We start from the raw sequence: 55327 nt of genomic DNA on the forward strand, positions 1-55327 counted from the left end.
CAAAGGAAAGCCCGGCTCTCGATTGACATTGACACCGTTGGAAGCCCTTCAACGGGTGGTCGCGATGCGGCTTTATGAGCGATTAATCCACGCGGCCGCTAACTATTGGGACACCTTGGCATACGGTTCCTGGCGCACGCGCCGGGAGCGCTGGGTAGCGTTGCACGAGGAACTCTTCGCCGCCCGTGCCTTGATCGCGCGGCAACTGGATGAGCTGTCGAGTACCGGAATGGCCATGGTTCAGGCCGTGATTGATGCCCCTAGCGCGCCGGCGCGCCAGGTCGCGGGTGGTGATTGGGCCTATGTGCGAGTGGGCCAGTTACTCTGGCCGGGTACACCTGCGATGGTGATTCCAGGTGCCCTGCATATCTATCGCGAGGGTGACCCCAGTGGTGTGCCGCATATCATTTACCTGCCGGGTGTGGCCCGCAATCTCTACGAGTACCCTTCCTTCGTCGCGCTTCAGTGCGGTGTGCTGGAGCTGAGCAAGTCGCGGTTTGACGTGCTCTGGCAATGCTTGCCTTTAAATCGTCGCCACGTGTTATGCCGTCCTGCGGACTTGTCCGCGGCGTCCAGCGTTGTGCGTGGCCAGGAGATTCTGGAGGATGCGTTGGCGCTGGGGGCGCAGGAGTTGCTGATGCAGCAATGGAATAACGAATTGGCCTGCGTTTCGGTGATCTATCACCAGCACGTATTTGCCAAAGAGCGGCCGCAGCCACTTGATGCAGGTTCCTTTCTCAAGTACGTGGAGGGCAACAGGAAACGACTGGTCGGAGGGGCTCGGCTCGGCGAGCTGCGTGACGAATTGCTCGATTGGGACCACCAGCGACGGAGCACAGAAATTATCTTTGCCAGTATCGCGTCCGGTTTGGCGCTGCGCACCGCAGAGCAGCAGATCAAACGTTACGAAAAAGGCATGGTCGCGCTGCTGGATCCGGATGATCCAAGCGCCGAGACACCGGCGTATCAGGAGGTCGTCGCATGGGTGAGTCAACTCAAGGTTCACGCCCAAACCTTGAATGCATTGTCGCAGGGTGCCGGGCAACGCTTGCTTCACGTTGATTTTTGGTCTGAGCGCCCAGGTGGGGAGGGGACGCCCAGGCGGGTTGTGTCGTTTATGCACGCCCAAACCGAGGCCTTGCGCTGCGAAGTGCAGTTGCAACACAGGCTTAAGTTGCTGAGTACGGCGCATCGTGACTTGATGATTGAAGTGGTGGAGCAGCCTTTGCCCGCCCGGCGTCCGGACAGTCAAACCCAGGTGCTGTCGATTGCCATCGGCAGCGAGCTGGATGCCTTTTACTCGCTCCATAACATTTGGGTGGTTACGACCGCCGCGGCGGTGAGAGTCCCGCTTCGCCAGCTACCCGTGGTGCTGTACGCCTTCGGAGAGGAGGGCGGGGTGATGGCTTTTGCCGGGCTGGACGCCCTCACCCGAAGTGTCAAAGCCAGTCTCGTCAGTCGGGACGATTCCGTGCTGTGGAGCTGTGTCGCGCGCGATAAGCGCAACAACTTACGCACACATGCGGTGCGTGAAACCTTAGAGGTGCGCTACGTGCCCATCCCAGGTAAACCGGCATTGGCCTCCCTCAAAAAGCGCCTTGGGACCTGTGATCGCTTGTACAAAAGCACCGATCACATCACGCGTATTTTCAGTGAGGTCAAGGATGTCGACTTGAGCCGTGCGCTGCTGTTGACTGAGCTGGAACAACACCTGCAGGTTCCCTTCAATAGCGCCCTGAGCCGCGCGCAGGCGAATATTGAGTTGCTGCGCAACGTCGCACTTGAGGCGAAAAAACTGCCGGGATGGTTAGCGGGGGCCACGCGTGCGCAGCGCAGACACTTCAGGCGCTCGAAGAAGCTTTACATGAGCAGCACCTGGGCATTTTTAAGCCGGCTGGAACAACGTCTACCGGACTTGAACACCTATGCCCGTCAGGCGTTGACCGCCCGGTTGCGTGACGAGGGGATCTCCTTGGGGATGCAGATAGACGAGCCCTTTATGGCGATGTCCGGTGATATCCATGGCACGTATTGTGATCATAAAGAGGCTTGCCTCTTGAAAGATCCGCAAAAGATACTGCCCCCCTCGTCGTCGTGCAGAGCCTTCAGTCTATTGGAGCTGGCGCTGCACAACCTGGACCCGTTGGCACCTTGGACGCAATATAAGTTAAACCGTGCTTGCCCTCTGCGATGGACGTGGCCAGACAGTCTTTCGACTGGCCGTTTGAGGCAAATCGTATCTTCGCTGGATGTGGGCGGCCGGTACGACGCATTGATCAATAAGGTGTTTTATCCATCTGCTAATCCCAGCAACTCGCTCAGCAAAGGACGCATTCCCGAGTTATTGAATCGCGCGCTGCGTGGGGGTGTTGAGCATCATCTGTTTTCAGCGATTCAACACGGGCTGTCGGCGAACGCCCAAAGCGTATTCAGTACTGCAATGGCCGCACGGACACCGCAGGATCTGATGACGAACCCGCATGAGTTACACCTGCACGTGGTTCATTTGGTGGGACATACGATGCAGCATGATCGCTATGTCGCAGGGATAGTGGTCGTGCAAGACAAGCGTTCGCAGCTTTGCGTGGTCTATTGGCCCCAGGCCCCCCTCGCCATGGTGCTCACTGAGTACAGCAACCTTGAAAAGGCCGGGGCTGAATTGAACCGTCTGTGCGCATTGCCCGATAACGTTAAGACGCTGGCACGCCAGGTCGCACCCGGCTGGGCCTTTCAGGCAAAGCACCAGTCCCCGTTCGAACCAACGGCCTTCAACATACTTGATGTGCTTCCTGGCAGTTCCCTCGTGAGAGGGATTTGGCGGTTGACCCGCCTGCTGCGCGTCAAGCATCTGGAACCGTCGCTGTTACTTGATGAGATTGAAGAACAGGTGCTCGAGCAGATTGCCAGTGATCCAGGGGATTGGCTGGCGATTGTCGCCACGTCCAACTGCAATGCCCAGGCGTTGCTGTACCACGGCAAAGTGCACGAGTTGCAACGCCAGGCACAGGCCGCCAGTTACTCCAATAAAGCGCTGAAGGAATATCGAATCCGCCGCCTTCGCGACGATAGCTTGGCCAAAACACGGATGGTGTTAAGTATCTTCATTCCCGTACTCGGAGTGTCCAGTGACATCTATGAGTTGTACGTTGCAGCGCGCCGTTACAAGCGTTATGGCGATCCCAGTGATAAGCGCGTGTTGGCCGATACGATTAAATTTTTTATGGTCAATCTGGTAATGACGTTCTTACCCGGCCCCAAGAGGGCGGGTGTTGCGGGGGCTTCCGCTATACGGTCGGCGCTGCCCCCGGCTTTGGGGCGGATACGCCGCTGGCGGGTGGAACCGAGCGGTGGTCCCCGTTCGGCGTCATCCGTGAGGCAACTTCCGGCCCTGGAGCGTTTCAAGACTGCATCGGTGCCGGAGGGGGCTGTGGCGTTGAAGGGGCCGGGTCGGGAAGGTGTCTACGTCAAAAATGGAGGGCTATTTGTGGCGGATGACACACACCATTATCCGGTTTACAAACGGGGCAGTGAGCAAGGGTTTCGTCTGAAAAACCAGCAGTCGCCGGGTCAGGACGAATTGATTCTGGATATCCACCAGTCCAGGGAGTGGTTACTCGGCGCAGACGCGCCGCAACCGGTGGCGGGAACGAGTTCAAGCATGCCTGGCCCGTGGACAGCTCCGGTACCACCGTCGCCGGACTGGTCGCCGCCCTTAGTGCGCACGGCGACGGAAGACTGGATTAAGAAAACCGTCACGGCACCCTCTGATGGGCTGCAGTGGCGTATGCAAACTCCGAATGTTGACCAAATGATCGTGCTCGCGCCTGATGTGTATCACATTCCGATGGATTCCCGAGGTTTTGCCTGTAATGTACTGCGAGACGCCCCGGCTGGCGCGAGTTTGGCTGATCCGTCAAGTGCTTATTACAGGTTGCTCCCTCAAGGTAATCAAGCGCCTTTGGACGGCATTGTATTTATCATGAAGGATGAACCGTTGGTGTCATTGGCCAGCGTTGATCTCGAGCGTTGGACCAGCACCGCGCGGCTCGAACAGCCTATTGCGGCCTCACGCACTTCGACGAACGACTGGGTGTTCCATACACCTCTATTCAACAAGCCATTGGCGGAGTCTGTGGGGGATGCATTTCCTGACATGACCATCAAAAGCCGGGATTTCACTGTCGCAAGGCTGATTGAACGGGCGGATCCGAGCCGCTCTGCAACGGCGACTCATCTGCTCAACGTTCGTACGACGTTGGACGGTTGGTTACCACCACTGCCTGCCAGCCCCGGTCAAACGGATGACTTGCTGAGGATGTTGCGGTATTCCCATAGGAAGAAAGGCACGGTGTTCATCGGTTTCGACGGTAAAGCGCCCGGCTTTACTCGTGTCGACTTTCAGGCGATGGGGTTGGATCCTTCGTTGCGGCCCAGTCGCGCGGGGCGCTGGGTTGAGCGAAACGATGCGCAGTATGCGGCCGTCAGGCAGGTGCTGGAGCGGCAGGGTTTCAGTGTCAATGAGCTGCGCAAAAAGCGAGGTAGCCGGTTCACGCGCGATTTTATCGCGACGCATACGTCCTCCGATCAGAACCCGCTGTACTACGTGACAGTCCAGTGGGCCGAAAAAGGGGTTATCACGTTGCATGAAAGGTTGACGGATGGTTGGTTTAATCGAGCCATTAGCCGATCTCCAAATTTGAGCGCGCTTGCGCAAGTCAAAAGTGCCATGGAGGACGGGCGATTGATCCGGATCGCAGCAGGCATTCAATGGCCCGTCCGGGGTACGGTTCCTCCCAGTGTTTATTTCGTCAAAGTGAGTCCATTCTGACCTTCATCAACGACATCATGCCCGCACCGCCAAACAATCCCGCACTGACACGGTTGAACCAGCTTTGGCCTTTGCCGCTGCGCAGGTAGCGGGCGGCGCCATGGGCGCTCAAGCCATAGGCCAGTTTGCAAAACAGGTCGAGCCCTGTCCAGGTGGCGATCATTACCAGTAGTTGTGGCAGGAACGGCTGCTCGCCGTTGAGAAACTGGGGCAGGAAGGCGGCGAAAAACAGAATGTCCTTTGGGTTGCTGGCGCCGAGGACAAAGGCGCGGCCAAACATTGTGCGAAAGCGGGGCGTGGCAGCCGACTGCGGAACTTCGGCGCCATGGGCCGGTTGCCGCGATTGCTGCCAGCTCTGCCAGGCGAGATAAAACAGGTACAACGCGCCAACGATCTTCAAGGCGCTGAACAGTTGCTCGGAAGCCAGTAACAACGCACCCAAACCCAGCGCCGAGGCGCTGAGCAGGCATATCGAGGCAAACACCCCGCCAAGGAACGCTGGATACGAGCGGCGCAGCCCATAGTTGAGGCTGTTGCTGATCATCAGCAGGGACAGTGGCCCTGGTATGAGGATCACCACCAATGCTGCGCCGCTGAACAGTAGCCAGGTTTCAATCGTCATTTCATTCCTCCAGTAGTCAGCGGCAAGCCTGGAGCTGCAAGGTAAACGCTTGCTGCTGAAAACTGGCCGCTATTTCATAGAAATACAAATTTGGCGATAAAGATCGCGCACAGCACCCACAGGCTGACAGAAATCTCGCGGTACTTGCCGGTGCCGGCCTTGAGCGCCACATACGTGATAAAGCCCAAGGCGATACCGTCGGCGACCGAGAAGGTCAGCGGCATCATGATTGCGGTGACAATCGCCGGGATGCTGTCAGTGGCTTCATCCCAATTGATATGGGCCATGCTCGCCATCATCAGCATCGCCACATAAATCAGCGCACCCGCCGTGGCATACGCTGGAATCATGCCCGCCAGTGGTGCAAAAAACATCGCCGCCACAAACAGGATGCCCACGGTCACGGCGGTCAGCCCGGTACGCCCGCCAGCGGCAACGCCGGCAGCACTTTCCACGTAGCTGGTTACCGGTGGAACACCCACCATGGCTCCGAATACGCTGGAAGCACTGTCGGCTTTCAACGCACGGGACAGGTTATCGATCTTGCCATCGGCATTGACGAGGCCGGCCCGCTGCGCGACGCCCATCAGTGTACCGGCAGTGTCGAACATGTGTACAAAAAGAAATGCAAATACCACGCTTATCATGCTGACATTGAATACACCTTTTACGTCCATGGCCATCCAGGTCGGCGCTAGGCTCGGAGGTGTGGCAAGAATGCCATTGTAGTGCACCAGGCCCAGGCCCCCACCCGCCAGCGTCACAGCGATGATGCTGATCAGGATCGCGCCGAACACGCGGTGGTAGCTGAGGATCGCGATCAGCAGGAAGCACACAGCTGCCAGCAGTGGCGCGGGCTCGTGCAACGAACCGAGTTTGATCAAGGTCGCGGGACTGTCGACGATGATGCCCGCCGTCTTCAGGCCGATCACCCCGAGGAACAGGCCTACACCCGCGCCCATCGCATGGCGCAAGCTGACGGGGATGCTGTTGAGCAGCCATTCGCGCACGCGGGACAGGGTCAGGCCCATGAACAGAACGCCGGAAATAAACACTGCGCCCAGCGCAGTTTCCCAGGTGTAGCCCATGGTGCCGACCACGGTGTAGGTGAAAAACGCGTTCAAGCCCATGCCCGGCGCCAGGCCGACCGGCCAGTTGGCGTAGAGGCCCATTAACAGGCAGCCCAGCGCGGCGGCGATGCAGGTGGCGACGAATGCCGCGCCGTGATCGATGCCGGCGTCGGCCATGATGTTCGGGTTGACGAAAATGATGTAGGCCATGGTGATAAAGGTGGTGAGGCCGGCGATCAGCTCGGTCTTCACTGTGGTGCCATGCAAGCGCAGCTTAAACAGGCGTTCCAGCCAGCCGGTGCGGGTGGGTTGCAGGTCCAGGGGTGAGGCTTCGGATTTGCGGCTATCCACAGCGAGTACTCCTCAAGCATTTTATTGTTATGGTCAGCGCTTAGGCGCTGTGAGGTGCTGGCGGGTTTGTTGACCAATAGGTCAGGAACTCGCACGAGGCGAATTATGCTTTTGTATACAAATAAAGCAAATAATGTTTTCGATAAGCTGGGTAAAAGTGGATGAAAGGCTAGTTCACGGCACTCAGCGCCTGGTTCACCGCTAGCCATCCGGCCACGGCTTCAGCCCCCGCGTCACTGAAGGCGCGTTGCAACAACTTCACCTGTTCGCGGCGCAGTGATTGCTCAAAACGCAGGCCTTCTTCAGTGAGCTCCAGCAGGCGTTTGCGCTTGTCGGTTTCTGACGCGACGCTGTTGACAAGATGCATTTCCTGCAATTGGCGCAGGGGCATGTTCAGCGCCTGCTTGCTCACACCGAGCAATTCCAGCAGTTCCTTCACGCTCAAGGCGGGGTAGCGCGCGATAAAAAACACAATGCGCTGGTGCACGCGGCTCAGGCCTCGACGTTCGAGCATTTCGTCGGCTTTGGCGGTGAAGGCCTGGTAGCCGAAAAAGAACGCCTCCATGGCCTCTTGTTGGCGGGTCTGGTTTTTAAGGTCAAGCATGTTGACGTATCCACTGAAGTTGTCGTAATTTCGGTCAACCAGTTTGACGTATTTAACGCGATCTTCGCTACCGGTGACCCCATGGCCTTCTCTGAACGTGTTACGCGCCTTAAAAGCTCCCTGATCCGTGAAATCCTCGCGGCAGCCCAGCGCCCGGAAGTGATGTCGTTCGCCGGGGGGCTGCCGGCCGAGGCCATGCTGCCAGCATTGAACTGGGATGACATGCCGCTGAACATCGGCCAATACGGCATGAGCGAAGGCGAGCCACAATTGCGCGAGTTGCTCGCCGCCGAGGCCCGAGCCCTTGGCGTGCCGTGCCAGGCCAGCCAGGTGCTGGTGGTCAGCGGTTCCCAGCAAACCCTGGACCTGGCGGCGAAGCTGTATATCGACAAAGGCACGCAGATCCTGTTGGAAGGCCCGACCTACCTGGCTGCCTTGCAGATCTTCCAGCTGTTCGGCGCCGATTGCCTCACCGTGTCATTGGAAGCCGATGGCCCCGACCTGGCCGCTCTGCGGGTCAACCTTGAACGCCACCGTCCGGCGTTCATCTACCTGATCCCGACGTTCCAGAACCCGTCGGCCGTGCGCTACAGCGACGCCAAGCGCGCCGCCGTCGCCGCCTTGCTCGATGAGTTTGGCGTGACCCTGATCGAAGATGAGCCCTACCGCGAACTGACGTTCGACGGCGGCAGCGCCACACCGATTGTCGGACGCCTGAAAAAAGCCAGTTGGATCTACACCGGCACCGTGTCCAAGACCCTGTTGCCGGGCCTGCGCGTTGGCTACCTGATTGCCAGCCCGGACCTGTTCCCGCACCTGCTCAAGCTCAAGCAGTCGGCGGATTTGCACACCAACCGCGTCGGCCAGTGGCAAGCGATGCAGTGGATCGGCACGGAGAAATACCAGCATCACCTGGTGGAACTTCGCAGCTTTTACCGCGAGCGTCGCGATGCGTTTCAAGCCGCATTGGAACGTCACTTCGCCGATCTGGCCGACTGGCAAGTGCCCCAGGGTGGATTATTCTTCTGGCTGACCTTGAAACAGCCGCTCGACACCCGCACCTTGTTGGCTCAAGCGCTCGATCAGAACGTCGCGTTCATGCCCGGTGAGCCGTTCTTTTCCGAGCCGGACCAGCACCACGGTTCGCTGCGACTCAATTTCAGCCATATCGACCCGGGCCGCCTCGACGAAGGTCTCAAGTGCCTGGCCGCGGTGGTCCGTCAAGCACAGCACGCGCAAGCGGCATAAGGGGAGCCCCATGTACAAGGTTTATGGCGATTACAAGTCGGGCAACTGCTACAAGGTCAAATTGATGCTCGGCCTGCTGGGCATCCCGTATCAATGGATCGATGTCGATATCCTCAACGGCGATACCGAGACCCCCGAGTTCCTGGCCAAGAACCCCAACGGTAAGATCCCGGTGCTGGAACTGGAAGACGGCACCTGCCTGTGGGAGTCCAACGCGATTCTCAACTTCCTCGCCGATGGCAGTGAGTTCCTGCCCACCGAGCCGCGCCTGCGCACGCAAGTGCTGCAGTGGCAGTTCTTCGAGCAATACAGCCACGAGCCGTACATTGCAGTGGCGCGGTTTATCCAGTTTTACCTGGGACTTCCCGAGGATCGTCTGGAGGAATACAAAAAACTGCACAAAGGCGGCTACAAGGCACTCAAGGTGATGGAGCGCCAGCTGCAGTTGACGCCTTACTTGGTGGGCGACCAGTTCTCCATCGCCGATGTGGCGCTGTATGCCTACACCCATGTGGCGAATGAAGGTGGGTTTGACCTGGACGCTTATCCGGCCGTGCAGGCGTGGTTGAAGCGAGTGGCCAGTCATCCTAAGCATGTCGCCATGTTGAGCTGATTCACTCGGTCAAAATGTGGGAGCTGGCTTGCCTGCGATGCAGACGACACGGTCTGTCAGTTGCACTGCGGCGATACCATCGCAGGCAAGCCAGCTCCCACATTCAGCTCAATGGTGTGTCAGCGAGTTGTTCGTTCAGCAGATCAAAGCAGCGTTGCGCTGCGGGACTCAGCCCCATCCCGCTGCGACTGATCAACCCGATCTCCCGGTTCACGCCAGGATGATCGATATTGATGCGCTTCAACCCCTCCAGACTGTCCGCCGCCGACTCTGGCAGCACACTGATCCCCAGCCCTTGGCGCACCAGCGCCAACACGGTCGACATGTAGTTGGCCTCCATCCCGGCGTTCATCGTCAGTCGTGTCTCGTCGAACAGTGCATCCACGTGCTCGCGCACACTGCTGTCGCGGCCGGTGAGGATGATCGGCTGGTCCGCCAATTGTTCCAAGGTCAGTTGTTGATGGCGGGTGAGGGGATGATCCAGCGGTACAAACGCACACAAACGATCATTCAGCACCGGTACGAATTCCAGGCCGTGGCTGAGCCGTGCGCGCACGCCGATGCCGAAATCCACTTCGCCGGAACGTACTTGAGCGTGAATGCGATGGGCCACCAGGTCATGCAGGCGTACTTCGATCCCGGCAAAACGCTCGCGAAACAGGCGCAGAACCGGCGGCAGCGAACCGGCACAGACCGAGGGCAGGGCGGCGATGGTGACCACGCCTCGGCGTAAGGCGGCGAGGTCGCGGGAACCGGTGACGATGTTGTCCAGGTCCAGCAGCAGTTTTTCCATGGGCGCGCGCGCATCCAGGCCGGCGGCGGTGATACTGACGTGACGTGGGCTGCGGTCGAGCAGGGCGACGCCGAGCCAGTCTTCCAGCTGCTGCACTTGCACGGTCAGCGCAGAAGGCGATAGGTGCAGCTCATTGGCGGCCTTGGTGAAACTGCCGGTGCGGGCCACGGCAAGGAATGCCTGGATGTGTTGGATGCTGTTCTTCATTTTGTTTTTCCGAACACTCGCTAGTGAATATTCCAATTTACAAAGACTAACCCGCTTCCAATACTCCAGGGAAAACAATAACCGGCCACAAAGGCCGCTCTGGAGTAACCCATGCTCGCTACCCTGGGTGTCATCACCATCCTGTGCCTACTCGCTGCCGTCATGAGCAAACGCCTCTCGCCGCTGGTCGCCTTGATCGCTTTGCCGATCATCGCCGCGCTGCTCGGCGGGTTCGGCCTGCAAACCAGCGCCTTCATCATCACCGGTATCAAGAACGTCGCCCCCGTGGTGGGTATGTTTGTGTTCGCGATCCTGTTTTTCGGGATCATGACCGACGCCGGCATGCTTGATCCCATCATTGATCGCATCCTGCGCACGGTAGGGACGCGTCCTACACGAATTGTCGTGGGTACGGCGACCTTGGCGTTACTGGTGCACCTGGACGGCTCCGGCGCGGTGACCTTTCTGGTGACGGTGCCGGCGATGCTGCCGCTGTACACGCGGCTGGGCATTGATAAGCGCATCCTCGCGTGTGTCTGCGCGATGGCGGCAGGGGTCAACTTCTTACCGTGGACCGGCCCGGTGCTGCGCTCCTCCGCGGCGTTGCATGTGCCTGTGGCGGACCTGTTCCAGCCGCTGATCCCGGTGCAGATCGTTGGTCTGATCTTCGTATTCGCCTGCGCCTGGTGGCTGGGTCATCGCGAAGAAAAACGCCTGGGCCTCGGCGCCGGCTCGGTCGTCGATGCGATGCCGCAACGGGTGCTCAGTGACGACGACATCAAGCTGCGTCGCCCACGTCTGTTCTGGGTCAACTTGATCCTGACCGTGCTGGTGATGGTGGTGATGATTGCCGGCTGGGTCGACCCGGTGGTGATGTTTATGCTCGGCACCGTGATGGCTTTGTGCATCAACTACCCCAATGTGGACGCCCAGCGCGCCCGCATCGATGCCCACGCCAAGACCGCGCTGACCATGGCCAGTATCCTGCTCGCCGCCGGGGTGTTCACCGGGATCATGCAAGGCACCGGCATGCTCAAGGCGATTGCCGAAGTGGCGGTGGCGCAGATTCCGGCCGGCCACGGCAAGTTGATCCCGGCGGTGGTGGGCTTTATTTCCATGCCGTTGAGCATGCTGTTCGACCCCGACTCCTACTATTTCGGCGTAATGCCGGTGATCGCCGAAGTTGGTAAGGCCTTGGGCGTCGACCCGTTGCAAGTGGCCCAAGCCTCATTGCTCGGCGTGCACACCACCGGTTTCCCGGTCAGCCCGCTGACCCCCGCGACCTTCCTGTTGGTGGGCCTGTGCAAGATCGAATTGGCCGATCACCAGCGCTTCACCATTCCGTTTCTGTTCGCAGCGTCGGTGTTGATGACCCTGACGGCGTTGCTCCTGGGAGTAATTTGAGATGAAAACCTTGCGCATCGGTTCCGGCGCCGGCTATTCCGGCGACCGTATCGAACCTGCCGTTGAGCTGGCCGAGCGGGGCGACCTGGATTACCTGGTGTTCGAGTGCCTGGCTGAACGCACGATTGCCCTGGCGCAACAGGCGCGGATCAGTGATCCACAGGGTGGGTACGACCCCTTGCTGAGTGAGCGCATGCGCCGGGTGTTGCCTTTTGTTGGCCGGCCTGAAGGGCGCCGCCGCCTGCGGGTGATCACCAACATGGGCGCCGCCAATCCGGTATCCGCGGCTATTGAAGTGCGGCGGATTGCCGACGAGTTGGGCCTTGATCTTAAGGTGGTTGCGGTCGTCGGCGACGACGTGTTGAACGTGTTGCAGCCCGAGTTTCTGTTGGATAACGGCCAGACTGTCGGCTCATTGGGCGAACGGCTGATTTCCGCAAATGCCTACCTGGGCGTCGACGGTATTCTGGAGGCGTTGCGTGCCGAAGCAGATGTGGTGATCACCGGGCGCGTGGCTGACCCATCGCTGTTCCTGGCGCCGCAGATGTTTGAATTTGGCTGGGCGCCGGATGATTGGCTGCGTCTGGGGCGCGGCACGTTGGTGGGGCATTTGCTCGAATGCGCCGGGCAAGTCAGCGGTGGGTATTTTGCCGATCCCGGCTTCAAGGACGTGGATGACCTCGCGCGCCTGGGCTTCCCCTTGGCTGAGATCGATGCCGACGGCGACGCCTTGATCACCAAGGTTGCCGGCTCAGGTGGGCGGGTCAGCCGCGCCACCTGTACTGAGCAACTGATCTACGAAGTGCACGACCCGGCGGCGTACCTCACGCCGGATGTGACGGCCGATTTTTCCCAGGTGGGGTTTGTCGAAGAAAGCGTTGATCGCGTGCGCGCCAGCGGTGCCGACGGCCGCGCGCGGCCCGAACAATTGAAGGTCAGCGTCGGCTATCTGGATGGCTGGATCGGTGAAGGGCAGATGTCCTACGGCGGCCCTGGTGCTGTCGCACGGGCGCAGCTGGCGCGGGATGTAGTCCTCAAGCGTCTTGAGTTGATGGGCGTGAAGATGCAAGACGTGCGCGCGGAGCTGATCGGCATGGACTCGCTTCACGGCACACGCAGCACAGTCGAACCCTGGGAAGTGCGCCTGCGCGTGGCGGCCCGCTGTGAGGATCGCGGCGAAGCGGTGCGCGTTGGCAATGAAGTTGAAACCCTCTACACCAATGGCCCGTCCGGAGGCGGCGGCGCCAGCAAAAGCGTGCGCCAAGTGGTGGCCGTGGCGTCGTTGCTGCTGCCGCGCAATGCGGTCAACCCGAGGATCGAAGCATGAAGTTGTACACGCTGGCCCACTCCCGCACCGGGGATAAGGGTGATACGTCGAATATCTCGATCATTGCCTACCGTGCCGAGGATTATCCGCTGCTGCGCGAACAGCTCACGGCGGAGCGCGTGGCTGAGTTTTTCGCTGGCTTGCGCGAACCAGGTGCGGCACCTGTGCGGCGTTATGAGTTGCCCAATGTGCAGGCGCTGAATTTCGTGCTGCCGGGGATCCTGCGCGGTGGCGTCACCCGTTCGCTGGCGCTGGATGCGCATGGCAAGTGCCTGGGTTCCGCGCTGCTGGATCTGGTAATACGGCGTTAAGGCGGGCACAGGGCAAATGTGGGAGCTGGCCTGCGATGCAGTCGACGCGGTCTTTCAGTTGCACCGAGTTGAGGCCATCGCAGGCAAGCCAGCGCCCACATTTTGATTTTTTTAAGCCTCTCAGGCCGCTGCAAACCGCTTGTCCAGGTAATCAATGATCACCTTGGAGTCATACATCCAGGTGGTCTGGCCATTTTCTTCAATGCGCAGGCACGGCACTTTGATCTTGCCGCCTTGCTCCAGCAGGGTCTGGCGGTCCTGCTCGTTGTTCTTCGCATCCTTCAATGCCACCGGCACATTCAGACGATGCAGGGTGCGGCGGGTCTTCACGCAGAACGGGCAGGCATGGAATTGATAGAGCGTCAGCTCCTTGGCTGCCGCATTCACCAACGCCTGCTGTTCGGCAGGCCGCTGCTTTTTGCGCGGGCGGGTAAGAAAGTCGCCCGCGATGATGACGTGGCCGAGGCCCACTCGAAGTGCTTTGACGAACATGGCTAAAACCTCTTGCCCGATACAGAAGGGGCCGCAGCTTACCTCAATTTGGCAGGCGAAAAAAAACCGGCGATGAACGCCGGCTTTTTCGTATGCAGCCTGTTACTTGATCAGGCTGAGGAATTCGCTGCGGGTGGCCGCGTTTTCGCGGAACTCACCCAGCATCACCGAGGTGATCATCGACGAATTCTGCTTCTCGACACCGCGCATCATCATGCACATGTGCTTGGCTTCAATCACCACGGCCACACCCAGTGCGCCTGTCACTTGCATCACGGCATCGGCGATCTGGCGGCTGAGGTTCTCCTGGATCTGCAGGCGGCGTGCGTACATGTCGACGATCCGCGCAACCTTTGACAGGCCCAGCACTTTGCCGCTCGGGATATACGCCACGTGGGCCTTACCGATAAACGGCAGCAGGTGGTGTTCGCACAGCGAGTACAACTCGATGTCCTTGACCAGCACCATTTCGCTGTTGTCGGAGCTGAACAAGGCACCGTTGGTGACTTCTTCGAGCGTCTGCTCATAGCCGCGGCAAAGGTACTGCATCGCCTTGGCGGCACGTTTTGGCGTGTCGAGCAGGCCCTCGCGGGAAACGTCCTCGCCGAGTTGGCCGAGGATCGCGGTGTAATTCTGTTCCAATGTCACAGAGCGTTATTCCGTATGGGTTCTAGAGGGGTACGGGTTCTGTCTGTACCAATTTTGTACCAATCAGGCTTTGCTCAAGCCTCCCGACTTCGCTCCAGTCTTCACTGGAATTGATCCACCGGGCGTAAGTCGTCAGCAGCATTTGCACGCTGTGACCGAGCTGATTAGCGATGAACCCAAGGTTCATGCCTGCCATTAAGCACATGGTAGCGTAAGTGTGGCGGCAGTTGTATTGCCGTCTGGCCCTGATCTTCAACGCGACCAGCGCCGCCTTGAAGTGCTTGTCGGTCACGCTGGCCTGCTGAATGAATTCGAAGTTCTTGGTCGGCGGGAAAACGTACGGCGATTGTTTATGCTGGCGCCGGCTCTGTTTCGCCCTCAACTCGGCCACCCCCTTGGCCGCCTCAATGGCATTTAATGCCCTGCTGTTCAGCATGACTCGCCGCGTCTCGCGTGTTTTCGTGCGCTCCTCAATCTTGTAGTCCGCCACGATTCTGCACACGTTGGCGACACGCCCCTCTGTATCCACCTCATCCCAGCGCAACGCCGCTATCTCCCGAGGCCGCATGCCGGTGTAAAACGCGAACTCAAAGTAGGCCGCGTACACCCGCATTGAGCCGGTCAGCACCTCGTACAGGTGCCCTATGATCAAATCCGTCTCCGCTACTGTGAAAGGGTCAACCGGTTTCTTCGCCTTCACCGGCAGTTCAATTGAGCCGACCGGATTCCTGGTGATCAGCTCATCGTTCACTGCGCATTCGAACATCGTGTGCAGGCGCTGGATTGCCGAGCGCTTTACCGTCGACGACTTCCACGGCGTCTCTCCGGCTATTTTCCGGAGCATTGCCGATGTGATCTGATCGATAGGAAGCAGCGCAAGATGCGGCATCCAGTAAAGGTTGAGGGATATCCGGTAGTTTTTGCGGGTGCCCCCTACCACTTCGCGGCTGCCCAGCCAGGTCTGGGCGTACTCTCCAAATAGTGGAGTCGCGGAGTAGGTGGAGTATGTCGAGTTTGGGAAAAGCTCGGCGTAACGCTTGTCGTCCATTACGCCGTGCTTGATCAGGCTTATTACTGTAGCGCGTAGATCTGCGGCCGCTTTAATGCCTTTTGGCGTTTGGGAATAGGCGAGGGTCTCGCAGCGCCTGAACTTCCAGGTGAAGCGAATGCGGACTGATTGACCGGCGAATTCAACTCCGGCGGGCAATCCCAAAGGCTTTCTAGCCATGCCTCATATCTCCTGATGCTGTAGTAAATCTGACCATCGATTTCGTTCCACACCCCTTTCGGGATGATGTTGCGCTGGCGCTTGCCCTGAAGTGCGCGGCGCGTTGTGCCGACCATCTCCGCGAAGTTCTTCTCCGCGACCTTGTCGGACAGGTACTCGACGGGTATCTGCTCTGCTGCTGCCATAACTACCTCCCGCCGACCGCAGTGGGCCGCGCTGTCTTGATGATGTGGACGGCCAGCCCGAAGCTGACCAGGAGCCAGCCGCAGGTGCCGGCGAATGCGCCGAGCAGCGCCTCGGTAGCTCCTGTGCTGAGCAGCTCAGGCACGAGCCAGGCGAACCAGCCGAGTGTTCCAACCAGGTACAGCAAAGCGCCCAGCAGGATCAGGGTGAGTTTCGTTGCGAACATGGGGTGTCCTTGCCGCGCTGGGCGGCAGAAGGTGGGTTAGGTGGTGGCTTTCTTGATTGCGGCCCTTGCATCGAACATGGCGTAGTACAGGCGGTGGAAGATCGCGCAGCTCGGATCTTCGTGATCGTCGCCGCCGTGCTCGAAGATGCCGTCGATGGAGCCGCTGTAGTTGCTGGCGATCTGCTCGCATTCGCCCGCCACCTGGGTGAGCGCTGTCAGTGCTTTCAGCAGTTGCTCGCTGCTGGCGCGTTCCTCCCGGCCGATATCCCAGAAGCGCTGGCCCCAGTGCCCGGCCGGTGGCGGGTTGGAGTTTTGCGCGCCAGTGGCCAGGGCACCGACAACGCAGTCCAGCAGGTCACGCTTGTAGGTGTTGTCGCCGTCGATGCTCAGGCCGTTACGGCGAAGCGCGTCGAGGGCGTTGTTCAGGTTCGACTCGGGCGAAGGCAGCACCAGGTCAAAGTCTTTCTTGCCTGGGCGGCAGGCCACCACCAGCAGTTCGCAATCGAGCGGCAGGTGCTGCGCCATATCCGAGATCGCTTCGATAGCGCCTTCGCGGAATGCATTCTTTTCTTCGGACATAGAAATACCTCGCCCGCCGCTCACCGGCAGGCATGTAGGGGGATTGGGGTTTGGTCTGTGTTGAATTACTATCTTCGGACAACAATTGATGGAAGGAGCCGGCCTATGGACTTGAATGAATCGCTAAAAAGTGCACGTCGTAGTGCCGCTGTGATTTCTCACCGCACAGGCGCTTTTGTACGTGTAGAAATGAAGTGGTTTTTTGCTTGTGCTATAGGCTCCTATCTTGGCCCCATTGTGTTTTATCTCTTTTCGGCTGATCCGGAGACCGCGACCTTTGGTGATTTTCTCAGGGTGGTTCAGTCATCTTCGGGAATAACATCTGCCCTAGTTTCTGCGACTTTATTTGTAGCGTTGAGAGCGCGCCTGTTAACAAGCACAAGCCGTGCTTGAGTAGGTGCGCGCTTGATGCGCATGGCCTGGGCCTTCAGTAGATGAACACGTAGGCGAACCAGAGGGTGGTGATCATGGCGTCACCTCGCGGCGTGCCCACCAGCAGACCGGACCGTCGTCGATGTCGTGAATGGCCAGGCAGAACCAGCCCCCGCCATCAGGCCGATCCGGCTCCCAGTAGCTGCAGTCCGGGTCGCCGGCTTCGAAATAGCGCTCAGATACCGCTTCGTCGCTGTGGTATTCGAGGCTCACCATCTTCACGTGCAAGCGCTGTGCGGCTACCCAGGCCTTGCACTTATCACCGTCGCCCTCGTCGAAGTCGGGCATATCGGGATGAGCAAACATCCCGTATTCATCGCGCACGACCGAGGCTGGCTGGATCAATTTGATTTCTTCAGGCATGACTTCGTCCTTGGCCGTTTTGATGGCCGGTTTATGCTTAAATTGGTGGATATGAAATGGATAGTTTTTCAGGGAGGAGCGCATATGTTTGCTGTCGGTGTGTCACTACTTGCGGTCGGCTTGGGGACATCTAACCCTGGCTTTTGGATACCCGGCATCGCCTTTATGGCTATCGGGCTCGCCCAACGAGCCAAGCGCTGATCTTCCTAGGCTTGCGCTACAGCCGCTTGAACCCGACCACCCAGACCCACGGGGTGGCGTCCCAGTTGCCGCCGACGGATTGCCACAGATCGCGGAACGCGGGCACCGGGTACTTGTGGCAGGCACCGCCTTCGTCGCTCGCGCACCATTCGCGCAGTGGACCTCGGTGAACGCCCGCGGCGGCCGCCTGGTCCTGAGGGATGTCCTGCAACCGCTCGACGCGCACGTCGGTGACCTCTAGCAGGATGCGGGAGGCCCAGCGCGGCATATGGATCGATGGCTTCCATCGGCACCCAGGGCTGTCACGGTCGTCGTACCAGAGTTCCGGCTCTACATCCGTGGCCTTGTAGTGCGGCTGGTCCCACTTATCGTCCTCGTAGCGCTGGGTAGGCCTGCCGTCTTTGTGCGGAGGCGAGTACGGGTCATCTGCCCAGCGGTTCGACTCAATGCTGAAAGTCTCGCGCACCCAGAGCCGGTCGCCGGGTTTGCCGTAGGGGCAAATATCAGCATTGCCGGGCAGTGCCAAAAAGGCGGGTTCAAACCCAGCAGCCAAGCAATCAAGCGCTGCGCGTTTCTTCACTTCGCGCCGAGTGACCGTCTTCCGGCCTTCCAGGATGGCGCGCATCCGCCCGCTCATACGCTGCGGTCAGGCGCCGTTGCAGTTCCTTCTCCCGACGTTCCGAGGCTACGCAGCGTTCGGCCGCGTCTAGAAACAGGCGAGTGGCGTTGTCGAAGTCTTCGGCCATGACTACCGTTGGCTGGAAAGCCGCCTTGCATTCACCCTCAACACCGGGCAGGAAGCCTTTCAACTTCCAGCGCTTCACTTCGCTCATACAGCCTCCCTCGTTACCAGATCATGGGCATTCACAACCGTCATGCCGAGGCGTTCGGCGATTAGGACTTCCAGCTTGGCGCCTTGCGACTTCTCCCAGTCCGGCAGCAGGGCGATCAAGGACTGATCGCACTTAGGGCGTGCCAGGCTTACCTCAGGGCTGTGGCCCCCTGAACACCTTCAGCTCTAGCAGAAGCCGCTGATTCTCCCTGAGCAGGTGGTCGCGCTGACCGGTAACCAGGTCGATGGGGCGAAAGCTCACGTTGTCAGGCTCCCGATCGTTCATGTTTGCTATGCGCTCAAGTGCTTTCGCGAGCGCCGCCTCTGCCGCGACTTTACCGGTGGCGAGCACGTCATTCATCTGCACCAGGCCACCTATATTGGCCCGAGCCTTGCGCAGCATGACCTGGGTCTGGATGAGTTCGTCCTCGAGCAGGGCGCACTGGTGCTTGTACATTTCCAGGGGCGTAGGGCAGCCAAGCCACGCTGAGGTGTCTTCGTCGATGTTCATGGTGGTGCGCTCAAGTGCTGTATGTGCGTACAGTGGTCGAGGTGTTGCGGATGTGGGAGTGGTGTTCGTCGGCAGGACGCCGGGAGGGGATGCAGCTCGTACCAATTTTTGTACCACTGACCGTGTAAAGCAGGTCAAAACCGGGTAATGCTGAGTAAGCAAGTACCCGATTTCATTGACTATTATTACTTTGCCTTACCCCTTCAGAATCACGGTGTAATTCTGTTCCAGGGACATGAAACTACCTGTGGGATTTTCGCAAAGCGCAAGGTTACGGTGGCGGACACATCGCTGCAAGCCTGACGAGGGCACTTGTTACTCGTCACGCCCTTCCATCATGGTGCGCTTGAGCATCACATACACCGCTCCCGCGCCGCCGTGGCGGGCCTGGCACGAGGTAAAGCCGAGTACCTGGGCGTGCTGGCGTAGCCAGGTGTTGACGTGGCTCTTGATCATGGGCCGCTTGCCGTCCAGCCGCACGGCCTTGCCATGGGTAACGCGCACGCAGCGGATTTCGAACTTGGTGGCTTCGGCCAGGAAGGACCACAGGGTTTCGCGGGCTTTTTCCACGGTCATGCCGTGCAGGTCGAGGCTGCCTTCGAAGGGGATCTGGCCGGCCTTGAGCTTGCGCATCTGGCTTTCCTGCACGCCGTCGCGGGTCCACATCAGCTCGTCTTCGGGGCCGACATCGATTACGAATTGGTCCGACAGGCCGTCCACGGTCGTGGCGTCGGTGCGCACGGTCGCGGCCTGGCGCAGCTTGGCGATGTGCGCCCGGTCGGCCTTGGGTTTGCCGGTATCGGCGCGATCGTGCTTGATCGGCTTGACGCCGCGCAGCTCGTTTTTGAACAGGGAAAAGTCGTCGTCGTGCATGTTGGCCTCCGCGAAGGGCGGGCAGTTTACCTAAATCGCGGCGGCCAGGGCGCAGGAAACGCTATCCAAGCGCCATCAGTCGTGCTTTTTCATCAGATGCGAAGCGATGTTCAGCGACAACGGCTGGCGCATTTTCCGACGGCTGCGCCGCCACAACCACACGCCCAGCCACAGCACCAACAGCCCGATCACCAACAGAATCGCCGAACCGCCAGGGCTGGCATTCAGCTCGCCAAGGGCCGGCGAGTGACCAAACAGACCGGCGCCACCAGCGCCAGCCAACAGCACACCAATAATCGCCAGCAGCGCGGCAATGCCGGCCACCAGGCGCAGACGCCAGTTGCTCGGGCCCTTGGGGCGCAAGCGACGAGCATCAAAACCATCGGATATCTTCATTCCGACCTTTCCTCCAGGGTATCGGCCCTTCGACCGGACAATACACAGGTTGTTCCGGGGGGAGGGGTAAATGCGCCAAATGAAAGGGCTCTGAGGATGAGCGGGGCAGTAAACACTGCCGCGCCGCTCATCAAAAGGTCGATCAGATCAGGTCTTTGGTCTGCGCGAGAGTGGCAAAGTTGTCGGCCATGATCGCCATTTCAGTCTGCTGCACATGCTCGGCGCTCAAGATGCCGCCTTTGTAAGGCAGGTCACGGGTGGTGCAGGCGTCTTCCACCAGGGTGCAGCGAAAGCCCAGGTTCTTGGCGGCACGCACGGTGGTGCTGACGCTGGAATGGCTCATGAAGCCGCAGACGATCAAGTCCAGAGGGCCGAGGTCTTGCAGGTGTTTTTCCAGGCCCGTGCCGTGAAAGGCACTGGGCAGCAGCTTGCCGATGATGGTTTCGTCGCCAAGAGGCTCGAGGCCGGGAATGAACTCGCCGCGCTCGCCCTGGGGGTCAAACAGGCCACCCACGGTGCCCAGATGGCGTACATGCACGATCGGTCGCCCGGCATTGCGTGCCGCTGCAACCAGTTGTTTGATGTTTTCGACAGCTGCGTCCATGCCCGAGAGGGCGAGTGGACCGCTGAGGTATTCCTTCTGGGCGTCGATGATCACGAGAGTCGCATGAGCAAGGTTCGCTGCTGCGTAACCACGACCGCTGAGTTGAAACATCGTCTTTGGAACGGACATTCTGGGGCTCCTGTGAGGGGGGCTTTTGCGACATTGTCCACTGGCTGAGCGGTTCTGTGAATCGCTACGATCGTAAGGTACGCCGTTGTTGACGTGCAGCGATGTCAATAGGTGGGCTTGGTTAACACAATGATGGCAATTTGGATGAATTCCGACGTGTGGCGACGGGTGTTCGTACATCGTCGGCAGGGGCTAAGGCTGTTAGAATCGCCAGTCGTTTTTTCCAGGAGCTTGCCCCCGTGACCACTTCTTCCCGCCTGCGCACCTTGCGCGACCATATCCGTTGGGCTGTCAGCCGTTTTCATGGGGAAGACCTGTTTTTTGGCCATGGCACCGACAATGCCTGGGATGATGCCCGGCAACTGGTGCTCGGCGCCTTGCACCTGCCATGGGAAATTGCCGACAGTTACCTGGATTGCAACCTGGAAGAAGAGGAAGTCGCGCACCTGCAACGGTTGCTGCACCGCCGGATCCACGAACGCGTGCCGACACCTTATCTGATTGGCGAGGCCTGGTTCTGTGGCATGTCATTTATCGTCGATGAGCGTGTGCTGATCCCGCGTTCGCCGATCGGCGAGCTGATTGAAAACCGCTTCGCGCCTTGGCTGGCCCAGCCACCGGCACGCATCCTAGACCTGTGCACCGGCTCCGGCTGCATCGGCATCGCCTGTGCCTACGAGTTCCAGGACGCCGAGGTGGTGCTGGGGGACTTGTCCTTCGAAGCCCTGGAAGTGGCTAACCAGAACATCGAGCGTCATGGCGTCGATGAGCGCGTGTATACCGTACAGGGCGACGGTTTCGACGGCCTGCCGGGCCAGCGCTTTGACTTGATCGTGTCCAACCCGCCGTACGTGGATGCCGAAGACTTTGCCGACATGCCTGACGAATACCAGCACGAGCCGGAGCTGGGCCTGGCGTGCGGCGATGATGGCTTGAATCTCGTGCGGCGTATGCTGGCCGAGGCGGCGGACCACTTGACCGAGAAGGGTTTGCTGATGGTTGAAGTGGGCAACAGCCAGGTCCACGTCGAAGCGCTGTACCCGGAAGTGGATTTTGCCTGGCTGGATTTCCAGCGCGGTGGGCATGGGGTGTTTATGTTGACGGCGGAGCAGTGCCGCCAGCATCAGGCAGTGTTTGTCGCCCGCGTTTAACCTAATCGCAAGATAGAAACGCGGTCAATGTGGGAGCTGGCTTGCCTGCGATAGCAGTGGAAACTGACACGCCGCTATCGCAGGCAAGCCAGCTCCCACATGTTTGACCGCATTTCAGCGGCTGTCAGCGGTGTGTCGCAATCCAGATCAACAACCCCGCCTGAAACACCGTAAACGCCACCAGGCACGTGATGGTAAAGCGCAACCCGCTGTCCTCACGCTTGAACTTGGTGACTTTTTCCTCTTCCTTGCGCAGCTTCACTTCGTGTTCCATCAGATTCTGCTCGGCCTGTTGCAGCATCTGCGCCGCTTCAAGAATCTCCACGAACTGCACCTTCTCGGTGTTCCAGCTGTCCAGCACGTCGCTGACCTTGCCCGGTTGCACATTGCCTTTGAGGTGCTGCACATCGGCGTAGGCCACATCAAAACCCTGGATGCGCAAGAAGTGATCGCGGCGCAGGCGTGTCGCTTCGTTCAATGCGTCCTTGTTGGACAGGTCCACGCCGTCGACGCGATAGTGCGACCACTTCTTCTTCGCCCACGCGGCGGCTTGGGCGACGAGGAAGCGGCCGATACCGCGGTTGGCCGGTTCGATTTCCAGGCTGTTGCCCGGGCCGAAATGCACGCGGTGCTTGTCGTGGTCGACCCAGATATCCAGGTGATTCTGCTCACGGCGCACGCGCTGGCCCGGCAGTTGGATGACCATGCGCAGCAGGCTGTGGTGCTTGTCATTGCGCTCGGCATAACCGAATTGCACGAACCGCAATGGCCGCACGCCCGTGGCCCGGTCGGTGGCCAAGGGGGCCAGGCGCAGCATCTTGAAATGCTCGGCCTGAACATCCGCCCATGGCAGGGTCGCCGCGTCGACGGCCTCGGTTTTTTCAGCCGGGGTTTCGGCGGTAGGTTCCGGTGTTGCTTCAGTAGTTGTCATGCGGCGCGATCCTGTCCAAGCCCAGCAAACCGACAGTCTGTTTACTGTCGACCCTGGGCTTATCGGCCGTTTTTTCCAAGACTGGAGGCAAATTGCCGCTTAATGGGGTTGAAGTCCGTCGATAAAGCGCACCAGACGACTGCCCAGCTCTGCGGCGAGGGGCAATTGCGGGTCGTTGTAGGAGGCCAATTGCTGTTTCACGTCGTTGGGCACGATGCGCATCACGTGGTTCATGCCCCCGATCACCGCAAGCTGAGCGTCTGGCTTGGCCTTTTTCAGTTGCTGGGCATCGCCCACTCCGACCTGGATGTCGTTGGTGCCCTGGATGATCAGCGCTGGCATGCGCAGCTTTGCGAAGGCGGCCGACGGGTCGGCGCGAAACAAACTGATCAGATACGGCTGCACACTGGGTCGGAAAATGCCTTCCAGTGGGCCAGGCACATCCATATCCACTTGGCCGGCCTTGAGGTGATCGAGGATTTGATTGCTGCGCAGCAGCAGGGCAGGCGGCAGGTGATCGGCCAACTGTTGGCGGATCACCTGATCAACCGGGCGTGCGCTGCCGGACAGGGAAATCACCCCGGCGGGGTCCAGTTGCGGCGCGGCGAGGGCTGCTACCAGGGCGCCTTCACTGTGGCCGAGCACAATCAGCGGGCCCATGCGTTTGTCGGCTTTGAGCAGTTTGCCCCAGGCCACGGCGTCCGCGACGTAAGCGTCCAGGGTCAGGTTGCGCTCATCCGGCGTGGCGGCCAGGCTGGCGGCCACGCCACGCTTGTCGTAGCGCACGCTGGCGATGTTATGCCGCGCCAGCACCCAGGCCAGGCGCTTGAGGCTGTCGTTGCGCGCCCCGTCGGCACTGTTGCCGTTGCGGTCGGTGGGGCCGGAGCCGGCAATGATCAGCACCACCGGTACTGGCTCGTCGGATTTGGGCAGTAGGAGTGAGCCAAACAGCTCGCCGCTACCGGTGTCCAGGCTTATGGGGCGTTGCAACACAATGGGAGAGGCGGCAAAGCCAAGGCTGGAAAACAGGGTGAGGGTCAACAGTAGAACTCGCAGCATCATCGCGCCATCATCAGAGAGGTGCCGGTTGGACCAAGGTCTACCGGTAAGGTTTCGAGGATGAACTAGTCGGTTGGCCTGCGTATACTGGCGGCCTTAAGTTATTACAGTTGACTTGATTCGACTGATTTCACGGAGCGCCCTGCATGTCCGGCAATACCTTCGGCAAGTTGTTCACTGTCACCACCGCGGGCGAAAGCCATGGCCCGGCGTTGGTCGCCATTGTCGACGGCTGCCCGCCTGGCCTCGAGCTGTCCGTGGCAGACCTGCAGCGTGACCTCGATCGTCGCAAACCCGGCACCAGCCGCCACACCACCCAGCGCCAGGAGCCCGACGAAGTCGAGATTCTTTCCGGCGTGTTCGAAGGGCGTACCACCGGCTGCTCCATCGGCTTGCTGATCCGCAACACCGACCAGAAGTCCAAGGACTACTCGGCGATCAAGGACCTGTTCCGCCCGGCCCACGCCGATTACACCTACCACCACAAATACGGCGAACGCGACTACCGTGGCGGTGGCCGCAGCTCGGCCCGCGAAACCGCCATGCGTGTGGCTGCCGGCGCCATTGCCAAGAAATACCTGGCGACCCAGGGCATCGTGATCCGCGGCTACATGAGCCAGTTGGGCCCGATTGAAACTCCGTTCAAGACCTGGGACAGCGTGGAAGAAAACGCTTTCTTCAGCCCCGACCCGGACAAGGTGCCGGAACTGGAAGCCTACATGGACCAGTTGCGCCGCGACCAGGATTCGGTCGGCGCCAAGATCACCGTGGTTGCCGAAGGCGTTAAACCGGGCCTGGGCGAACCGATCTTCGACCGCCTCGACGCCGAACTGGCCCACGCGCTGATGAGCATCAACGCCGTCAAAGGCGTGGAAATCGGCGCCGGCTTCGCGTGCGTGTCCCAGCGCGGCACCGAGCATCGCGACGAGCTGACCCCGCAAGGTTTTCTCAGCAACAACGCGGGCGGCATCCTCGGCGGTATATCCTCCGGCCAGCCGATCGTTGCGCACCTGGCGCTCAAGGCGACCTCAAGCATCACCACAGCGGGCCGTTCGATTGATGTGCACGGCAACCCGGTTGACGTGATCACCAAGGGCCGCCACGACCCCTGCGTCGGCATCCGCGCTACGCCGATTGCCGAAGCGATGATGGCCATCGTGTTGATGGACCACCTGCTGCGCAACCGGGGTCAAAATGCTGACGTCCACGTAACCACCCCGGTACTGGGCCAGCTGTGACAGTTGTAGTGAGCGAGCTTGTCGAATCGTCGCTCAGGGCTGCGAAGCAGCCCTCTATAACACTATGAACAAAGCCCTACCATACTGGCGCCTCTCCAGCTTCTACCTGTTCTACTTCGCCCTCCTGGGCGCCACCGCGCCGTTCCTGGCGCTGTATTTCAATCACCTCGGGTTCTCCAGCGCGCGCATCGGCGAGCTGGTAGCCATCCCCATGCTGATGCGCTGCGTGGCGCCCAACCTGTGGGGCTGGCTGGGTGACTACACCGGCCAGCGCCTGGCCATCGTGCGCGTTGGCGCGGTGTGCACCCTGGCGAGTTTTTCGCTGATCTTCGTCAGTCATACCTACGCCTGGCTGGCCCTGGTGATGGCGCTGCATGCGTTCTTCTGGCACGCAGTGCTGCCGCAGTTTGAAGTGATCACCCTCGCGCACCTGCGCAAAAAAACCTCTCGCTATAGCCAGATCCGCCTCTGGGGCTCCATTGGTTTTATCCTCACCGTGGTGATCATGGGTCGCCTGTTCGACTGGCTGAGCCTGGACATCTACCCGATGGTGGTTGTGGTGATCATGGCCGGCATCATCGGCGCCAGCCTGTGGGTGCCGAACGCGCAGCCGGCGACCCAGGGTAGTCGCCTGGCAGGCGAGGGGTTCCTGAAACAATTGCGCAGCCCGGGCGTCTTGGCGTTTTACGCCTGTGTGGCGTTGATGCAAATGAGCCACGGCCCGTACTACACCTTTCTCACCCTGCACCTCGAACACCTGGGTTACAGCCGCGGTGTGATCGGCCTGTTGTGGGCTTTGGGTGTCGTGGCGGAAGTGCTGATGTTCCTCGCCATGAGCCGTATCCTCTCGCGCTTTTCGGTACGCCGGGTATTGCTCGCCAGTTTCCTGCTGGCGGCACTGCGCTGGCTGCTGTTGGGTTCGTTTGCCGAGTTTTTCTGGGTGCTGTTGCTGGCGCAGGTGATGCACGCCGCCACCTTCGGCAGCTTTCACGCGGCAGCGATTGCCTTTGTGCAGCGCAGTTTTGGCGACAAACAACAAGGCCAGGGCCAGGCACTGTATGCCGCCCTGGCCGGTACCGGCGGTGCGCTGGGCGCGCTGTATTCGGGCTACAGTTGGAACCTGTTGGGGCCGACCCTAACCTTCAGCATCGCCAGCGTCGCCGCCCTGGCCGCCGCCGTTATCATCGGTCTTCGAATGCAAGAGCAGAACCAAGGAACCCTTCAATGAGCTACGTCGCTGTCTACTCCGCCGCTACACCGGACACTCCGAACAAGGTCTTGACCCATTTCGATGACATCGCCGCGACTCTGGCCGAGCATGGCGTGCGCTTTGACCGCTGGCAGCCGAGCCCGATTGAGCAGGGCGCCAGCGATGCCGAACTGATCGCGGCGTATCAGACGCAGATCGATGCTCTCGGCTACGGCTCTGTAGAAGTGCTGCGCGTTACCGGCGATCACGCGCAAAAATCTGAACGGCGTGCACAGTTTTTGGACGAGCGCCGTTACAGTGAAGACGATGGGCGTTTTTTCATTGCTGGCCAGGGCCTGTTCGCCCTGCACATTGGCGACTACGTGTACGCCGTGCGTTGTGAGAAAAACGACCTGCTGGTGATTCCCGCCGGTATTGCGCACTGGTTTGACATGGGTGAGAACCCGCACTTCGTAGCGTTGCGGTTGTTCAATACGGCGAAAGGGTGGGTACCTGAATTCACAGGTGACGATATTGCCCGGCGCTTTCCCGGTTTGGACGATTAATTACGGCCTATCAGAAACTTCAATCCCCGTATGGTGGAAGTTTCTGTGGGAAGAAACTTAACCTTCTGTAGGGGCTTGCTGTTTATTTTCGGGCCTGCGCCTTAATACCATTCCTTATGTAACTCTCTCTGGTATTAGCGTTTATATCACCTGTCAATAGGAGGAATCCGAAGGGTGATAGGACGTCGACCAATAAAATGGAGAGAACGCAATGAGAGGCCCGAGGGAATCGTTTCTACCGCCGTATTCGGTACCCAATGCTGCCAGGCGACGCATTAACCTGGCGGGCAAGTCGCTGACCCCGACAGAATTGGAAATATTGCGCTGGGCCTCGGAAGGCAAGACTGTGTGGGAGATCAGTAAGATACGCGCCACGTCAGAAGCCACGGTAAAATTCCACTTGCGCAATATCTACGGCAAGTTGGAAGTGACCAACCGCGTGCAGGCAATGAATGAGGCCGCGCGTCAGGGGCTTTGCTGAAGGCATAAAAAAGGGCCGCGACACTCAACAGTGTCGCGGCCCTTTGCTTTGTCTGAGCCTTAAGCCGAGTGGTACGTCGGCAGGGCAAAGCGGTTTTGGCTCTGCAGCATCGAAATCTGCGGCAGGTCGCTGGCTTGTTCGGCGAGGTCGCGGCGAATGGCGCTGATCACCCAGGTCAATTGGTCGGCAGTGTGCAACTGCTGGTAGGAGATCGAGCGTTTCACCTGTTTGCCTTCGCTGTTACGCAGGGTCAACAGGATGCCGCCGTCAGGACGTGGCTGAGTGGTGACGTCGTAGTTGGAGAATACTGAAGCGAATTTATCTTGGATCAGGCTCATGTCTATCAGCTCCGTTGGCTCAAGTTGGCAAGCATGGAGTGATAGGTGCAGTGATTGTGCCAGCTACTGATTTATAAAAATATCGTTATAAATCAGTTATTTGCGAAAAATCAGGAATTTCAGTTTCGTGCAATTTGCATGAATGGCCATCATGCATCCTGCATTTTGCGTTGTTCCTCAGGCCTGAACAGGCCCCCATCAGTTTTAAAGACTGCCTCTGCGTCGCTAAATTCCATTTTTCCGCGGTCGCTCATCGGGATACAAAACTTTTCAAATCCTGCGTGTACAGCCGAAGAGGGGCTGACGTACTTTCCTGCAAGGTTTACGAAGAATAAGAAAAAGGACGTTCCCATGAGCCATCCGCAAAACGACATGATCACTTGGGGCATGATGCTGCGTAAGGTGCCTGCCATTGTTTGTGCGCTCCCCCGCGTGGTACGCGGCATGCGTGCCGCCAATGTCACAGACCCCCAGCAACCCTGCGGCCTGGGCTGGCACTTTGAACAAGCCGCCTTGCGTAACCCGGATGGCGCCGCCTTGTTGTACGCCGACCGCGTCCTCAGCTACACCGAAGCCAACCAACACGCCAACCGCATTGCCCATCATCTGCAGGCCCATGGCATCGGCAAGGGTGATGTAGTCGCGATGTTTATCGAAAACCGTCCCGAACTGCTGCTTAACGTGTTGGCCGTGGCCAAGCTGGGCGGCATCTGCGCCATGCTCAATACGGCGCAAACCCAAGCGGCGCTGGTGCACAGCCTTAACCTGGTGAACCCCGTGGCGATTGTGGTGGGGGCAGAATTGGTGGCCGCCTACGAAGTCGTGCGTAATGAGGTGGCGATCGAGGCAAAACGCACGTGGTTCGTCGCCGAGCAACACGGCGGCACCGTGCCGCAAGGTTACATCGACCTGATCGCTGCCAGCGCCGAGCGCCCGGCGACTAACCCGGCCAGCACTGCGCAGGTTTTCTTCAACGATCCCTGCTTTTATATCTACACCTCCGGCACCACGGGCTTGCCCAAGGCCGGCATCATGAAGCACGGCCGCTGGACCAAGACCGCCGTCAGCTTCGGCTGCATTGCCTTGGACATGGGCCCGGACGACGTCCTTTATTGCACGCTGCCGCTCTATCACGCCACCGGCCTGTGCGTGTGCTGGGGCTCGGCGATTGTCGGAGCGTCGGGGTTTGCCATCCGGCGTAAATTCAGTGCCAGCCAGTTCTGGGACGACGCGCGTAGATTCAAGGCGACCACCCTCGGTTATGTCGGTGAATTGTGCCGTTACCTGCTCGACCAGCCAGCCAGCGAAAACGATGGTGATCACCGCGTGACCAAGATGGTCGGCAATGGCCTGCGTCCTGGCGTGTGGGAGCAGTTCAAGGCGCGTTACGGCGTCGATCATGTGTGCGAGTTGTATGCCGCCAGCGACGGCAATATCGGCTTCACCAACGTCTTGAATTTCGACAATACCGTCGGCTTTTGCCTGCAGCACTGGGCGCTGGTGGACTACACCCACGATACGGGTGAGCCCCTACGCGGCAGCGATGGTTTCATGCACAAAGTGAAGACAGGTGGGCAGGGATTATTGCTGGCCAGGATCGATGAAAAGTCGCCTTATGATGGCTACACCGACCCGGAAAAGAACCGAAAGGTGGTCCTCACCGATGTATTCGAGAAGGGCGACCGCTACTTCAATACCGGCGATCTGGTGCGCAGCATTGGCTTTGGCCATGCGCAATTCGTCGACCGTATGGGGGATACCTATCGCTGGAAGGGCGAAAACGTCTCCACCACTGAAGTTGAGAATGTCCTGTTGCAACATCCGCAGATCGCCGAGGTCGTGGCCTATGGTGTGGAAATCGAAAACACCAACGGCCGTGCCGGCATGGTTGCCATCACCCCGAGCGAGTCCCTGGCCGCCCTGGACATGCGCGAGTTGCTGCAGTTCGCCCATGACCAGTTGCCGCACTATGCGGTGCCGTTGTTCCTGCGGGTCAAGGTGAAGATGGAAACCACCGGCACCTTCAAATACCAGAAGGTGCGGCTCAAGCAGGAGGCGTTCGACCCGGACAAGGCAGGCAATGATCCGGTCTACGCCTGGCTGCCGGGTTCGGACTGCTATGTACCGGTGACGGGGCCATTGTTGGCGCAGATCCAGGCCGGCCACTTCCGTTATTAACCGTAGCGTTATTGATTCTGCCTATGGCGCCTTTTGACAAAAAAGCCATGACAGGTGGGAACTCCCTCGCGACACTGGCGCCTATTCAGTATCAGGACAAGGAGCCCCACATGTCAGATCAACCCAAACAAATGACCGATGATGAAGCCGCCGAATTTGCCGAGCAGGTCTTTGACGTCGCCCGCAAAGGCGACGCCGCTATGCTCGCCGCGCTTCTGGCCAAAGGCTTGCCACCCAATTTTCGTAACCATAACGGCGACACCCTGTTGATGCTCGCGGCGTACCACGGCCATGCCGAGGCGGTAAAAGTCCTGCTGGAGTTCAAGGCTGACCCGCTGATCGCCAATGACAAAAACCAGTTGCCGATCGCCGGGGCTGCGTTCAAGGGCACCTTGCCGGTAGTACAGGCGCTGATCGAAGGTGGCGCGCCAGTGGATGCCTCCTCCTCGGACGGCCGTACCGCCTTGATGATGGCGGCAATGTTCAACCGCGTGGAGATGGTCGACTACCTGCTCGGCCAGGGCGCCAACCCCAAGGCGACTGATGCCCAGGGCGCGACGGCGTTGGCGGCGGCGCAGACCATGGGCGCCGTGGATACGGCGGCGCAGTTGCAGAAACTGGTGTAGGCTACGCGCCCTCAAAAACCAGCCCGCTACAGGACCATGCCCATGAAAACCGCCCTCGTCGAACTCATCAGCAAAATCAGCGCCGGCGTCATGGGCGAGGACGAAGTGGCGCGTATCGCCGATGAAGCGGCCCAGGCCTACGCGGACCCGGCGGCGTTTTTGGCGGCCAACCCGGATATCAACTACGACGATACCTTCCCGATTCCTTTGGGTGAATGGATCGTCGTCGGCAGCCTGCCGGACACCGTGTTGTTCCAGGCCGACACCTACGGCGACCTGTTCGCACAGATCGTCGCTTCGTTCGGCCCAGGCGTGGCGTTCAACCTCAAGCCCAAGCAACTGGCCAAGACCGAAGACCTGACTGCACTGAACCGCATCCAGATCCAGATGAGTGCCCTCAGCCCGGAAGATGGCGGCTACGTGTTGCTCAACTTCAGCCAACTGTTGGACGACGAGATCCAGGCCGTGCTGGTCTACGGCAACGACCTGCCGCGTGTGCTGGCGTTGTGCGCCGAAGTCGGTATCAAGGGCGAGCCGTCCCTGGAAGCGCTGAAGATCGCTGTGCACGTCTGAAATAGAACGGAACCCCGGCCAGTGCTGACTATCCTACAAGTGCATGCCCTCACTTAGGAGCGACACCATGGGTTCGACTTTCAATGGCCTGATCGGGCTGATCATCCTGGCGCTGGATATCTGGGCGATCATCAATGTGTTCAAAAGCGGTGCCAGCACGGGCGCCAAGGTGCTGTGGATTTTGCTGATCCTGTTGTTGCCGGTGCTGGGCTTGATCATTTGGGCAATCGCCGGGCCGCGTGGCAACGTGCGGATATGACTGTAAAACTGCCCACTCAACATTGAGTGGCTGTAGTCAATGTGGGAGGGGGGCAATCCCCCTCCCACATTTCTTTGTGTCGAAATATTCGCTACACAGAATTTTCACACAGCCTTCCGGACAATTCCCTTCGTTCTATTTCCTTGTAGGACGGCTCTGTCGCCGGCCGGCGAAAGCCCGACAAAGAAGTGTTTTTCCTCAGTAATCAATAGCGTTGATGGCATTCATCGGGCACCATTTGCGCCAACGCGCTTACCCCCCCGTTCCTACACGCTTGGGCGTGGGCAGGATGCCGCAGCAATATTTCGCAACTTAAACTTCCAATGGGTCCTCAAACGACATGGCAAACCCGGACGCCCTGAATCAGCAGCGAGCTTCAAGTCGCCTGCTGCAACCGACCGTCAAATCCCATCTGGCATACACGCTGCTCTGCGCACTGGTCATGATGGTGATGTTCTCCCTGCTGCGCCTGGCGCTGCTGGTGTACAACCGCGAGATGATCCTCGACACGCCGGCCTCGACCTTCCTTGAAGCGTTCGCCAACGGCCTGCGCCTGGACCTGCGCCTGGTGGTTTACCTGATCATCCCATTGCTGCTGGCGTTGTTCAGCGTACGGGCGATGGCTGCTCGCGGGTTCTTCCGTTTCTGGCTGACCGTGGCGTCCAGCATCGCCCTGTTCCTGGGCCTGATGGAAATGGACTTCTATCGCGAGTTCCACCAGCGCCTCAACGGCCTGGTGTTCCAGTACGTGAAGGAAGACCCGAAAACCGTGATGAGCATGCTCTGGTACGGTTTCCCGGTGGTGCGTTACCTGCTGGCCTGGGCCGTGGGCACGCTGATCCTGAGCATCGCCTTCAAAGGCGCCGACCGTGCAACGCGCCCACGCGGGCCGTTCAGCGGTGGCAGCATCGGCACTCGCCAAGTAGCGCCGTGGTACACGCGTATTGCGGTGTTCGTGGTCTGCCTGTTGGTCGCTGTCATCGCCGCGCGTGGCACCCTGCGCCAAGGCGCGCCACTGCGTTGGGGTGACGTCTACACCACCGACTCGAACTTCGCCAACCAACTGGGCCTGAATGGCACGTTGTCGCTGGTCGGCGCGGCCAAGGCACGGTTCTCCGAGCATCGTGACAACACTTGGAAGGCGACGCTGGAACAGCCGTTGGCGACCCAGACTGTGCGCGACATGCTGGTGCTGCCGACGGAAAAACTGGTGGATACCGACACCGCCGCCGTGCGCCGCGAGTTCACCCCACCGGCAGAGAAAACCCTGCCGATCAAGAACGTCGTCGTGATCCTGATGGAAAGCTTCGCCGGTCACTCGGTCGGCGCCCTGGGTCGTCCGGGTAACATCACGCCGTACTTCGACAAACTGTCCAAGGAAGGCCTGTTGTTCGACCGCTTCTTCTCCAACGGCACTCACACTCACCAGGGGATGTTCGCCACCATGGCGTGTTTCCCCAACCTGCCGGCGTTCGAATACCTGATGCAGACCCCGGAAGGCAGCCACAAGCTGTCGGGCCTGCCGCAGTTGCTCAGCGCACGCAAGTTTGACGACGTGTATGTCTACAACGGTGACTTCGCCTGGGATAACCAATCGGGCTTCTTCAGCAACCAGGGCATGACCCACTTCATTGGTCGCAACGACTTCGTCGACCCGGTGTTCTCCGACCCGACCTGGGGCGTGTCCGATCAGGACATGTTCAACCGTGGCCTGGAAGAGCTGAAAGCCCGCGAAGGCGGCAAGCCGTTCTATGCCTTGCTGCAAACCTTGTCCAACCACACGCCGTATGCCTTGCCGACGCCATTGCCGGTCGAGAAGGTCACGGGTCGTGGCAGCCTCGACGAGCATTTGACGGCGATGCGCTACTCCGACTGGGCGTTGGGCCAGTTCTTTGAAAAGGCGCGTAAGGAGCCGTATTTCAAGGAAACCTTGTTCGTGATTGTCGGCGACCACGGCTTTGGCAACGAACAGCAGATCACCGAAATGGACCTGGGTCGCTTTAACGTGCCGATGCTGATGATCGCACCGGGCATACAGGAGAAGTTCGGCGAGCGTGACCACACCGTGGGCACCCAGATCGACATCGTGCCGACCATCATGGGCCGCCTGGGTGGCGAAACCTTGCACCAGTGCTGGGGGCGCGACCTGCTGAACCTGCCGGAAGGCGATAAAGGCTTCGGCGTGATCAAACCGTCGGGCAGCGATCAGACAGTGGCGCTGGTTACCGGCGATCGCATTCTGGTGTTGCCGAAGGAAATGCCACCCAAGCTCTGGGAATATGAGCTGGGCGCCAACCCGACCGGTAAAGTGATTCCTGAATCGCCGGACGAGGGGGCATTGAGGCAGAAACTTGAGTCGTTCCTACAGACGGCGACCAAGAGCCTGTTGGATAACACCGCTGGTGTGGCTGACGGCAAGCCGGACTAATTAACCGGCAATAAAAAAGAGGCCTTTTTCAAGGCCTCTTTTTTTGCTGTTTTTTTGCTACCAGGACTTTATATCCGGCCAAGCAACATCAACACCAGCAGCACTACCAATACCACCCCGAGGATACCCGACGGGCCGTAACCCCAGTTACGCGAGTGAGGGAACACTGGCAGACCACCGACCAGCAGGAGGATCAGGATAATGATCAGAATGAGGCTCATGGTTTTTTCCTTATTGGCTTTCTGCAAAGACCGGTTATTTAACGATAGGCCCGACAGCTAACTTACGGACGCCTTAACAACTCCGACTATTGCCCCTCGCGAAAAATTCAGTATTTTTTAAAGCATTTCGTGCACTCGCTTATTTCTTTTAATGCGTTCGCAAATCCACTTTGCTAGTTGAAAAATATTGAACTTAGGCAATAGGAAAATATCCGACCCAGCCGCCGGTTTGCCAAGGGCATTCATCACTCTGATGGTGGGTGGGTGTGGGGAAAACCTTCGCTACACTGCCGGTCACTTCTTCCGTGAACCACAAGGCTACCTCCTATGCAAAATCGCATGATGATCACTGGCGCCGGGTCTGGCCTGGGTCGCGAAATCGCTCTGCGCTGGGCCCGCGAAGGTTGGCAATTGGCCTTGTCTGACGTCAGCGAGCCGGGCTTGCAGGAAACCCTCAAGCGCGTGCGCGAGGCGGGCGGCGACGGTTTTGTGCAACGCTGTGACGTGCGCGATTACAGCCAGCTCACCGCATTTGCCCAGGCTTGCGAGGTGAAACTGGGTGGCATCGATGTGATCGTCAACAATGCAGGCGTGGCTTCGGGTGGGTTCTTCGCCGAACTGTCCCTGGAAGACTGGGACTGGCAAATAGCAATCAACCTGATGGGCGTGGTCAAGGGCTGCAAGGCGTTCCTGCCCCTGCTGGAAAAGAGCAAGGGCCGCATCATCAACATCGCGTCTATGGCGGCATTGATGCAGGGCCCGGCCATGAGCAACTACAACGTGGCCAAGGCCGGCGTGGTGGCGCTGTCGGAAAGTCTGCTGGTGGAGCTAAAGCAGCAGGAAGTCGGCGTGCACGTGGTCTGCCCGTCGTTCTTCCAGACCAACCTGCTCGACTCGTTCCGCGGGCCGACCCCGGCGATGAAGGCCCAAGTGGGCAAACTGCTTGAGAGCTCGCCGATTTCGGCGGCAGACATTGCCGATTACATTTATGAGCGCGTCGCAGCAGGCGAATTCATGATCCTGCCCCATGAGCAAGGGCGGATGGCGTGGGCGTTGAAGCAGAAGAACCCGCAGTTGCTCTATGACGAGATGACGACCATGGCCGACAAGATGCGTGCCAAAGCGCAGGCGGTTAAAGGCTGATCAGGTGGCAGTCTGTCAGGCAAGTTACCTGCGTATGTAGGGAGTGCCTGATTTCACCGCAAGGCATTGATGGCCCCACAGCCAGCGCGCATGGTCGAGGTCCTGTCATTCTAAAAGGACAACCGCCATGCTGGTCTTAAGCCGCGCCGTAGGCGAAGTCATCTCCATTGGCGATGACATCGCCGTACACATCCTCGAGTTGAACGGTAACCAGGTGAAGTTCGGTGTTGCAGCGCCGGCCGGGGTGCATGTTCATCGCGCGGAGGTGTACCAGAAAATCCTCGAACGCCAAGCCGCTGAGCTGCACGCGGCCCCCAACCCTTAGCGCATTTTCAGTCGAATAGATGCTTGGGCACGTCGTGCTTGAGCATCAACTGGCATTGTTCGCTCTCGGGGTCGAACACGATCAGCGCCTGGCCCTTGGTCAGCGCCTGGCGCACGCGCAATACGCGGGTCTCCAGGGGCGTGTCGTCGCCATTGTCGGTGCCGTCACGGGTGACGAAGTCTTCGATGAGGCGGGTCAGGGTGTCGACTTCAAGAGCGTCGTAGGGAATCAGCATACAAGCCTCGGGTGATGGATCCCGGCGATGCTACTGCGCCGGGACCGGAGTTGCCAGTCTCAGGGCTTGTTGCCCACCAGGCTCTCCACCGATGGCACCCGCGTGTCGCTCTCCATTTGTGCATCGTGTTCAATCTGATGACTGAACCGATCCAGTGAACCCTGGGCCGGTTGTGCGTCGCTGGCGAATACGGGCGGGCTGAGAATATACGCGCCCAGCAGGCGGCTCAGCGCCGCGAGGCTATCGATATGGGTGCGTTCGTAGCCGTGAGTCGCGTCGCAGCCAAACGCCAGCAACGCGGTGCGGATATCATGGCCGGCGGTCACGGCCGAGTGTGCATCGCTGAAGTAGTAGCGGAACAGGTCGCGGCGCACCGGCAACTCGTTGTCAGACGCCAGGCGCAGCAAATGCCGCGACAGGTGATAGTCATATGGCCCACCCGAATCCTGCATCGCCACGCTCACCGCATGTTCACTGGAATGCTGGCCGGGGGCGACGGGGGCAATATCGATGCCGACGAACTCACTGACATCCCAGGGCAGGGCGGCCGCTGCGCCGCTGCCGGTCTCCTCGGTAATAGTGAAGAGTGGGTGGCAGTCGATCAGCAACGGCTCGCCGCTGTCGACAATCGCCTTGAGCGCGGCGAGCAGGGCAGCGACGCCAGCCTTGTCGTCAAGGTGTCGGGCGCTGATGTGCCCACTTTCGGTAAATTCGGGCAGCGGGTCGAAGGCCACGTAGTCACCGATGCCGACCCCCAGGGAATCGCAATCGGCGCGGGTCGCGCAGTAGGCGTCCAGGCGCAGCTCCACGTGGTCCCAGCTCACCGGCATTTCGTCCACGGCGGTGTTGAACGCGTGCCCGGAGGCCATCAACGGCAGCACGCTGCCACGGATCACACCGTTATCGGTAAACAGGCTGACGCGGCTGCCTTCGGCAAATCGGCTCGACCAGCAGCCCACCGGCGCCAGGCTCAGGCGGCCGTTGTCCTTGATCGCGCGTACGGCGGCACCGATGGTGTCCAAGTGTGCGGACACCGCACGGTCTGGGCTGTTCTTCTGGCCCTTGAGGGTGGCGCGAATAGTGCCGCGCCGCGTCATTTCAAACGGAATGCCCAGTTCTTCCAGGCGCTCGGCGACGTAGCGCACGATGGTGTCGGTAAACCCTGTGGGGCTGGGGATGGCGAGCATTTCCAGCAGCACTTTTTGCAGGTAAGCGAGATCCGGTTCGGGGATGGTTTGGGGCATAAAGGGGTCCTTTAGTTGCAAGCTATTAGCTGCAAGCTGCAAGCTGCAAGTTCGGTGTGGTGTAAGGCTGTTGATTTCGCTTGAAGCTTGAAGCTAAAAGCTTGCCGCTTGCCGCTACCCACTATACGGAAACAACAAATCGACAAATTTTTCAGCAGTGGGTTGCGGCTCATGATTGGCCAGGCCGGCGCGTTCGTTGGCTTCGATAAACACGTACTCGGGTTGATCGGCGGCAGGCACCATCAGGTCCAGGCCCACCATGGGAATATCCAGGGCGCGCGCAGCGCGCACGGCGGCGTCCACCAGCGTGGGGTGCAGGATCGCGGTGACGTCTTCCAGGCAACCCCCCGTGTGCAGGTTGGCGGTGCGGCGCACGGCCAGGGTCTGGCCGCGAGGCAGGATGCTGCTGTAGTCGTAGCCGGCGGCTGTCAAGGTGCGCTCGGTTTCGGCGTCGACCGGGATTTTGCTTTCACCGTCGGTGGCGGCCTGGCGGCGGCGGCTCTGGGCTTCTATCAAGGCGCCGATGGAATGCTGACCGTCGCCAGTCACTTCGGCTGGGCGTCGGATTGCAGCGGCGACAACTTCGAAACCAATCACCAGGATGCGCAGGTCCAGGCCTTCGTGAAAGCTTTCCAACAATACCCGACTGTCAAACTGCCGCGCCGCTTCAATCGCCTGCTGCACGTCTTCGATGCTTTGCAAATCCACCGCTACACCATGGCCTTGCTCGCCATTCAGCGGCTTGACCACGACGCGCAGGTGTTCGTCGAGGAACTCCAGGTTGTCATCGGCGCTGCCCGCGAGTTGTTGCGACGGCACGTTCAGCCCTGCGGCTTTCAGGGTTTTATGCGTCAGGCTTTTATCCTGACACAGCGTCATGCTGACGGCGGTGGTCAGGTCGCTCAGGGATTCACGGCAGCGCACACGGCGGCCGCCATGACTCAAGGTGAACATGCCCGCGTCAGCGTCATCCACCTGCACATCAATACCTCGGCGGTGGGCCTCCTCCACGATGATTCGTGCATAAGGGTTGAACCCCGCCTGCGGGCCGGGGCCGAGAAACAAAGGCTGGTTGATGCCATTCTTACGCTTGATCGCAAAGGTGGTCAGCGCGCGAAAACCGAGCTTGGCGTAAAGGTTCTTGGCTTGGCGATTATCGTGCAGCACCGACAAATCCAGATAGCTCAAGCCACGGCTCATGAAGTGTTCCACCAGATGGCGCACCAGCACCTCACCCACACCGGGGCGCGTGCATTGCGGGTCAACCGCCAGGCACCACAGACTGCAACCGTTTTCCGGGTCGTGAAAGGCTTTTTGGTGATTGAGGCCCATCACGCTGCCGATCACCGCGCCGCTGTCTTCATCCTCTGCCAGCCAATACACCGGGCCACCTTGATGTCGCGGCGTGAGGCGTTCGGTGTCGACAGGCAACATGCCGCGCCCTTGATAGAGCCGGTTCACCGCCAGCCAATCCGCCTCGCTCTGCACGCGGCGAATACGGAAGCCACGAAACACTCGAGTCGCTGGGCGATAGTCGCTGAACCAAAGGCGCAACGTGTCGGATGGATCAAGAAACAACTGCTGGGGATCGATCCCCAGAATTTGCTGGGGGGCCGCCACATACAGGGCGATGTCTCGCTCGCCAGGCTGCTCATTGAGCAACTCCAGGGCGAGGCTGGCAGGGTCGGGAAAGGTATGGCCGATCAACAGCCGACCCCAACCGCAATGCACGGCAATCGGTTCGGCGGCCAAGGGGCTGCCGTCTTCAGCCAGGCGGGCTTGCAGGCGCTCGTAGGTTGGCGCCTGGCCCTTCAGCAAGCGTTGGCTGTAAGCCGCTGCAAGAGGTTTCATCAATCAGATTCCTTGTTCGCTGAGCCACAGGTTCAGCGCCGCCAGTTGCCACAGCTTGGAGCCGCGCAACGGCGTCAGTTGGCCCTGCGGGTCGGTGAGCAGGCGGTCTAGCATGGCCGGGTTGAACAGGCCGCGATCCTGGCTGGGGTCCAGCAGCAGTTCACGGACCCAGTTCAGGGTATCGCCTTGCAAATGCTTGAGGCCCGGCACTGGAAAGTAGCCCTTCTTACGGTCAATGACTTCGCTTGGGATGACACGGCGCGCGGCTTCTTTGAGGACCTGCTTGCCGCCATCAGGCAACTTGAACTTGCCAGGTACACGGGCCGACAGCTCCACCAGGCGGTAGTCCAGGAACGGTGTACGCGCCTCCAGGCCCCAGGCCATGGTCATGTTATCGACGCGTTTGACCGGGTCGTCCACCAGCATCACTGTGCTGTCCAGACGCAGTGCCTTGTCCACGGCGGCATCGGCGCCTGGCATGGCGAAATGCTCGCGTACAAAGTCACCGGCGGCGTCGTTGGCCGTCAGCCATTTCGGCGCGACGGTGGCGGCGTAATCTTCGTAGCTGCGGTCGAAAAACGCATCGCGATACGCCGCATAAGGATCGCTGGCGCCATCCACCTGCGGGTACCAGTGGTAACCGGCGAAGAGCTCGTCGGCGCCCTGGCCGCTCTGCACCACCTTGCAATGCTTGGCCACTTCCCGCGACAGCAGGTAGAAGGCGATGCAGTCATGGCTGACCATTGGCTCGCTCATGGCGCGAAATGCCGCCGGCAGTTGCTCGATGATCTCGCTTTCAGCAATGCGCAATTGGTGGTGACGGGTGCCGTAGTGCTTGGCGATCAGGTCGGAGTACTGGAACTCGTTGCCAGCCTCGCCGCCCGCGTCTTCAAAACCGATGGAGAAGGTCGACAGGTCTTGCACGCCGACTTCGCGCAGCAGGCCGACGAGCATGCTCGAATCGACACCGCCGGACAGCAGCACGCCGACATCCACGGCGGCACGTTGGCGGATGGCCACGGCTTCGCGGGTGCTGTCGAGCACGCGATCAGTCCAGTCTTCCAGGCTGAGGTTTTTCTCGTCCTCATGCGGACCGTAGGGCAGGGTCCACCAGGTTTTCTGCTCGGTCTTGCCGTTGGCTTCGACACGCATCCAGCTCGCCGGTGGCAGTTTTTCAATGCCTGCCAGCAGGGTACGCGGTGCAGGCACCACAGCGTGAAAGTTCAAGTAGTGGTTGAGCGCCACCGGATCAAGGATCGGGTTGATATCGCCGCCCTTGAGCAGCGCAGGCAATGCCGAGGCAAAGCGCAAGCGCTGGCCGGTGCGCGACAGGTACAACGGTTTTACGCCGAGACGGTCACGTGCGATAAACAAACGCTGGGCATCGCGCTCCCAGATGGCGAAGGCAAACATGCCGTTGAGCTTGGGCAGCAGCGCTTCGCCCCAGGCGTGGTAGCCCTTGAGCAGCACTTCGGTGTCGCCGCCGGAATAGAAGGCGTAGCCCAAGGCTTCCAGCTCTTTGCGCAATTCCGGGAAGTTATAGATCGCACCGTTGAAGGCCAGGCTCAGGCCGAGGTGTGAATCGACCATGGGTTGGGCCGAGCCGTCCGACAAGTCCATGATCTTCAGGCGTCTGTGGCCCAGGGCAATCGGCCCTTGGGCATGGAAGCCCCAGGCATCCGGGCCACGTGGGGCCAAGTGATGGGTGATGCGCTCAATGGCCGCCAAGTCGGCAGGTTGGGCATCGAAACGTAATTCTCCAGCTAATCCGCACATAAATTCCTTACCGGTTTTTCCGTTGGGGAGGGGTCAATACTCAATACGCCCTGAGGGCGCGTACCCAGAAACTGACCCAGTGCTATCCGTAGAGTTTTAGACCGATAAGTTATAAGGCAAATAGGCGCACTGGCGTTAACGCCCTCGTTTGCGCTGATTACGGTGTCTTTGTTTTACCTCGAATCAATGCCCGCAAGGCAAATCGGTTGGGGTGGCAAGCTTCGGCCACATTGGCCGGTATGGGCAGCGGTTCGTCACTCAGCCAGGCGGCGATCAGTTCGCCGCACAGTGGCGCCGTGATCAGCCCGCGTGAACCATGGCCGCTATTGATGTACACCCCCGGTAGCCACGGGCACGGCGTATCCGGGACTTGCCGGGCGTCTTTGCCGAGCACGGCATACACGCTTTGAAACACCGTACCATCCGCCAGCGGTCCGACAATCGGCAGGTAATCAGGGCTGGTGCAGCGGAATGCGGCACGCCCCTCCAGCTGTTCCGGGGCCAGTTGTTCTCCGCCCAGGCGCTGCAGCAGGTCTTCGGAAATCTCGCGCAGCATCTCCAGGTTGCCAGCATGTTCGGCAGCGGTGGCCGTGAGGTCGTCGTTGGTGAAGTCGAAGCTGGCGCCAAGCGTGTGTTCACCCAGCCGGGCGGGTGCGACGTAACCTTCGGCGCAGACCACCGTGGTCAGCGCCTCACTGGCCGAGGTTTGCGCCAGGCGGCTGATCTGCCCACGAATCCGCTTGAGCGGCAAGTCGGCGCTGAACGCGAACCGCTTGATTTCAGCAGCGCCCGCCAGCACCACCACCGAGGCGCTCGCCAGTACGCAATCGCCGTTGCGGGCTTGCCACTGGCCATCGACCCGGTGCAGCTCAACGGCCTCGTTGTGTGTGAGGACCTCAATCAACGGATGTGCCGCCTGCCACTGGCACAGCGCCGGCGGGTGCACCCAACCGCCTTCGGGGAAAAACAGGCCGCCCTGGGCCAGGCTGATCCCGGCGCGTTGTTGGGCCTGATCGCGGTCCAGCAGGTGCAGCAGATCCGGGGCGAACGCGTCGGCGAGTTGCACCTGGCGCTGGCTTTCCTTGGCATCAAACGCTAGTTGCAGCACGCCGCAGCCGTCCCAGTCGACACCACGCTGCAAGTGCTCCAACAGCCGTCGGGTGTGGCCGAACCCGCTGAGGATCAGTTGCGACAAGGCCGTGCCATGTGCGGACAGTTTGAGATACAGCACGCCTTGGGGGTTGCCCGACGCTTCCTGCGCCAACGCCGCGTGGCGCTCCAGCAGGCTGACGCGCCAGCCTCGCGCCGCGAGGCTGGCGGCGGTGGCGCAACCGGCCAGGCCGCCGCCGATGACCATGGCATGGCGTTCACCGTCGAGGGCAGGCGGGCGGGCGAACCAGGGTTTGGCTGACGTTGGGCGCGGCGTGTCATGGGGCCAGCCAAGGTACTCGCCGCGCAGGATCTCCCACTTGTGGCCGATGCCTGGCGTGCGCTTCATCTTGAACCCGGCCGCGTTGATCAACCGTCGCACCCAGCCGGTGCTGGTAAAGGTACTGATGGTTGAGCCGGGTGCCGCCAGGCGCGCCAGTTCGGCAAACAGCTCGGCGGTCCACATGTCCGGGTTTTTCGCCGGGGCGAAGCCGTCGAGAAACCACGCGTCGATCTGCGCATCCAGTTGTGGCAATTGTTCCAGGGCATCGCCGATCAACAGGGTCAGGGTCACGCGGCCGTTATCCAGCACCAGCCGCTGGAAGCCTTGATGGACAGCGATGTACTGCGCCAGCAGTTGCTCGGCGAAGGGCTGCAGTTCGGGCCAGAGGGCGAGGGCGCGTTGCAGGTCGGCGTGGCTCAGCGGATACTTTTCCACGCTGAGAAAATGCAGGTGCGCGCCGGCAACCGCGTGCTGTTCGAACAGTTGCCAGGCACACAGGAAATTCAACCCGGTGCCGAAGCCGGTTTCACCAATCACCAGCCGCCCACCCGCCGGGAGGGCCGCGAAGCGTTCCTGCAAACGGTTCTGTTCGAGGAATACATAGCGGGTTTCTTCAAGGCCCGACTTGTCGGAAAAGTACACATCGTCAAACGCCCGCGAGTGCGGGCGACCTTGATCATCCCAGTCGAGCTGGGCGTGGGTGATGGGGGTCATGGACGGCTCATAAAAAAGCAGGCAAAGGCAAGGTGGCCATTCTAGCTGATCAACAAGCTTTGAATTGACCTACGGCAAGCGCGTATGGAATTTCCTCCCGCGCGCTGCTGCCCAATCCGCTAGTCTTGATCCATTTTGAAACGGAGCTGCCCATGTTCGAATCCGCTGAAATCGGCCACGCCATCGACAAAGACACTTACGACGCCGAAGTGCCGGCACTGCGTGAAGCCCTGCTGGAAGCGCAGTACGAGCTGCAACAGCAGAAGCGCTTTCCGGTCATCATCCTGATCAATGGCGTCGAAGGCGCCGGTAAAGGCGAGACCGTCAAACTGCTCAATGAATGGATGGACCCGCGCTTGATCGAAGTGCGCACCTTCGACCAGCAGACCGACGAAGAACTGGCGCGCCCGCCTGCCTGGCGCTACTGGCGTCAACTGCCTGCCAAAGGCCGCATGGGCGTGTTTTTCGGCAATTGGTACAGCCAGATGCTGCAAAGCCGCGTGCATGGGCAGATCAAGGATGCACGTCTGGACCAGGCTATCGCCGGCGCCGAGCGTCTGGAGAAGATGCTCTGCGATGAAGGTGCGCTGATCTTCAAATTCTGGTTCCACCTCTCCAAAAAGCAAATGAAGGCGCGGCTCAAGGCCTTGGCCGATGACCCGCTGCACAGCTGGCGCATCAGCCCGCTGGATTGGCAGCAGTCCGAGACGTACGACAAATTCGTGCATTTCGGCGAACGTGTGCTGCGCCGCACCAGCCGCGACTATGCACCGTGGCATGTCATCGAAGGCGTTGACGCGCATTACCGTGGGCTGACCGTGGGCAAGATCCTGCTCGAAGGCCTGCAAAACGCCTTGAAGCTGTCCAAGGGCAAGGCCAGTGGCATGAACCCGGCGCCGTTACCCTCGGCGGTGGACCAGATGAGCCTGCTTAATAGCCTCGACATGACGCTGCGGCTGGACAAGGACGATTACGAAGAGCAACTGATTACTGAGCAGGCGCGCCTCTCCGGCCTGATGCGAGACAAACGCATGCGCAAGCACGCCCTGGTCACGGTATTTGAAGGCAACGATGCGGCGGGCAAGGGCGGGGCGATCCGTCGTGTCGCCGCCGCACTGGACCCGCGCCAATACCATATCGTGCCGGTTGCCGCGCCCACCGAAGACGAACGCGCCCAGCCGTACTTGTGGCGGTTCTGGCAGAAAATCCCGGCGCGGGGCAAGTTCACCGTGTTTGATCGTTCGTGGTACGGCCGTGTACTCGTTGAGCGCATCGAGGGCTTTTGCACCACGGCGGACTGGATGCGCGCCTATGGCGAGATCAATGACTTCGAAGAGCAACTGCGCGATGCCAGCGTGATCGTGGTGAAGTTCTGGCTGGCCATCGACAAGCAGACCCAGTTGGAGCGTTTCCAGGCTCGGGAGGAAATCCCCTTCAAGCGCTTCAAGATCACCGAGGACGATTGGCGCAATCGCGACAAATGGGACGACTATCGCGCCGCCGTCGGCGATATGGTCGACCGTACCAGCACTGAAGTCTCGCCCTGGACGTTGGTCGAAGCCAATGACAAGCGCTGGGCCCGGGTCAAGGTATTGCGCACGATCAACCGGGCGCTGGAGGAGGCATTTGAACAATCCGACAAGCACGGCAAGAAAGGCAAGAAGAAGTAGGCCTATCCATAGGGTGAATGATCGTCGCGGTTGATGGGAGCTGGATCTATTCTCGATCCATCTCCCAACCACCACAAGATCGAGGTAGCCCATGCGTGAAGTAGTGATCGTCGACAGCGTGCGAACCGGCCTGGCCAAATCCTTTCGCGGCAAGTTCAACCAGACTCGCCCGGATGACATGGCGGCCCATTGCGTCAATGCGCTGCTCAGCCGCAACGGCGTCGACCCGGCGACGGTGGAAGATTGCATCGTTGGCGCCGGTTCCAACGAGGGTGCCCAGGGCTACAACATCGGGCGCAATGTGGCGGTGCTGTCGCAACTGGGCACCGGTACGGCGGGGATGACCCTCAATCGTTTCTGCTCATCGGGCTTGCAGGCGATAGCGATTGCGGCCAACCAGATTGCTTCGGGTTGCAGCGACATCATCGTCGCCGGGGGTGTCGAGTCCATCAGCCTGACCATGAAAAGCGTCAACACCGACAACCTGATCAACCCCCTGCTCAAAGAGCAGGTGCCGGGTATTTACTTCCCCATGGGCCAGACCGCTGAAATCGTCGCTCGTCGCTACACTGTCAGCCGCGAAGAGCAGGACCTGTACGCCCTGCAAAGCCAGCAGCGTACCGCCCAGGCTCAGGCTGACGGCTTGTTCAACGATGAAATCGTGCCCATGGCCGTCAAGTACAAGGTCGAGGACAAGAACACCGGTGAAGTGCAGGTGCTCGATGGCGTGGTTGATCGTGATGATTGCAACCGTCCGGACACCACTTTGGCCAGCCTGCAAGGGTTGAAGCCGGTATTTGCCGAGGACGGTTCGGTGACGGCGGGTAACTCGTCGCAACTGTCCGACGGGGCTTCGATGACCCTGGTGATGAGCCTGGAAAAAGCCTTGGCGTTGGGCCTCAAGCCCAAAGCCTTTTTCCGTGGGTTTACCGTGGCTGGCTGCGAGCCGGACGAGATGGGCATCGGCCCGGTGTTCTCGGTGCCCAAGCTGCTCAAGGCCAAGGGCTTGCAAATGGCGGATATCGACCTGTGGGAGCTGAACGAAGCGTTTGCGTCGCAGTGCCTGTATGCGCGTAATCGCCTGGGCATTGATAACGCGAAGTACAACGTCAACGGTGGTTCGATTTCCATCGGGCACCCGTTCGGCATGACCGGATCGCGGCAGGTAGGGCATTTGGTGCGTGAGCTGCAGCGGCGCAATTTGCGCTACGGCATTGTCACGATGTGCGTCGGCGGCGGCATGGGCGCCACCGGCCTGTTCGAAGTCGTCCGCTAAACCCCACTGAAAAAACCGGCTCGAATGTGGGAGCTGGCTTGCCAGATCCCACATTTGAACGGCGTCGTAGCCCAATCCTTTCACTTACCCCTAGAATGCTGCACCACTTCCTCTGGCTCCTGGGGCATTCATGCACATCTCTTCCGGCCGCTGGGTCTATGGTTTTTTACTGACCCTGATGACCGCGCTGCTCTGGGGCATTCTGCCGATCAAACTCAAGCAGGTGTTGCAGGTGATGGACCCTATCACCGTCACCTGGTTTCGCCTGACGGTGGCCGGCGGTTGCCTGTTCGTCTACCTGGCGCTCACCCGGCGCTTGCCCAGCCGCAAGGTGCTGGGCCCCAAGGGTGGCTGGCTGGTGGGGATGGCCGTGTGCGGCCTGGTGGGCAATTACGTGCTGTACTTGGTGGGCTTGAAAATGCTCAGCCCCGGCACTGCACAGTTAGTGGTGCAGATGGGGCCGATCTTCTTGATGGTCGCCAGCGTGTTTGTGTTCAAGGAGCGTTTCAGCCGCGGGCAAGTGCTGGGGTTGTTGGTGCTGATGGTTGGTTTTGGCCTGTTCTTCAACCAACGTCTGTTGGAGCTGTTGACGTCACTTGGCACCTACACCGCCGGGGTGCTGACCGTTCTGCTCGCTACGTCGATCTGGGTGTTCTACGCCCTGGGTCAGAAGCAATTGCTCACAGTGTGGAATTCGCTGCAAGTGATGATGGTGATCTACCTGTCCTGCGCCGTGCTACTCACGCCTTGGGCGCACCCGCTGGAGGCGTTGGGCCTGAGCCCGCTGCAAGGCTGGTTGCTGCTGGCGTGCTGCATGAACACCCTGGTGGCCTACGGCGCCTTTGCTGAAGCGCTCGCGCATTGGGAAGCCTCGCGGGTCAGTGCGACGCTTGCGCTCACACCGTTGGTGACCTTTGTAGCAGTCGCCCTGGCGGCGTGGTTGTGGCCTGAGTATGTGCAGGCCGAAGAAATCAACGCCCTGGGGTATGCCGGGGCGTTGGTGGTGGTGTTGGGCTCGGCGACTGTTGCGCTGGCGCCGTCGTTACTCGCCGGGCTCAAGGCCCGGCGGGTGCGCATGGCTTGCTAGGCGCCGAGCATGTCTTGCGGGCGAACCCACTGATCAAATTCGGCATCCGTCAGATAGCCCAGCTCAAGTGCAGCTTCCCGTAGGGTGAGGCCTTCGGTGTAGGCCTTCTTGGCGATTTCTGCCGACTTGTCGTAGCCGATATGCGGATTAAGCGCAGTCACCAGCATCAGCCCACGCTCCAAGTGCGCGCCCATCTGCTCGGCGTCGGGCTCGAGACCGGCAATGCAATGCGCCTGGAAGTTGTTGCAGCCGTCGGCCAGCAGGCGGATCGACTCCAGCAGGTTGTGGATGATCACCGGCTTGTACACGTTTAACTGCAAGTGCCCTTGGCTCGCGGCCATGCCGATGGTCACGTCATTGCCCAAGACCTGGCAGGCCAGCATCGACAGCGCTTCGCATTGGGTCGGGTTGACCTTGCCCGGCATAATCGAACTGCCCGGTTCGTTGGCCGGCAACTTCACCTCGGCCAACCCGGCGCGCGGGCCGGAGCCCAGCAGGCGCAGGTCGTTGGCGATTTTCATCAAGGCCACGGCCAGGGTTTTCAGTGCGCCGTGCAGGGTTACCAACGGCTCATGGCCGGAGAGGGCGGCGAATTTGTTTGGCGCGGTCACAAACGGCAAGCCCGACAGCGCCGCCAGTTCGGCGGCAATCGCTTCGCCAAAACCATGCGGCGCATTCAGCCCCGTGCCCACGGCAGTGCCGCCCTGGGCCAGCTCGCACACGGCGGGCAGGGCACTGCGCACGGCGCGTTCGGCGTAATCGAGCTGGGCGATAAATGCCGAGAGTTCCTGGCCAAAAGTGATCGGCGTGGCATCCATCATATGGGTGCGCCCGGTCTTTACCAGTTTCATATGCCGTGCGGCCAGTTCGGCCAAACCACCGGAAAGCGTGGCGATCGACGGCAACAATCGCTCATGTATCGCTTGTACCGCTGCGATGCTCATGGCGGTGGGGAAGCAGTCATTGGAGCTCTGGGAACGGTTGACGTGATCGTTGGGGTGCACCGGGCTCTTGCCGCCGCGCTTGTTGCCAGCCAGTTCATTGGCGCGGCCGGCGATCACTTCGTTGGCGTTCATGTTGCTTTGGGTGCCGCTGCCGGTTTGCCAGACCACGAGGGGGAACTGGTCGTCATGCTGGCCGGCCAGTACTTCGTCGGCGGCCTGTTCGATCAGGCGTGCGATGTCGGCAGGCAGGTCGCCATTTCGATCGTTGACCCGTGCCGCGGCCTTTTTGATCAGGGCCAGGGCGTGCAGTACCGCCAGGGGCATGCGTTGCTCGCCAATGGCAAAATTCACCAGCGAACGTTGGGTCTGAGCGCCCCAGTAAGCGTCATCCGGGACTTGGACTTCTCCCAGGCTGTCGGTTTCGATACGGCTCATCGGGCACACTCCTTCGGGTTCGTTTGCGCAGTTTAGGCCCTGATCGACCCAGCGGGTTCCGTAAAAGGTTGTTCATCGGATTCATTGCCCGCAAATCCAGGCCCGACAAGGGGTGGGGTTGAGCCATGGCGTTTTTTAGGCGCAGAATGAGCGCCCTTGGGGTCCTACCTCGCCTGCTAGAAAAGGAAACTCGATGACTCGTCTTCGTGCCATCTGTACCGCGGTTGCTCTGGTTTGCGCCAGCGGCCAGGTTTTTGCCGATACCGCCAGCCACAACGCCAGTGCCGAAGCCTTCCTTACCCTGGCCCACGCTGACAAGCTGGGTACCCCGGTGTACATGCAAGTGCAGCAAATGTTCGCCCAGCGTTTCGAACAAACCAAGGCGCCTGCCGCCAAGCAGTCCATATTGGACAGCTACCAGGCCAAGGCCAACGCTGCCCTGGACCAGGCTATCGGCTGGCCGAAGCTGAAACCGGACATGGTCAAGCTCTACACCACCAACTTCAGCGAATCCGAACTCAAGGACCTGGTTGCCTTCTACCAGTCTCCACTGGGTAAGAAAGTCCTGGAAAAAATGCCGCAACTGACCCAGCAATCGGCCCAGATGACCCAGGCCAAGCTGGAAAGCGCCGTGCCGGTGGTGAACAAGCTGTTGGAAGACATGACCAACCAACTGGCACCGGCGAAGAAACCTGCCGCCCCTGCCAAGAAGTAAGTGGAGCCGGCAATGACCATGCAACAGCGTATCGAAGAGGCGCTCGCCGAGCTGGGCCAGGACTATTTGAGCGTGCAGGATGAAAGCCATATGCACAGCCGTGGGCTGCAGACCCACTTCAAGGCCGTGCTGGTCAGCCCGCAGTTCGAAGGGCTCAACCGCGTCAAGCGCCACCAGAAGGTCTACGCCACCCTCGGTGACCTGATGGGCGAGTTTCATGCGCTCGCGTTGCATACCTACACGCCTGAAGAATGGGCGAAAATCGACGCAGCTCCGGCCTCGCCGACCTGCGCAGGAGGAGAGTGAAGCAGCGGCAAGTTTTTAGCTGCAAGCTGCAAGATTGAAGCTCGCATACCGCATATAGCTCCTTCTTGTTAGAATCCTCAACGCGCCGCATAGTCGGCGCGTTTTTTTGCTTTTGCCTTTACTTGTAGCTGCAGCTGAAAACTCGCAACTGCCCCTATCCGGTTCACCCTTTACGAGGGTAGCCACCTGGAGAGAACACCCGTGACTCAACCGATTGTCGTGGCGGCACTGTATAAGTTCGTCACCCTCGAAGATTACGTCGCCGTGCGCGAGCCATTGCTGCAGGCGATGGTCGACAATGGCATCAAAGGCACCTTGCTGATCGCCGAAGAAGGCATCAACGGCACCGTTTCCGGCAGCCGCGAAGGCATTGATGGCCTGATTGCCTGGCTGAAAAAAGACCCGCGCATGGTCGACATCGACCACAAAGAATCCTACTGCGACGATCAGCCGTTCTACCGCACCAAGGTCAAGCTCAAGAAGGAGATCGTGACCCTGGGCGTCGAAGGCGTCGACCCGAACAAAAAGGTCGGTACTTACGTCGACCCGCAGGACTGGAACGCGCTGATCAGCGATCCGGAAGTGCTGCTGATCGACACCCGTAACGACTACGAAGTGTCCATTGGTACCTTTGAAGGCGCGATCGACCCGAAAACCACCAGTTTTCGTGAATTTCCCGACTACATCAAAGCCAACTTCGACCCCGCCAAGCACAAGAAAGTCGCCATGTTCTGCACCGGCGGCATTCGTTGCGAAAAAGCCTCCAGCTATATGCTCAGCGAAGGCTTCGACGAGGTCTACCACCTCAAGGGCGGCATCCTGAAGTACCTCGAAGAGGTGCCGCAGGCAGAAACCAAATGGCAGGGCGACTGCTTTGTGTTCGACAATCGTGTGACCGTGCGCCACGACTTGAGCGAAGGCGACTACGATCAATGTCATGCCTGCCGCACACCCGTGAGTGTGGAAGACCGTGCATCCGAGCACTACGTGGCTGGCATCAGCTGCCCGCATTGTTGGGATACGCTGCCCGAGAAGACCCGTCGCAGCGCGATTGATCGGCAAAAGCAGATCGAGCTGGCCAAGGCCCGCAACATGCCGCACCCGATTGGCTTCAACTATAAGCAATCACCTTCCGAGGCTTGAGCTATGTCCGCGCGCCTGCTCTATATAATGGACCCGATGTGTTCCTGGTGCTGGGGCTTTGCCCCGGTGGCCCAGGCGTTGGTGAAGCAGGCCCAGTCGGCCGGTGTGGAACTGCACCTGGTGGTGGGCGGCCTGCGCACTGGCAGTGGCGCGGCGTTGGAGCCGACGACCCGCCGCTACATCCTGGAGCACTGGCAGGCCGTCACCGACGCCACCGGCCAGCCGTTCAAACGCGAAGGCGCATTGCCTGACGGTTTTGTGTACGACACGGAGCCCGCGTGCCGCGCTATCGTTACCGCCCGCAGCTTGGCGCCGGATTGCGCGTGGAAACTGCTGGGGCTGATCCAGCGTGCTTTTTATGTCGAGGGCTGCGATGTGACCCTTGCCAGCGTGCTGGTGGAGCTGGCCGAGCAGGCGGGCATTCCGCGTATCGAGTTCGCCGGTGCTTTTGACCGTGCCGAGCAGCATGCTGCCACGGCTGCCGACTTCACTTGGGTGCAGGACTTGGGTATCGCCGGCTTCCCGACGCTGTTGGCCGAGCGTAATGGCCAGTTGGCCCTGCTGACCAACGGTTACCAGCCGTTGTCCGAGCTGTCGCCGTTGTTGGGCCGGTGGCTGGAGCGAGCGACCTGTGCATGATCAGCCAGACAAAGATGCCGGCAAACGTGTGGACCGACTGACCTGGGCGGAAATTCGCCGCCTGGCCCTGCGTCACAAGAAATCCCTGTGGCTCGCCAATGGCGTCGCCGTGCTGGCAACCCTGTGCAGTGTACCGATCCCCTTGCTACTGCCGTTGCTGGTGGACGAAGTGCTGCTGGGTCATGGCGATGCTGCCCTCAAAGTGATGAACCACGCCCTCCCGCTGGGTTGGCAGAAAGCGGCCGGGTATATCGGCCTCATGCTGCTGGTGACCCTGTGTCTGCGCTGCGGTGCCCTGGTGTTCAACGTAGTGCAGGCGCGGCTGTTTGCGCGGCTGGCCAAGGACATCGTGTACCGCATCCGGGTGCGCCTGATCGAGCGGCTCAAGCGTATTTCCCTGGGCGAGTACGAAAGCCTGGGCAGTGGCACGGTCACCACGCACTTGGTCACCGACCTGGATACCCTGGATAGATTTGTCGGCGAAACCCTCAGCCGCTTTCTGGTGGCCATGCTCACGCTGGTAGGCACTTCGGCGATCCTGGTGTGGATGCATTGGCAATTGGCGCTGCTGATCCTGTTGTTCAACCCGCTGGTGATCTACGCCACGGTGCAGTTGGGCAAACGCGTCAAACACTTGAAGAAGCTGGAAAACGACAGTACGTCGCGCTTCACCCAGGCCTTGACCGAGACCCTCGACGCTATCCAGGAAGTGCGCGCCGGCAACCGCCAGGGCTTTTTCCTCGGGCGCCTGGGCCAGCGTGCCCGGGAAGTGCGTGACTTTGCCATTCATTCACAGTGGAAAACCGACGCTTCCAGCCGCGCCAGTGGTTTGCTGTTCCAGTTTGGTATCGATATTTTCCGTGCGGCCGCCATGCTCACCGTGTTGTTTTCCGACCTCTCCATTGGCCAGATGCTCGCGGTGTTCAGTTACTTATGGTTCATGATCGGGCCGGTGGAACAACTGTTGAACTTGCAATATGCCTATTACGCGGCGGGCGGTGCGCTGACGCGGATCAACGAACTGCTGGCACGTGCCGACGAACCGCAGTATGCCGGGGGTGAAGACCCGTTTATCGGGCGTGAGACCGTCGGCATCGAAGTGCGCGGCCTGGACTTCGGCTACGGCGAAGACCTGGTGCTCGACCAGTTGAACCTGGTCATTGCGCCGGGCGAGAAAGTGGCAATCGTCGGCGCCAGCGGCGGCGGTAAAAGTACCTTGGTGCAACTGCTGCTCGGGCTGTATACGCCACAGGCTGGAACTATCCGCTTTGGTGGTGCCACTCAGCAGGAAATCGGGCTGGAGAGCATCCGCGAAAACGTCGCCGTGGTGCTGCAACATCCCGCGCTGTTCAACGATACCGTGCGCGCCAACCTGACCATGGGTCGCGAGCGCAGCGACCAGGCCTGCTGGCAGGCACTGGAAATCGCCCAGTTGGATGCTACCGTCAAGGTATTGCCGATGGGCTTGGACAGTGTGGTGGGGCGCTCCGGAGTGAGGTTTTCCGGCGGGCAGCGTCAACGCCTGGCGATTGCGCGCATGGTGTTGGCCGAGCCGAAAGTGGTGATCCTCGACGAAGCAACTTCCGCCCTGGACGCCGCTACCGAGTACAGCCTGCACCAGGCGCTGGCGCGGTTTCTCAGTGGGCGTACTACACTGATCATCGCCCACCGCCTGTCGGCGGTTAAGCAAGCCGACCGAGTATTAGTGTTCGACGGCGGTCACATTGCTGAGGACGGTGATCATCAGCAATTGATTGCCGATGGCGGCTTGTACGCCAAACTCTACGGGCACTTACAGCAAGTACGTTGATTCAGCCTAAGCTGAGCTATCGGAAGCGGTTTTTCGCGTGCGTATCCAGCAGTGCATGTGCAAGGGACTTCATGAAGCAAAAGCGTACTTTCGGAACGCCAAGGCTGTTGGGCATTGTGTGGCCTTTCATCGCCGTGGTGCTGTTTCAGGCATTGTTGGGCTGTGTCAGTCTTTTCATGCTTTCAGCTGTGCGCGGCTATGTGGCCGGCGAGAGCCTGTGGTCGAAGGGCCAAAAAGACGCCATCTACTACCTCACGCTCTACGCTGACAACCGTGACGAAGCCACGTACCTCAGATACAAGCAGGCCATAGCCGTGCCTCAGGGCGGGCATGAGCTGCGCATCGCCCTCGATCGTCCTACGCCTGATCTTACGGCTGCGCGGCTGGGCATTCTCAAGGGGGGCAACCACCCGGATGACGTATCGAGCCTGATTTGGCTGTACCTCAATTTTCGTCACTTCAGCTACCTGGAAAAAGCCATCGAGTTGTGGACCGTGGGCGATGGCTACCTGGTGCAACTCGATGGCCTGGCCCAGGAGATGCACGGCGCAATCATCCGCGACCAAGTCAGCGCCCACGACGTGCGGCAATGGAAGGCGCATATCATCGCGATCAATGAAGGCGTAACGCCAGCTGCCAAGGCCTTCAGCGATGCGTTGGGCGAAGGCTCGCGGATGATCCTGCGGCTGCTGCTGATTACCAACCTGGCCACGGCCCTTGGCCTGATTGCGCTGGCGCTGTTGCGCACGCATAAGTTGCTGGCCCAGCGCCACGCTTTCGCCAACGCCCTGCAACAGGAGAAGGAGCGAGCGCAGATCACGTTGGAGTCGATTGGCGATGGAGTGATCACCACCGACGTCGACGGTGCCATTACCTATATGAACCCGGCAGCCGAGGCGCTGACGCACTGGCATTCGGCCCAGGCTCAGGGACTGCCGCTGGCAGCACTGTTCAACTTGTTGGATGACGATGCCGAGCCCGACGGGTTTACCCTGATCGAACATATTGTCAAGGGCCAGCTCAGCGGCGGCAGCGAGCATTCAAAGACCATCCAGCGGCTGGATGGCAGCACGGTCTCGGTAACCCTGGTGGGGGCGCCGATCCGCAGCGACGGCAAGGTCACGGGGGCGGTGCTGGTGTTGCATGACATGACCCAAGAGCGCCAATACATCGCCAACCTGTCCTGGCAGGCAACCCATGACGCCCTGACTGGCCTGGCCAACCGCCGCGAATTCGAATTCCGCCTGGAACAGGTGCTGCACCCAGCAGGGCAGCAGGACGGCGGGCGGCATGCATTGATGTTTCTTGACCTGGACCAGTTCAAGCTGGTCAACGACACCTGTGGTCATGCGGCAGGTGATGAACTGTTGCGACATATTTGCGCGTTGCTGCAGTCGGACCTGCGCGAGGGCGACACCCTGGCGCGCCTGGGGGGGGATGAGTTCGGCATTTTGCTGGAAAACTGCCCGGCGGTCGTGGCGGAAAAAATCGCCGAGAGCCTGCGCCATACTGTGCAGAGCCTGCATTTTGTGTGGAAGGGCCGGCCGTTCATGACCACTGTCAGCGTCGGCCTGGTGCACCTTGGGCAAACCCCAACCACCCTGGAAACCTCGCTGCGCGCCGCCGACATGGCGTGCTACATGGCCAAGGAGAAAGGTCGCAACCGTGTGCAGGTGTACCACGCCGATGATTCGGAATTGTCCCTGCGCTTTGGCGAGATGGCCTGGGTGCAGCGCCTGCACATGGCCTTGGAAGAGAATCGGTTTTGCCTCTACGCCCAGGAAATCTCGCCCCTGGGACAGACCGATGCGGGCAATGGGCATATCGAAATCCTGCTGCGCCTGCATGATGAGGCCGGCCGCATCATCTTGCCTGACAGCTTTATCCCTGCGGCCGAGCGTTACGGTCTGATGACGTCCCTGGACCGTTGGGTGGTGGAGAATGTGTTCAAGATCATCGCCCGTTGCCTGCAGGAGCGTCCGAACCGCCCTATGGCCGTGTGTGCGATCAATCTGTCAGGTATAACTATTGGTGATGATGAGTTTCTCGGATTTTTACGTGAGAAATTTCATACTTACAATATTCCGCCCGGCATGATCTGTTTTGAAATTACCGAAACCAGTGCGATCGCTAATCTGGGCAGTGCAATCCGTTTTATTAATGAACTCAAAGCCTTAGGTTGTCAGTTCTCGCTGGATGACTTTTGTGCCGGAATGTCCTCATTCGCTTATCTCAAACATTTACCTGTAGACTTCCTGAAGATCGATGG

56 protein-coding genes (2 of these 56 only partly in view) are annotated in these 55327 nt (G+C 60.0%); 28 read left to right on the forward strand and 28 right to left on the reverse strand.

The annotated features are described in order from the left end of the window. Nucleotides 1-4828: the 3' portion of a dermonecrotic toxin domain-containing protein gene (locus AACY30_RS04350; protein WP_339539835.1), read on the forward strand. Its footprint begins 446 nt before the window's first position; only the last 4828 of its 5274 coding nucleotides appear in the window; its start codon lies beyond the left edge, outside the window; the stop codon is at nt 4826-4828. Here the strand turns inward: AACY30_RS04350 and AACY30_RS04355 are convergent. The 3 genes from AACY30_RS04355 to AACY30_RS04365 all read right to left on the reverse strand — a co-directional run bounded on the left by AACY30_RS04355 (nt 4809) and on the right by AACY30_RS04365 (nt 7475). After that, entirely contained in the window at nt 4809-5450 is a 642-nt protein-coding gene (locus AACY30_RS04355; RefSeq protein WP_339468223.1) for a LysE family translocator, read from the reverse strand. The genes AACY30_RS04350 and AACY30_RS04355 overlap by 20 nt on opposite strands. 74 nt (nt 5451-5524) lie before the next feature. Beyond that, nucleotides 5525-6871 (reverse strand): NCS2 family permease, encoded by a 1347-nt coding sequence (locus AACY30_RS04360; RefSeq protein WP_339539837.1) that lies wholly within the window; start codon nt 6869-6871, stop codon nt 5525-5527. 169 nt (nt 6872-7040) lie between these two features. Further along, nucleotides 7041-7475: a MarR family winged helix-turn-helix transcriptional regulator gene (locus AACY30_RS04365; protein WP_314561394.1), complete on the reverse strand. Its 435-nt coding sequence runs from the start codon at nt 7473-7475 to the stop codon at nt 7041-7043. An 81-nt stretch (nt 7476-7556) separates the two neighbouring features. Here AACY30_RS04365 and AACY30_RS04370 point away from each other — a divergent pair, with 81 nt between their 5' ends. Both AACY30_RS04370 and AACY30_RS04375 read left to right on the forward strand, forming a co-directional pair. Continuing rightward, nucleotides 7557-8723, forward strand: a complete 1167-nt coding sequence (locus AACY30_RS04370; protein WP_339468225.1) for an aminotransferase-like domain-containing protein — start codon at nt 7557-7559, stop codon at nt 8721-8723. A 10-nt stretch (nt 8724-8733) separates the two neighbouring features. Next, nucleotides 8734-9336 carry a glutathione S-transferase family protein gene (locus AACY30_RS04375; RefSeq protein WP_339468227.1) on the forward strand — a complete coding sequence of 201 codons (603 nt, stop codon included), beginning with the start codon at nt 8734-8736 and terminating at the stop codon, nt 9334-9336. Between the two features lie 103 nt (nt 9337-9439). Here the strand turns inward: AACY30_RS04375 and AACY30_RS04380 are convergent, their stop codons facing one another. Next, nucleotides 9440-10336 (reverse strand): LysR family transcriptional regulator, encoded by an 897-nt coding sequence (locus AACY30_RS04380; RefSeq protein WP_339468229.1) that lies wholly within the window; start codon nt 10334-10336, stop codon nt 9440-9442. Nucleotides 10337-10447: 111 nt separating this feature from the next. On the opposite strand from AACY30_RS04380, the gene AACY30_RS04385 reads away from it, so the two are divergent. From AACY30_RS04385 to AACY30_RS04395, 3 genes are read left to right on the forward strand one after another with little or no spacing between them, the layout of a single operon-like run. Then, complete coding sequence (locus AACY30_RS04385) at nt 10448-11740, forward strand: CitMHS family transporter (RefSeq protein WP_339468231.1); 1293 nt, start codon at nt 10448-10450, stop codon at nt 11738-11740. A 1-nt stretch (nt 11741) separates the two neighbouring features. Beyond that, nucleotides 11742-13067 carry an acyclic terpene utilization AtuA family protein gene (locus AACY30_RS04390; protein ID WP_339468234.1) on the forward strand — a complete coding sequence of 442 codons (1326 nt, stop codon included), beginning with the start codon at nt 11742-11744 and terminating at the stop codon, nt 13065-13067. Next, the gene (locus AACY30_RS04395; protein WP_339468237.1) at nt 13064-13378 is read left to right on the forward strand and encodes an AtuA-related protein; all 315 of its coding nucleotides are present in this window, start codon (nt 13064-13066) and stop codon (nt 13376-13378) included. Before AACY30_RS04390 ends, AACY30_RS04395 begins: the two co-directional genes overlap by 4 nt. Before the next feature lie 120 nt (nt 13379-13498). Here AACY30_RS04395 and AACY30_RS04400 read toward each other — a convergent pair whose 3' ends face one another. The 6 genes from AACY30_RS04400 to AACY30_RS04425 all read right to left on the reverse strand — a co-directional run bounded on the left by AACY30_RS04400 (nt 13499) and on the right by AACY30_RS04425 (nt 16734). After that, nucleotides 13499-13870 carry a glutathione S-transferase N-terminal domain-containing protein gene (locus AACY30_RS04400; RefSeq protein WP_339468238.1) on the reverse strand — a complete coding sequence of 124 codons (372 nt, stop codon included), beginning with the start codon at nt 13868-13870 and terminating at the stop codon, nt 13499-13501. Nucleotides 13871-13972: 102 nt separating this feature from the next. Beyond that, complete coding sequence (gene folE, locus AACY30_RS04405) at nt 13973-14518, reverse strand: GTP cyclohydrolase I FolE (RefSeq protein WP_019826593.1); 546 nt, start codon at nt 14516-14518, stop codon at nt 13973-13975. A 22-nt stretch (nt 14519-14540) separates the two neighbouring features. Further along, nucleotides 14541-15686: a tyrosine-type recombinase/integrase gene (locus AACY30_RS04410; protein ID WP_339539911.1), complete on the reverse strand. Its 1146-nt coding sequence runs from the start codon at nt 15684-15686 to the stop codon at nt 14541-14543. After that, nucleotides 15590-15931, reverse strand: a complete 342-nt coding sequence (locus AACY30_RS04415) for a hypothetical protein (RefSeq protein ID WP_339539838.1) — start codon at nt 15929-15931, stop codon at nt 15590-15592. Before AACY30_RS04415 ends, AACY30_RS04410 begins: the two co-directional genes overlap by 97 nt. Nucleotides 15932-15933: 2 nt before the next feature. Next, complete coding sequence (locus AACY30_RS04420) at nt 15934-16155, reverse strand: hypothetical protein (RefSeq protein WP_339468240.1); 222 nt, start codon at nt 16153-16155, stop codon at nt 15934-15936. A gap of 36 nt (nt 16156-16191) precedes the next feature. Beyond that, complete coding sequence (locus AACY30_RS04425) at nt 16192-16734, reverse strand: hypothetical protein (protein ID WP_339468241.1); 543 nt, start codon at nt 16732-16734, stop codon at nt 16192-16194. Nucleotides 16735-16839: 105 nt separating this feature from the next. Between AACY30_RS04425 and AACY30_RS04430 the strand changes: the two genes are divergently transcribed. After that, complete coding sequence (locus AACY30_RS04430; RefSeq protein WP_339468242.1) at nt 16840-17127, forward strand: hypothetical protein; 288 nt, start codon at nt 16840-16842, stop codon at nt 17125-17127. 72 nt (nt 17128-17199) lie between these two features. Here the strand turns inward: AACY30_RS04430 and AACY30_RS04435 are convergent, their stop codons facing one another. The 8 genes from AACY30_RS04435 to AACY30_RS04470 form a co-directional block, all read right to left on the reverse strand. Further along, nucleotides 17200-17529 carry a hypothetical protein gene (locus AACY30_RS04435; protein WP_339539841.1) on the reverse strand — a complete coding sequence of 110 codons (330 nt, stop codon included), beginning with the start codon at nt 17527-17529 and terminating at the stop codon, nt 17200-17202. A gap of 217 nt (nt 17530-17746) precedes the next feature. Beyond that, on the reverse strand, nt 17747-18355 hold the full coding sequence (locus AACY30_RS04440; RefSeq protein ID WP_339539844.1) for a hypothetical protein: 609 nt from the start codon (nt 18353-18355) through the stop codon (nt 17747-17749). Further along, complete coding sequence (locus tag AACY30_RS04445) at nt 18288-18563, reverse strand: hypothetical protein (protein WP_339539847.1); 276 nt, start codon at nt 18561-18563, stop codon at nt 18288-18290. The genes AACY30_RS04440 and AACY30_RS04445 overlap by 68 nt, the downstream gene beginning before the upstream one ends. Beyond that, a complete protein-coding gene (locus tag AACY30_RS04450; protein ID WP_339468246.1) occupies nt 18560-18682 on the reverse strand; it encodes a DUF4406 domain-containing protein in 123 nt (40 codons plus the stop codon). Before AACY30_RS04450 ends, AACY30_RS04445 begins: the two co-directional genes overlap by 4 nt. Nucleotides 18683-18716: 34 nt before the next feature. Further along, the gene (locus AACY30_RS04455) at nt 18717-19073 is read right to left on the reverse strand and encodes a hypothetical protein (protein WP_339468247.1); all 357 of its coding nucleotides are present in this window, start codon (nt 19071-19073) and stop codon (nt 18717-18719) included. A 315-nt stretch (nt 19074-19388) separates the two neighbouring features. Continuing rightward, nucleotides 19389-19946, reverse strand: coding sequence for a Smr/MutS family protein (locus AACY30_RS04460; protein WP_339539849.1), 558 nt, complete (start codon nt 19944-19946; stop codon nt 19389-19391). 75 nt (nt 19947-20021) lie between these two features. Then, complete coding sequence (locus tag AACY30_RS04465) at nt 20022-20342, reverse strand: hypothetical protein (protein WP_065873331.1); 321 nt, start codon at nt 20340-20342, stop codon at nt 20022-20024. A 142-nt stretch (nt 20343-20484) separates the two neighbouring features. Then, the gene (locus tag AACY30_RS04470) at nt 20485-21075 is read right to left on the reverse strand and encodes a cysteine hydrolase family protein (protein ID WP_339416501.1); all 591 of its coding nucleotides are present in this window, start codon (nt 21073-21075) and stop codon (nt 20485-20487) included. 239 nt (nt 21076-21314) lie between these two features. Here AACY30_RS04470 and prmB point away from each other — a divergent pair, with 239 nt between their 5' ends. Next, complete coding sequence (gene prmB, locus AACY30_RS04475) at nt 21315-22226, forward strand: 50S ribosomal protein L3 N(5)-glutamine methyltransferase (RefSeq protein ID WP_339468250.1); 912 nt, start codon at nt 21315-21317, stop codon at nt 22224-22226. A gap of 124 nt (nt 22227-22350) precedes the next feature. On the opposite strand, the gene AACY30_RS04480 is transcribed toward prmB, so the two are convergent. Together AACY30_RS04480 and AACY30_RS04485 are read right to left on the reverse strand one after the other, a co-directional pair. Next, nucleotides 22351-23157, reverse strand: coding sequence for a hypothetical protein (locus AACY30_RS04480; protein WP_339539851.1), 807 nt, complete (start codon nt 23155-23157; stop codon nt 22351-22353). Between the two features lie 99 nt (nt 23158-23256). Beyond that, complete coding sequence (locus tag AACY30_RS04485; RefSeq protein ID WP_339416496.1) at nt 23257-24219, reverse strand: alpha/beta hydrolase; 963 nt, start codon at nt 24217-24219, stop codon at nt 23257-23259. Between the two features lie 143 nt (nt 24220-24362). Here AACY30_RS04485 and aroC point away from each other — a divergent pair, with 143 nt between their 5' ends. The 4 genes from aroC to AACY30_RS04505 all read left to right on the forward strand — a co-directional run bounded on the left by aroC (nt 24363) and on the right by AACY30_RS04505 (nt 27690). Then, nucleotides 24363-25454: a chorismate synthase gene (gene aroC / locus AACY30_RS04490; protein ID WP_339468252.1), complete on the forward strand. Its 1092-nt coding sequence runs from the start codon at nt 24363-24365 to the stop codon at nt 25452-25454. Between the two features lie 64 nt (nt 25455-25518). Next, nucleotides 25519-26682 (forward strand): MFS transporter, encoded by a 1164-nt coding sequence (locus tag AACY30_RS04495; RefSeq protein WP_339539854.1) that lies wholly within the window; start codon nt 25519-25521, stop codon nt 26680-26682. Next, the gene (locus tag AACY30_RS04500; RefSeq protein WP_339468254.1) at nt 26679-27209 is read left to right on the forward strand and encodes a 1,2-dihydroxy-3-keto-5-methylthiopentene dioxygenase; all 531 of its coding nucleotides are present in this window, start codon (nt 26679-26681) and stop codon (nt 27207-27209) included. The genes AACY30_RS04495 and AACY30_RS04500 overlap by 4 nt, the downstream gene beginning before the upstream one ends. 211 nt (nt 27210-27420) lie before the next feature. Next, on the forward strand, nt 27421-27690 hold the full coding sequence (locus AACY30_RS04505; protein WP_339416489.1) for a response regulator transcription factor: 270 nt from the start codon (nt 27421-27423) through the stop codon (nt 27688-27690). Nucleotides 27691-27749: 59 nt separating this feature from the next. Here AACY30_RS04505 and AACY30_RS04510 read toward each other — a convergent pair whose 3' ends face one another. Then, nucleotides 27750-28028: a DUF3509 domain-containing protein gene (locus AACY30_RS04510; RefSeq protein ID WP_010208870.1), complete on the reverse strand. Its 279-nt coding sequence runs from the start codon at nt 28026-28028 to the stop codon at nt 27750-27752. A gap of 351 nt (nt 28029-28379) precedes the next feature. On the opposite strand from AACY30_RS04510, the gene AACY30_RS04515 reads away from it, so the two are divergent. The 5 genes from AACY30_RS04515 to AACY30_RS04535 all read left to right on the forward strand — a co-directional run bounded on the left by AACY30_RS04515 (nt 28380) and on the right by AACY30_RS04535 (nt 34092). Continuing rightward, entirely contained in the window at nt 28380-30206 is a 1827-nt protein-coding gene (locus AACY30_RS04515) for a long-chain-acyl-CoA synthetase (RefSeq protein ID WP_339468255.1), read from the forward strand. 110 nt (nt 30207-30316) lie between these two features. Then, entirely contained in the window at nt 30317-30832 is a 516-nt protein-coding gene (locus tag AACY30_RS04520; protein WP_339539856.1) for an ankyrin repeat domain-containing protein, read from the forward strand. Between the two features lie 42 nt (nt 30833-30874). Then, entirely contained in the window at nt 30875-31405 is a 531-nt protein-coding gene (locus tag AACY30_RS04525) for a hypothetical protein (protein ID WP_314561447.1), read from the forward strand. A gap of 67 nt (nt 31406-31472) precedes the next feature. After that, nucleotides 31473-31664, forward strand: a complete 192-nt coding sequence (locus tag AACY30_RS04530; protein ID WP_003172956.1) for a PLDc N-terminal domain-containing protein — start codon at nt 31473-31475, stop codon at nt 31662-31664. Between the two features lie 340 nt (nt 31665-32004). After that, entirely contained in the window at nt 32005-34092 is a 2088-nt protein-coding gene (locus AACY30_RS04535; RefSeq protein WP_339468258.1) for an LTA synthase family protein, read from the forward strand. A gap of 68 nt (nt 34093-34160) precedes the next feature. On the opposite strand, the gene AACY30_RS04540 is transcribed toward AACY30_RS04535, so the two are convergent. Beyond that, on the reverse strand, nt 34161-34313 hold the full coding sequence (locus tag AACY30_RS04540; RefSeq protein WP_065873322.1) for a DUF3309 family protein: 153 nt from the start codon (nt 34311-34313) through the stop codon (nt 34161-34163). Nucleotides 34314-34640: 327 nt separating this feature from the next. Here AACY30_RS04540 and AACY30_RS04545 point away from each other — a divergent pair, with 327 nt between their 5' ends. Then, a complete protein-coding gene (locus tag AACY30_RS04545; protein ID WP_339539858.1) occupies nt 34641-35456 on the forward strand; it encodes an SDR family oxidoreductase in 816 nt (271 codons plus the stop codon). Nucleotides 35457-35583: 127 nt separating this feature from the next. Beyond that, complete coding sequence (gene csrA / locus AACY30_RS04550) at nt 35584-35781, forward strand: carbon storage regulator CsrA (protein ID WP_049712242.1); 198 nt, start codon at nt 35584-35586, stop codon at nt 35779-35781. Nucleotides 35782-35788: 7 nt separating this feature from the next. Here csrA and AACY30_RS04555 read toward each other — a convergent pair whose 3' ends face one another. The 5 genes from AACY30_RS04555 to mnmC form a co-directional block, all read right to left on the reverse strand. Beyond that, the gene (locus tag AACY30_RS04555) at nt 35789-36016 is read right to left on the reverse strand and encodes a YheU family protein (protein ID WP_003192759.1); all 228 of its coding nucleotides are present in this window, start codon (nt 36014-36016) and stop codon (nt 35789-35791) included. A gap of 59 nt (nt 36017-36075) precedes the next feature. Further along, nucleotides 36076-37260 carry an osmoprotectant NAGGN system M42 family peptidase gene (locus AACY30_RS04560; protein ID WP_339416483.1) on the reverse strand — a complete coding sequence of 395 codons (1185 nt, stop codon included), beginning with the start codon at nt 37258-37260 and terminating at the stop codon, nt 36076-36078. Nucleotides 37261-37374: 114 nt separating this feature from the next. Next, a complete protein-coding gene (gene ngg, locus AACY30_RS04565; RefSeq protein WP_339539861.1) occupies nt 37375-39111 on the reverse strand; it encodes an N-acetylglutaminylglutamine synthetase in 1737 nt (578 codons plus the stop codon). A 3-nt stretch (nt 39112-39114) separates the two neighbouring features. Then, nucleotides 39115-40887 (reverse strand): N-acetylglutaminylglutamine amidotransferase, encoded by a 1773-nt coding sequence (locus AACY30_RS04570; RefSeq protein ID WP_339416481.1) that lies wholly within the window; start codon nt 40885-40887, stop codon nt 39115-39117. A gap of 157 nt (nt 40888-41044) precedes the next feature. After that, entirely contained in the window at nt 41045-43033 is a 1989-nt protein-coding gene (gene mnmC / locus AACY30_RS04575) for a bifunctional tRNA (5-methylaminomethyl-2-thiouridine)(34)-methyltransferase MnmD/FAD-dependent 5-carboxymethylaminomethyl-2-thiouridine(34) oxidoreductase MnmC (protein ID WP_339468263.1), read from the reverse strand. A gap of 152 nt (nt 43034-43185) precedes the next feature. Here mnmC and pap point away from each other — a divergent pair, with 152 nt between their 5' ends. From pap to AACY30_RS04590, 3 genes are all read left to right on the forward strand, one after another. Further along, a complete protein-coding gene (gene pap, locus AACY30_RS04580; protein WP_339539863.1) occupies nt 43186-44703 on the forward strand; it encodes a polyphosphate:AMP phosphotransferase in 1518 nt (505 codons plus the stop codon). Between the two features lie 91 nt (nt 44704-44794). Beyond that, nucleotides 44795-45979 (forward strand): thiolase family protein, encoded by a 1185-nt coding sequence (locus tag AACY30_RS04585; protein ID WP_339539866.1) that lies wholly within the window; start codon nt 44795-44797, stop codon nt 45977-45979. Nucleotides 45980-46109: 130 nt separating this feature from the next. Then, a complete protein-coding gene (locus AACY30_RS04590) occupies nt 46110-47066 on the forward strand; it encodes a DMT family transporter (protein WP_339468267.1) in 957 nt (318 codons plus the stop codon). Here the strand turns inward: AACY30_RS04590 and AACY30_RS04595 are convergent. Further along, entirely contained in the window at nt 47063-48445 is a 1383-nt protein-coding gene (locus tag AACY30_RS04595) for a class II fumarate hydratase (RefSeq protein ID WP_339416476.1), read from the reverse strand. The two genes, AACY30_RS04590 and AACY30_RS04595, sit on opposite strands and share 4 nt — an antisense overlap. Before the next feature lie 193 nt (nt 48446-48638). Here AACY30_RS04595 and AACY30_RS04600 point away from each other — a divergent pair, with 193 nt between their 5' ends. The 6 genes from AACY30_RS04600 to AACY30_RS04625 form a co-directional block, all read left to right on the forward strand. Continuing rightward, complete coding sequence (locus tag AACY30_RS04600; RefSeq protein WP_339416474.1) at nt 48639-49160, forward strand: DUF2059 domain-containing protein; 522 nt, start codon at nt 48639-48641, stop codon at nt 49158-49160. A gap of 12 nt (nt 49161-49172) precedes the next feature. Next, nucleotides 49173-49466, forward strand: coding sequence for a BolA family protein (locus tag AACY30_RS04605; protein WP_339468271.1), 294 nt, complete (start codon nt 49173-49175; stop codon nt 49464-49466). A 201-nt stretch (nt 49467-49667) separates the two neighbouring features. After that, nucleotides 49668-50609, forward strand: coding sequence for an oxygen-dependent tRNA uridine(34) hydroxylase TrhO (gene trhO / locus AACY30_RS04610; protein WP_339539869.1), 942 nt, complete (start codon nt 49668-49670; stop codon nt 50607-50609). Nucleotides 50610-50612: 3 nt separating this feature from the next. Further along, nucleotides 50613-51248: a DsbA family protein gene (locus AACY30_RS04615; protein WP_339539872.1), complete on the forward strand. Its 636-nt coding sequence runs from the start codon at nt 50613-50615 to the stop codon at nt 51246-51248. Continuing rightward, nucleotides 51241-53058 carry an ABC transporter ATP-binding protein gene (locus AACY30_RS04620; RefSeq protein ID WP_339468275.1) on the forward strand — a complete coding sequence of 606 codons (1818 nt, stop codon included), beginning with the start codon at nt 51241-51243 and terminating at the stop codon, nt 53056-53058. Before AACY30_RS04615 ends, AACY30_RS04620 begins: the two co-directional genes overlap by 8 nt. A 71-nt stretch (nt 53059-53129) precedes the next feature. Continuing rightward, nucleotides 53130-55327, forward strand: partial view of an EAL domain-containing protein gene (locus tag AACY30_RS04625; protein WP_339468276.1) — the 5' portion only. 265 nt of this gene lie beyond the right edge of the window; only the first 2198 of its 2463 coding nucleotides appear in the window; it begins with the start codon at nt 53130-53132; its stop codon lies beyond the right edge, outside the window.

This window comes from Pseudomonas sp. RA_5y_Pfl1_P24, from assembly GCF_963970945.1.
Classification (GTDB): domain Bacteria; phylum Pseudomonadota; class Gammaproteobacteria; order Pseudomonadales; family Pseudomonadaceae; genus Aquipseudomonas; species Aquipseudomonas tritici.

What these genes read in the sequence shown, in the direction of transcription:
- AACY30_RS04355 (WP_339468223.1), bottom strand. Translation starts at nt 5,450, where the DNA reads ATGACGATTGAAACCTGGCTACTGTTCAGCGGCGCAGCATTGGTGGTG.
- AACY30_RS04365 (WP_314561394.1), bottom strand. Translation starts at nt 7,475, where the DNA reads ATGCTTGACCTTAAAAACCAGACCCGCCAACAAGAGGCCATGGAGGCG.
- AACY30_RS04370 (WP_339468225.1), top strand. Translation starts at nt 7,557, where the DNA reads ATGGCCTTCTCTGAACGTGTTACGCGCCTTAAAAGCTCCCTGATCCGT.
- AACY30_RS04375 (WP_339468227.1), top strand. Translation starts at nt 8,734, where the DNA reads ATGTACAAGGTTTATGGCGATTACAAGTCGGGCAACTGCTACAAGGTC.
- AACY30_RS04380 (WP_339468229.1), bottom strand. Translation starts at nt 10,336, where the DNA reads ATGAAGAACAGCATCCAACACATCCAGGCATTCCTTGCCGTGGCCCGC.
- AACY30_RS04385 (WP_339468231.1), top strand. Translation starts at nt 10,448, where the DNA reads ATGCTCGCTACCCTGGGTGTCATCACCATCCTGTGCCTACTCGCTGCC.
- AACY30_RS04390 (WP_339468234.1), top strand. Translation starts at nt 11,742, where the DNA reads ATGAAAACCTTGCGCATCGGTTCCGGCGCCGGCTATTCCGGCGACCGT.
- AACY30_RS04395 (WP_339468237.1), top strand. Translation starts at nt 13,064, where the DNA reads ATGAAGTTGTACACGCTGGCCCACTCCCGCACCGGGGATAAGGGTGAT.
- AACY30_RS04400 (WP_339468238.1), bottom strand. Translation starts at nt 13,870, where the DNA reads ATGTTCGTCAAAGCACTTCGAGTGGGCCTCGGCCACGTCATCATCGCG.
- AACY30_RS04415 (WP_339539838.1), bottom strand. Translation starts at nt 15,931, where the DNA reads ATGGCAGCAGCAGAGCAGATACCCGTCGAGTACCTGTCCGACAAGGTC.
- AACY30_RS04420 (WP_339468240.1), bottom strand. Translation starts at nt 16,155, where the DNA reads ATGTTCGCAACGAAACTCACCCTGATCCTGCTGGGCGCTTTGCTGTAC.
- AACY30_RS04425 (WP_339468241.1), bottom strand. Translation starts at nt 16,734, where the DNA reads ATGTCCGAAGAAAAGAATGCATTCCGCGAAGGCGCTATCGAAGCGATC.
- AACY30_RS04430 (WP_339468242.1), top strand. Translation starts at nt 16,840, where the DNA reads ATGGACTTGAATGAATCGCTAAAAAGTGCACGTCGTAGTGCCGCTGTG.
- AACY30_RS04435 (WP_339539841.1), bottom strand. Translation starts at nt 17,529, where the DNA reads ATGCCTGAAGAAATCAAATTGATCCAGCCAGCCTCGGTCGTGCGCGAT.
- AACY30_RS04440 (WP_339539844.1), bottom strand. Translation starts at nt 18,355, where the DNA reads ATGCGCGCCATCCTGGAAGGCCGGAAGACGGTCACTCGGCGCGAAGTG.
- AACY30_RS04445 (WP_339539847.1), bottom strand. Translation starts at nt 18,563, where the DNA reads ATGAGCGAAGTGAAGCGCTGGAAGTTGAAAGGCTTCCTGCCCGGTGTT.
- AACY30_RS04455 (WP_339468247.1), bottom strand. Translation starts at nt 19,073, where the DNA reads ATGAACATCGACGAAGACACCTCAGCGTGGCTTGGCTGCCCTACGCCC.
- AACY30_RS04460 (WP_339539849.1), bottom strand. Translation starts at nt 19,946, where the DNA reads ATGCACGACGACGACTTTTCCCTGTTCAAAAACGAGCTGCGCGGCGTC.
- AACY30_RS04465 (WP_065873331.1), bottom strand. Translation starts at nt 20,342, where the DNA reads ATGAAGATATCCGATGGTTTTGATGCTCGTCGCTTGCGCCCCAAGGGC.
- AACY30_RS04470 (WP_339416501.1), bottom strand. Translation starts at nt 21,075, where the DNA reads ATGTCCGTTCCAAAGACGATGTTTCAACTCAGCGGTCGTGGTTACGCA.
- AACY30_RS04480 (WP_339539851.1), bottom strand. Translation starts at nt 23,157, where the DNA reads ATGACAACTACTGAAGCAACACCGGAACCTACCGCCGAAACCCCGGCT.
- AACY30_RS04485 (WP_339416496.1), bottom strand. Translation starts at nt 24,219, where the DNA reads ATGATGCTGCGAGTTCTACTGTTGACCCTCACCCTGTTTTCCAGCCTT.
- aroC (WP_339468252.1), top strand. Translation starts at nt 24,363, where the DNA reads ATGTCCGGCAATACCTTCGGCAAGTTGTTCACTGTCACCACCGCGGGC.
- AACY30_RS04495 (WP_339539854.1), top strand. Translation starts at nt 25,519, where the DNA reads ATGAACAAAGCCCTACCATACTGGCGCCTCTCCAGCTTCTACCTGTTC.
- AACY30_RS04500 (WP_339468254.1), top strand. Translation starts at nt 26,679, where the DNA reads ATGAGCTACGTCGCTGTCTACTCCGCCGCTACACCGGACACTCCGAAC.
- AACY30_RS04505 (WP_339416489.1), top strand. Translation starts at nt 27,421, where the DNA reads ATGAGAGGCCCGAGGGAATCGTTTCTACCGCCGTATTCGGTACCCAAT.
- AACY30_RS04510 (WP_010208870.1), bottom strand. Translation starts at nt 28,028, where the DNA reads ATGAGCCTGATCCAAGATAAATTCGCTTCAGTATTCTCCAACTACGAC.
- AACY30_RS04515 (WP_339468255.1), top strand. Translation starts at nt 28,380, where the DNA reads ATGAGCCATCCGCAAAACGACATGATCACTTGGGGCATGATGCTGCGT.
- AACY30_RS04520 (WP_339539856.1), top strand. Translation starts at nt 30,317, where the DNA reads ATGTCAGATCAACCCAAACAAATGACCGATGATGAAGCCGCCGAATTT.
- AACY30_RS04525 (WP_314561447.1), top strand. Translation starts at nt 30,875, where the DNA reads ATGAAAACCGCCCTCGTCGAACTCATCAGCAAAATCAGCGCCGGCGTC.
- AACY30_RS04530 (WP_003172956.1), top strand. Translation starts at nt 31,473, where the DNA reads ATGGGTTCGACTTTCAATGGCCTGATCGGGCTGATCATCCTGGCGCTG.
- AACY30_RS04535 (WP_339468258.1), top strand. Translation starts at nt 32,005, where the DNA reads ATGGCAAACCCGGACGCCCTGAATCAGCAGCGAGCTTCAAGTCGCCTG.
- AACY30_RS04540 (WP_065873322.1), bottom strand. Translation starts at nt 34,313, where the DNA reads ATGAGCCTCATTCTGATCATTATCCTGATCCTCCTGCTGGTCGGTGGT.
- AACY30_RS04545 (WP_339539858.1), top strand. Translation starts at nt 34,641, where the DNA reads ATGCAAAATCGCATGATGATCACTGGCGCCGGGTCTGGCCTGGGTCGC.
- csrA (WP_049712242.1), top strand. Translation starts at nt 35,584, where the DNA reads ATGCTGGTCTTAAGCCGCGCCGTAGGCGAAGTCATCTCCATTGGCGAT.
- AACY30_RS04555 (WP_003192759.1), bottom strand. Translation starts at nt 36,016, where the DNA reads ATGCTGATTCCCTACGACGCTCTTGAAGTCGACACCCTGACCCGCCTC.
- AACY30_RS04560 (WP_339416483.1), bottom strand. Translation starts at nt 37,260, where the DNA reads ATGCCCCAAACCATCCCCGAACCGGATCTCGCTTACCTGCAAAAAGTG.
- ngg (WP_339539861.1), bottom strand. Translation starts at nt 39,111, where the DNA reads ATGAAACCTCTTGCAGCGGCTTACAGCCAACGCTTGCTGAAGGGCCAG.
- AACY30_RS04570 (WP_339416481.1), bottom strand. Translation starts at nt 40,887, where the DNA reads ATGTGCGGATTAGCTGGAGAATTACGTTTCGATGCCCAACCTGCCGAC.
- mnmC (WP_339468263.1), bottom strand. Translation starts at nt 43,033, where the DNA reads ATGACCCCCATCACCCACGCCCAGCTCGACTGGGATGATCAAGGTCGC.
- pap (WP_339539863.1), top strand. Translation starts at nt 43,186, where the DNA reads ATGTTCGAATCCGCTGAAATCGGCCACGCCATCGACAAAGACACTTAC.
- AACY30_RS04585 (WP_339539866.1), top strand. Translation starts at nt 44,795, where the DNA reads ATGCGTGAAGTAGTGATCGTCGACAGCGTGCGAACCGGCCTGGCCAAA.
- AACY30_RS04590 (WP_339468267.1), top strand. Translation starts at nt 46,110, where the DNA reads ATGCACATCTCTTCCGGCCGCTGGGTCTATGGTTTTTTACTGACCCTG.
- AACY30_RS04595 (WP_339416476.1), bottom strand. Translation starts at nt 48,445, where the DNA reads ATGAGCCGTATCGAAACCGACAGCCTGGGAGAAGTCCAAGTCCCGGAT.
- AACY30_RS04600 (WP_339416474.1), top strand. Translation starts at nt 48,639, where the DNA reads ATGACTCGTCTTCGTGCCATCTGTACCGCGGTTGCTCTGGTTTGCGCC.
- AACY30_RS04605 (WP_339468271.1), top strand. Translation starts at nt 49,173, where the DNA reads ATGACCATGCAACAGCGTATCGAAGAGGCGCTCGCCGAGCTGGGCCAG.
- AACY30_RS04615 (WP_339539872.1), top strand. Translation starts at nt 50,613, where the DNA reads ATGTCCGCGCGCCTGCTCTATATAATGGACCCGATGTGTTCCTGGTGC.